At 66.1% G+C, this 56,026-nt stretch carries 51 protein-coding genes (1 of these 51 cut by a window edge); 34 read left to right on the plus strand and 17 right to left on the minus strand.

The features are described from left to right. The 5 genes from C8J30_RS01335 to C8J30_RS01355 form a co-directional block, all read left to right on the plus strand. Positions 1 to 10: the final stretch of a Ppx/GppA phosphatase family protein gene (locus tag C8J30_RS01335; RefSeq protein ID WP_110803925.1), read on the plus strand. Its footprint begins 1,121 nt before the window's first position; 10 of the gene's 1,131 nt are visible here — the last part of the coding sequence; its start codon lies off the left edge, out of view; it ends in the stop codon at positions 8 to 10. Continuing rightward, positions 7 to 780, plus strand: a complete 774-nt coding sequence (locus C8J30_RS01340) for an RlmE family RNA methyltransferase (RefSeq protein ID WP_110803926.1) — start codon at positions 7 to 9, stop codon at positions 778 to 780. The genes C8J30_RS01335 and C8J30_RS01340 overlap by 4 nt, the downstream gene beginning before the upstream one ends. A 102-nt stretch (positions 781 to 882) precedes the next feature. Next, positions 883 to 1,857, plus strand: a complete 975-nt coding sequence (locus C8J30_RS01345) for a GAF domain-containing protein (protein WP_110803927.1) — start codon at positions 883 to 885, stop codon at positions 1,855 to 1,857. A gap of 272 nt (positions 1,858 to 2,129) precedes the next feature. Then, positions 2,130 to 3,656 (plus strand): aldehyde dehydrogenase, encoded by a 1,527-nt coding sequence (gene adh, locus C8J30_RS01350; protein ID WP_181420728.1) that lies wholly within the window; start codon positions 2,130 to 2,132, stop codon positions 3,654 to 3,656. A 225-nt stretch (positions 3,657 to 3,881) separates the two neighbouring features. Next, positions 3,882 to 6,089: a methyl-accepting chemotaxis protein gene (locus C8J30_RS01355; protein ID WP_110803928.1), complete on the plus strand. Its 2,208-nt coding sequence runs from the start codon at positions 3,882 to 3,884 to the stop codon at positions 6,087 to 6,089. 55 nt (positions 6,090 to 6,144) lie between these two features. Here the strand turns inward: C8J30_RS01355 and C8J30_RS01360 are convergent, their stop codons facing one another. From C8J30_RS01360 to miaA, 3 genes are all read right to left on the minus strand, one after another. Continuing rightward, on the minus strand, positions 6,145 to 6,660 hold the full coding sequence (locus C8J30_RS01360; protein ID WP_110803929.1) for a TIGR00645 family protein: 516 nt from the start codon (positions 6,658 to 6,660) through the stop codon (positions 6,145 to 6,147). A gap of 61 nt (positions 6,661 to 6,721) precedes the next feature. Continuing rightward, positions 6,722 to 7,573 (minus strand): AraC family transcriptional regulator, encoded by an 852-nt coding sequence (locus C8J30_RS01365; RefSeq protein WP_110803930.1) that lies wholly within the window; start codon positions 7,571 to 7,573, stop codon positions 6,722 to 6,724. Positions 7,574 to 7,718: 145 nt separating this feature from the next. Beyond that, positions 7,719 to 8,663, minus strand: a complete 945-nt coding sequence (miaA, locus tag C8J30_RS01370; RefSeq protein ID WP_110803931.1) for a tRNA (adenosine(37)-N6)-dimethylallyltransferase MiaA — start codon at positions 8,661 to 8,663, stop codon at positions 7,719 to 7,721. A 41-nt stretch (positions 8,664 to 8,704) separates the two neighbouring features. Here miaA and pyrH point away from each other — a divergent pair, with 41 nt between their 5' ends. The 13 genes from pyrH (at position 8,705) to lpxB (ending at position 20,923) form a co-directional block, all read left to right on the plus strand. Continuing rightward, a complete protein-coding gene (gene pyrH / locus C8J30_RS01375) occupies positions 8,705 to 9,436 on the plus strand; it encodes a UMP kinase (protein ID WP_110803932.1) in 732 nt (243 codons plus the stop codon). Positions 9,437 to 9,541: 105 nt separating this feature from the next. Further along, positions 9,542 to 10,105, plus strand: a complete 564-nt coding sequence (gene frr, locus C8J30_RS01380) for a ribosome recycling factor (protein ID WP_110803933.1) — start codon at positions 9,542 to 9,544, stop codon at positions 10,103 to 10,105. A 20-nt stretch (positions 10,106 to 10,125) separates the two neighbouring features. Then, the gene (gene uppS / locus C8J30_RS01385) at positions 10,126 to 10,881 is read left to right on the plus strand and encodes a polyprenyl diphosphate synthase (protein WP_281269353.1); all 756 of its coding nucleotides are present in this window, start codon (positions 10,126 to 10,128) and stop codon (positions 10,879 to 10,881) included. Beyond that, the gene (locus tag C8J30_RS01390) at positions 10,878 to 11,672 is read left to right on the plus strand and encodes a phosphatidate cytidylyltransferase (RefSeq protein WP_110803934.1); all 795 of its coding nucleotides are present in this window, start codon (positions 10,878 to 10,880) and stop codon (positions 11,670 to 11,672) included. Before uppS ends, C8J30_RS01390 begins: the two co-directional genes overlap by 4 nt. A gap of 3 nt (positions 11,673 to 11,675) precedes the next feature. Then, positions 11,676 to 12,848: a 1-deoxy-D-xylulose-5-phosphate reductoisomerase gene (gene dxr / locus C8J30_RS01395; protein ID WP_110803935.1), complete on the plus strand. Its 1,173-nt coding sequence runs from the start codon at positions 11,676 to 11,678 to the stop codon at positions 12,846 to 12,848. A 3-nt stretch (positions 12,849 to 12,851) separates the two neighbouring features. Then, positions 12,852 to 14,192: an RIP metalloprotease RseP gene (gene rseP / locus C8J30_RS01400; protein WP_110803936.1), complete on the plus strand. Its 1,341-nt coding sequence runs from the start codon at positions 12,852 to 12,854 to the stop codon at positions 14,190 to 14,192. Positions 14,193 to 14,279: 87 nt separating this feature from the next. Then, positions 14,280 to 14,453 carry a hypothetical protein gene (locus C8J30_RS18485; protein ID WP_181420729.1) on the plus strand — a complete coding sequence of 58 codons (174 nt, stop codon included), beginning with the start codon at positions 14,280 to 14,282 and terminating at the stop codon, positions 14,451 to 14,453. 121 nt (positions 14,454 to 14,574) lie between these two features. Further along, positions 14,575 to 16,959: an outer membrane protein assembly factor BamA gene (bamA, locus tag C8J30_RS01405; RefSeq protein WP_110803937.1), complete on the plus strand. Its 2,385-nt coding sequence runs from the start codon at positions 14,575 to 14,577 to the stop codon at positions 16,957 to 16,959. Between the two features lie 25 nt (positions 16,960 to 16,984). Then, positions 16,985 to 17,608: an OmpH family outer membrane protein gene (locus C8J30_RS01410; RefSeq protein WP_181420730.1), complete on the plus strand. Its 624-nt coding sequence runs from the start codon at positions 16,985 to 16,987 to the stop codon at positions 17,606 to 17,608. A gap of 105 nt (positions 17,609 to 17,713) precedes the next feature. Beyond that, on the plus strand, positions 17,714 to 18,175 hold the full coding sequence (fabZ, locus tag C8J30_RS01415) for a 3-hydroxyacyl-ACP dehydratase FabZ (RefSeq protein ID WP_110803939.1): 462 nt from the start codon (positions 17,714 to 17,716) through the stop codon (positions 18,173 to 18,175). Positions 18,176 to 18,177: 2 nt separating this feature from the next. Continuing rightward, complete coding sequence (lpxA, locus tag C8J30_RS01420; protein WP_110803940.1) at positions 18,178 to 18,972, plus strand: acyl-ACP--UDP-N-acetylglucosamine O-acyltransferase; 795 nt, start codon at positions 18,178 to 18,180, stop codon at positions 18,970 to 18,972. After that, complete coding sequence (locus tag C8J30_RS01425; RefSeq protein ID WP_181420731.1) at positions 18,969 to 19,775, plus strand: LpxI family protein; 807 nt, start codon at positions 18,969 to 18,971, stop codon at positions 19,773 to 19,775. Before lpxA ends, C8J30_RS01425 begins: the two co-directional genes overlap by 4 nt. Beyond that, positions 19,772 to 20,923 (plus strand): lipid-A-disaccharide synthase, encoded by a 1,152-nt coding sequence (gene lpxB / locus C8J30_RS01430; RefSeq protein WP_110804274.1) that lies wholly within the window; start codon positions 19,772 to 19,774, stop codon positions 20,921 to 20,923. Before C8J30_RS01425 ends, lpxB begins: the two co-directional genes overlap by 4 nt. On the opposite strand, the gene C8J30_RS01435 is transcribed toward lpxB, so the two are convergent. From C8J30_RS01435 to C8J30_RS01460, 6 genes are read right to left on the minus strand one after another with little or no spacing between them, the layout of a single operon-like run. Next, entirely contained in the window at positions 20,911 to 21,648 is a 738-nt protein-coding gene (locus C8J30_RS01435; RefSeq protein ID WP_110803941.1) for a LamB/YcsF family protein, read from the minus strand. The genes lpxB and C8J30_RS01435 overlap by 13 nt on opposite strands. Beyond that, positions 21,645 to 22,658 (minus strand): 5-oxoprolinase subunit C family protein, encoded by a 1,014-nt coding sequence (locus tag C8J30_RS01440; protein WP_110803942.1) that lies wholly within the window; start codon positions 22,656 to 22,658, stop codon positions 21,645 to 21,647. Before C8J30_RS01440 ends, C8J30_RS01435 begins: the two co-directional genes overlap by 4 nt. Next, a complete protein-coding gene (locus C8J30_RS01445) occupies positions 22,655 to 23,374 on the minus strand; it encodes a 5-oxoprolinase subunit B family protein (RefSeq protein WP_110803943.1) in 720 nt (239 codons plus the stop codon). Before C8J30_RS01445 ends, C8J30_RS01440 begins: the two co-directional genes overlap by 4 nt. Further along, the gene (locus tag C8J30_RS01450) at positions 23,371 to 24,255 is read right to left on the minus strand and encodes a transglutaminase family protein (RefSeq protein ID WP_110803944.1); all 885 of its coding nucleotides are present in this window, start codon (positions 24,253 to 24,255) and stop codon (positions 23,371 to 23,373) included. The genes C8J30_RS01445 and C8J30_RS01450 overlap by 4 nt, the downstream gene beginning before the upstream one ends. 3 nt (positions 24,256 to 24,258) lie before the next feature. Next, the gene (locus C8J30_RS01455) at positions 24,259 to 26,688 is read right to left on the minus strand and encodes a circularly permuted type 2 ATP-grasp protein (RefSeq protein WP_110803945.1); all 2,430 of its coding nucleotides are present in this window, start codon (positions 26,686 to 26,688) and stop codon (positions 24,259 to 24,261) included. Positions 26,689 to 26,708: 20 nt separating this feature from the next. Further along, complete coding sequence (locus tag C8J30_RS01460; protein ID WP_110803946.1) at positions 26,709 to 30,137, minus strand: transglutaminase family protein; 3,429 nt, start codon at positions 30,135 to 30,137, stop codon at positions 26,709 to 26,711. 175 nt (positions 30,138 to 30,312) lie between these two features. Between C8J30_RS01460 and C8J30_RS01465 the strand changes: the two genes are divergently transcribed. Then, on the plus strand, positions 30,313 to 32,361 hold the full coding sequence (locus tag C8J30_RS01465; RefSeq protein ID WP_110803947.1) for a 4Fe-4S binding protein: 2,049 nt from the start codon (positions 30,313 to 30,315) through the stop codon (positions 32,359 to 32,361). Continuing rightward, positions 32,358 to 33,209, plus strand: coding sequence for an FAD:protein FMN transferase (locus C8J30_RS01470; RefSeq protein WP_110803948.1), 852 nt, complete (start codon positions 32,358 to 32,360; stop codon positions 33,207 to 33,209). Before C8J30_RS01465 ends, C8J30_RS01470 begins: the two co-directional genes overlap by 4 nt. Here C8J30_RS01470 and C8J30_RS01475 read toward each other — a convergent pair. Both C8J30_RS01475 and pedF read right to left on the minus strand, forming a co-directional pair. Beyond that, complete coding sequence (locus C8J30_RS01475) at positions 33,206 to 34,093, minus strand: substrate-binding periplasmic protein (protein ID WP_110803949.1); 888 nt, start codon at positions 34,091 to 34,093, stop codon at positions 33,206 to 33,208. The genes C8J30_RS01470 and C8J30_RS01475 overlap by 4 nt on opposite strands. 17 nt (positions 34,094 to 34,110) lie before the next feature. Further along, positions 34,111 to 34,794: a cytochrome c-550 PedF gene (pedF, locus tag C8J30_RS01480; protein WP_110803950.1), complete on the minus strand. Its 684-nt coding sequence runs from the start codon at positions 34,792 to 34,794 to the stop codon at positions 34,111 to 34,113. A 186-nt stretch (positions 34,795 to 34,980) separates the two neighbouring features. Here pedF and C8J30_RS01485 point away from each other — a divergent pair, with 186 nt between their 5' ends. Genes C8J30_RS01485 through C8J30_RS01495 form a run of 3 tightly spaced genes read left to right on the plus strand, consistent with a single transcriptional unit; the run spans position 34,981 to position 37,393 of the window. Beyond that, positions 34,981 to 35,973, plus strand: coding sequence for an ABC transporter substrate-binding protein (locus tag C8J30_RS01485; RefSeq protein WP_110803951.1), 993 nt, complete (start codon positions 34,981 to 34,983; stop codon positions 35,971 to 35,973). Beyond that, on the plus strand, positions 35,973 to 36,803 hold the full coding sequence (locus tag C8J30_RS01490) for an ABC transporter permease (RefSeq protein WP_342767496.1): 831 nt from the start codon (positions 35,973 to 35,975) through the stop codon (positions 36,801 to 36,803). Before C8J30_RS01485 ends, C8J30_RS01490 begins: the two co-directional genes overlap by 1 nt. Beyond that, positions 36,800 to 37,393, plus strand: a complete 594-nt coding sequence (locus tag C8J30_RS01495) for an ABC transporter ATP-binding protein (protein ID WP_110804276.1) — start codon at positions 36,800 to 36,802, stop codon at positions 37,391 to 37,393. The genes C8J30_RS01490 and C8J30_RS01495 overlap by 4 nt, the downstream gene beginning before the upstream one ends. A gap of 226 nt (positions 37,394 to 37,619) precedes the next feature. Here C8J30_RS01495 and C8J30_RS01500 read toward each other — a convergent pair whose 3' ends face one another. Genes C8J30_RS01500 through C8J30_RS01520 form a run of 5 tightly spaced genes read right to left on the minus strand, consistent with a single transcriptional unit; the run spans position 37,620 to position 41,698 of the window. Beyond that, complete coding sequence (locus C8J30_RS01500) at positions 37,620 to 38,408, minus strand: ABC transporter permease (RefSeq protein ID WP_110803952.1); 789 nt, start codon at positions 38,406 to 38,408, stop codon at positions 37,620 to 37,622. Continuing rightward, positions 38,405 to 39,127, minus strand: coding sequence for an ATP-binding cassette domain-containing protein (locus C8J30_RS01505; protein WP_181420732.1), 723 nt, complete (start codon positions 39,125 to 39,127; stop codon positions 38,405 to 38,407). Before C8J30_RS01505 ends, C8J30_RS01500 begins: the two co-directional genes overlap by 4 nt. Continuing rightward, positions 39,120 to 39,560: a cupredoxin domain-containing protein gene (locus tag C8J30_RS01510; RefSeq protein WP_110803954.1), complete on the minus strand. Its 441-nt coding sequence runs from the start codon at positions 39,558 to 39,560 to the stop codon at positions 39,120 to 39,122. The genes C8J30_RS01505 and C8J30_RS01510 overlap by 8 nt, the downstream gene beginning before the upstream one ends. Positions 39,561 to 39,569: 9 nt before the next feature. Next, positions 39,570 to 40,532 (minus strand): YVTN family beta-propeller repeat protein, encoded by a 963-nt coding sequence (locus C8J30_RS01515; protein ID WP_110803955.1) that lies wholly within the window; start codon positions 40,530 to 40,532, stop codon positions 39,570 to 39,572. Next, on the minus strand, positions 40,529 to 41,698 hold the full coding sequence (locus C8J30_RS01520) for an ABC transporter substrate-binding protein (protein ID WP_110803956.1): 1,170 nt from the start codon (positions 41,696 to 41,698) through the stop codon (positions 40,529 to 40,531). Before C8J30_RS01520 ends, C8J30_RS01515 begins: the two co-directional genes overlap by 4 nt. Positions 41,699 to 41,813: 115 nt before the next feature. On the opposite strand from C8J30_RS01520, the gene C8J30_RS01525 reads away from it, so the two are divergent. The 6 genes from C8J30_RS01525 (at position 41,814) to C8J30_RS01550 (ending at position 49,168) form a co-directional block, all read left to right on the plus strand. Further along, a complete protein-coding gene (locus tag C8J30_RS01525; RefSeq protein ID WP_110803957.1) occupies positions 41,814 to 42,356 on the plus strand; it encodes a tetratricopeptide repeat protein in 543 nt (180 codons plus the stop codon). Between the two features lie 113 nt (positions 42,357 to 42,469). Then, positions 42,470 to 42,856 carry a c-type cytochrome gene (locus tag C8J30_RS01530; RefSeq protein ID WP_110803958.1) on the plus strand — a complete coding sequence of 129 codons (387 nt, stop codon included), beginning with the start codon at positions 42,470 to 42,472 and terminating at the stop codon, positions 42,854 to 42,856. 196 nt (positions 42,857 to 43,052) lie between these two features. After that, positions 43,053 to 44,822: a PQQ-dependent methanol/ethanol family dehydrogenase gene (locus C8J30_RS01535; RefSeq protein WP_110804278.1), complete on the plus strand. Its 1,770-nt coding sequence runs from the start codon at positions 43,053 to 43,055 to the stop codon at positions 44,820 to 44,822. 182 nt (positions 44,823 to 45,004) lie between these two features. Continuing rightward, on the plus strand, positions 45,005 to 45,724 hold the full coding sequence (locus tag C8J30_RS01540) for a response regulator (RefSeq protein ID WP_110803959.1): 720 nt from the start codon (positions 45,005 to 45,007) through the stop codon (positions 45,722 to 45,724). A gap of 46 nt (positions 45,725 to 45,770) precedes the next feature. Continuing rightward, a complete protein-coding gene (locus C8J30_RS01545) occupies positions 45,771 to 46,940 on the plus strand; it encodes an FIST N-terminal domain-containing protein (RefSeq protein WP_110803960.1) in 1,170 nt (389 codons plus the stop codon). Next, positions 46,937 to 49,168 (plus strand): hybrid sensor histidine kinase/response regulator, encoded by a 2,232-nt coding sequence (locus C8J30_RS01550; RefSeq protein WP_110803961.1) that lies wholly within the window; start codon positions 46,937 to 46,939, stop codon positions 49,166 to 49,168. Before C8J30_RS01545 ends, C8J30_RS01550 begins: the two co-directional genes overlap by 4 nt. A gap of 2 nt (positions 49,169 to 49,170) precedes the next feature. Here the strand turns inward: C8J30_RS01550 and mnmA are convergent, their stop codons facing one another. After that, entirely contained in the window at positions 49,171 to 50,310 is a 1,140-nt protein-coding gene (mnmA, locus tag C8J30_RS01555) for a tRNA 2-thiouridine(34) synthase MnmA (protein ID WP_110803962.1), read from the minus strand. Between the two features lie 125 nt (positions 50,311 to 50,435). Between mnmA and sciP the strand changes: the two genes are divergently transcribed. The 5 genes from sciP (at position 50,436) to C8J30_RS19215 (ending at position 55,997) form a co-directional block, all read left to right on the plus strand. Next, positions 50,436 to 50,714, plus strand: coding sequence for a CtrA inhibitor SciP (sciP, locus tag C8J30_RS01560; protein ID WP_013067386.1), 279 nt, complete (start codon positions 50,436 to 50,438; stop codon positions 50,712 to 50,714). 95 nt (positions 50,715 to 50,809) lie between these two features. Beyond that, on the plus strand, positions 50,810 to 51,523 hold the full coding sequence (gene ctrA / locus C8J30_RS01565; RefSeq protein ID WP_110803963.1) for a response regulator transcription factor CtrA: 714 nt from the start codon (positions 50,810 to 50,812) through the stop codon (positions 51,521 to 51,523). A gap of 69 nt (positions 51,524 to 51,592) precedes the next feature. Then, a complete protein-coding gene (gene ligA, locus C8J30_RS01570) occupies positions 51,593 to 53,713 on the plus strand; it encodes an NAD-dependent DNA ligase LigA (protein ID WP_245909680.1) in 2,121 nt (706 codons plus the stop codon). Next, positions 53,710 to 55,803: an ATP-dependent DNA helicase RecG gene (recG, locus tag C8J30_RS01575; protein WP_110803965.1), complete on the plus strand. Its 2,094-nt coding sequence runs from the start codon at positions 53,710 to 53,712 to the stop codon at positions 55,801 to 55,803. The genes ligA and recG overlap by 4 nt, the downstream gene beginning before the upstream one ends. A 71-nt stretch (positions 55,804 to 55,874) precedes the next feature. Then, positions 55,875 to 55,997, plus strand: coding sequence for a hypothetical protein (locus tag C8J30_RS19215; protein WP_281269354.1), 123 nt, complete (start codon positions 55,875 to 55,877; stop codon positions 55,995 to 55,997). Positions 55,998 to 56,026: the final 29 nt, after the last annotated feature.

Raw genomic sequence — 56,026 nt, forward strand, 5'->3', positions numbered from 1 at the left:
GATGAAATGACGAAGCCTCCGAGCGGTGGTGGTGGATCGGGTGTGAAGAACACCTCCGGGCGCGGGGCGCGCGATCTGCGCGTGCGGGTCAAGACCGCGAAGGGGCGCAAGCTTTCTTCGACGCTCTGGCTGGAGCGGCAGCTCAACGACCCCTATGTGATCCGGGCCAAGAAAGAAGGCTACCGTGGTCGGGCCGCCTTCAAGATCCTCGAGCTTGATGACAAGTTCCGCTTTCTCGTGCCGGGCGCGCGGGTGGTCGACCTTGGCTGCGCACCGGGCGGCTGGTGTCAGGTGGCCGTCGCTCGGGTGAATGCGCTTGGCGAGAAATCCGGCAAGCGCGTCGGCACCGTTCTGGGCGTCGATCTGCAGGAGGTCGCGGCGATTGCCGGGGCCGAGCTGCATCAGCTCGATTTTCTGGAAGATGGCGCCGATGAAAAGGTGAAAACCTGGCTTGGTGGCCGCGCCGATGTCGTGATGTCGGACATGGCCGCCGCCGCTTCGGGCAACCAGCAGGTCGACCATTTGCGCATCATCACTTTGTGCGAACATGCGGCCTATTTCGCCTTCGACGTGCTGGAACTCGGCGGCACCTTCGTCGCCAAGGTGCTGGCGGGCGGGGCCGAGCAGGGGCTGATGACGGTGCTCAAGAAGAATTTCGAGAAGGTGGTGAACATGAAACCGCCGAGTTCGCGCAAGGACAGCTCGGAAAAATTCGTCGTTGCCACCGGATTCCGCGGCAAGCGCCATGAAGAGGGGCAGGCCGAAGAGGCCGAGGACTGATCCTATCAGACCTTGGTCGTAACCCGACCTGTCGCGCGACCGTTGCGGTTTTGCGCAAAGCGCCTATCCTGAGCCCGCACCGCAAAGAGGGGAGGCTTTCCGATGCGTCTTTCTGCACCCACGCGCAACCACGCCGATATCGTGCAAGCCGTCGTCGCCTCGTCAACGGCCGGGGCGCGCGCGGGCTTTGCCGCCAGCTGGCGCCGCTCGATGATCCATCACAAGCTGGACCCGGCCAAGGCGCGGGTTTCTGACCGGCTGACCGCCGCCGATATCGCCGCCCGTCGCGAGGCGGCGGGGCTGCTTTTGCGCGTCGCGACCCCGGTGCTTGACCGTCTCGCCCGCGCCGCCTGTGAGGCGGGCTGCGCCGTCTTCCTGTCGGATGCCGAGGGGCTGGTGCTGGAAGAACGGATGCGCGAGGCCGATCGCAAAGCGTTTCACGGCTCCAACCTCGCGCCCGGCTCGGATTGGTCCGAAGGCCGCGAGGGCACGAATGGCATCGGCACCTGTGTGGCCGAGGGCCGCCCGGTCACCGTCTGGCGCGACCAGCATTTCCGTTCGACGAACACCGGGCTGACCTGCATGGGCTCGCCCGTCTTCGGGGCCAAGGGCGAACTGGCGGGGGTGATCGACGTCTCTTCCGCGCGCGAGGACATGAGCGAGGGCTACGCCCGGCTTGTCGCGCTGACGGTGCAGGATGCCGCCAGCCGGATCGAGGCGGATCTTTTTCGCGCCTCGTTCGAGGGGGCGCGGATCCTCTCGACCGGTGCGCTCGAGGAAGCGCCGCAAGGCGTGATGCTGCTCGCGCTCGACCGCGACGATCTGGTGATCGGCGCCACCCGCGCGGCGCGGCGCCAGCTCGGATTGGACGAGGCGCAGATGGGCCGGGTGCCCGCGACGGATCTCTTTGGCGGCAAGCGCGACGAAGGGCAGGGCGCCTTGGCCGAGGCGCAGCGGGCCGAAATGGTGCGGGCGCTGGCGCGCACGGGCGGCAATGTCTCGGCTGCCGCGCGTGATCTCGGCATCGGTCGCGCCACCTTTTACCGCAAGGCCAAGGCGCTTGGCCTGACAGTGTAAGGGAAGGGGGCTCCGCCCCTCCAGACTATCTGAGGCAAGACAAGGAAAAGGCGCTCCAGAAGGGGCGCCTTTGCTTTTCCGTGCCCCTTTCCTCCCCTGCGACCCCGCGCCGCCTTTACGAATTTTGCGATGCTGCGCCTGCACCTGTCTCGGTCGTGAAACAGGTCAGCCATAACCCAGAAACAAAGCGGCTATGCAAGAATCGCAAAGAGGCGCAGTCTTCCTTCATCGACGTACCCCGGGAGGGGGACTGACCATCAGGGAGGAAAACGATGGCCAACGACATGCCGCACGACTTCAAAGGGGTGATGGTTTCGCCCTTCAAGCCGCGCTACGACAACTTCATCGGGGGCAAGTGGACGCCGCCGGTGGGCGGCCAGTATTTCGACAACATCACGCCGATCACCGGCGAGAAGATCTGCGAAGTGGCGCGCTCGACCGCCGCTGACGTGGAACTTGCGCTCGATGCCGCCCATGCCGCGAAAGGCGAATGGGGCACCACCTCGGCCGCGCACCGCTCGAATGTGCTTCTGAAGATCGCCGACCGTCTGGAGCAGAACCTCGATCTGCTCGCCGCCGCTGAAACCTGGGACAACGGCAAGCCGATCCGGGAAACCACCGCCGCCGATATTCCGCTGTCCGTTGACCACTTCCGCTACTTCGCGGGCGTTCTGCGCGGTCAGGAAGGCTCGATGTCGGAGATCGACAACGACACCGTCGCCTACCACTACCACGAGCCGCTCGGCGTCGTCGGCCAGATCATCCCGTGGAACTTCTCGATCCTGATGGCGGCGTGGAAGCTTGCCCCGGCGCTGGCCGCTGGCAACTGCATCGTGCTGAAACCGGCCGAACAGACCCCCTCGGCGATCATGGTGCTGATGGATGTGATCAAGGACCTGCTGCCGCCGGGCGTTCTGAACATCGTCAACGGCATGGGCCCGGATGTCGGCGCCCCGCTCGCCCGTTCGAACCGCATTGCCAAGATCGCCTTCACCGGCTCGACCGAGACCGGCCGCAAGATCATGCAATATGCGACCGAGAACCTGATCCCGGTCACGCTGGAACTGGGCGGCAAGTCGCCGAACATCTTCTTCTCGGACGTGATGGCGAAGGATGACGCCTTCCTCGACAAGGCGGTCGAAGGCTTCGTGCTCTTTGCCTTCAACCAGGGCGAGGTTTGCACCTGTCCGTCGCGTGCGCTCATTCAGGAGGACATCTACGAAGAGTTCATCGCCCGCGCCATTGCCCGGGTGAAGGCGATCAAGCAGGGCGACCCGCGCTTGATGGAAACGATGGTCGGCGCGCAGGCGTCGCAAGAACAGCAGGACAAGATCCTGTCCTATCTGAAGATCGGCCGTGAGGAAGGCGCGCAAGTGCTGACCGGCGGCGATGCGGCCAGCCTTGGCGGCGATCTGGCGAACGGCTTCTACATCCAGCCGACGATCCTCAAGGGCCACAACAAGATGCGCGTGTTCCAGGAGGAAATCTTCGGGCCGGTCGTCTCGGTGACCACCTTCAAGGACGAAGACGAAGCCCTGCACATCGCCAACGACACGATGTACGGCCTTGGCGCCGGGGTCTGGTCGCGCGACATCAACACCTGCTACCGCTTCGGCCGTCACATTCAGGCCGGGCGCGTCTGGGTGAACAACTACCACGCCTACCCGGCCCACGCGGCCTTTGGCGGCTACAAGCAGTCGGGGATCGGTCGCGAAACCCACAAGATGATGCTCGACCACTACCAGCAGACCAAGAACATGCTGGTCAGCTACAACCCGAACAAGCTGGGCTTCTTCTAATCCCTCCCTGCCCAGCCCGGGCCGCGCTTCGGCGCGGCCCTACTTCCGAACTGTCCGGCCTCACGCCGGGCGTGTCGTGCAGCCGGGTCGCCCTGCGGGCGGCCCGGTTGTCGTTTTGGGGTGGGCAGAATCGCCCTATGGTAATTTGAGGTACCGGTTAATCGCGTGAACCGGGTGTTCACGAATTTCCGCTACGACAACTGCGACTTGCGATGGAGACCGTCCATGACGCTTCGCAGACAGATCCTTTTTCTTCCTCTTCTGACGGCGGTGATCGCCATCGTGCTGAACTTGTCCGGCATGGTGCTGGTGGGGCAACGCACGCTCGACACCGCTTATTCCAAGGAACGCAGCATCGCCGAAGATGCGCTTTGGCTGGCGATCGATGCGCGCACGACTCAGGCCTTGTCGATGGCCCAGATGATTGCGGGCATCCCCGCCGTTCAGGAGGCCGTGTCGAAACACGACGACAAGGCGATCGAGGCGATGCTCTCGGGCTCGATCAAGACGATGATGGCCGAGACCGGGATGACGCAGCTGCATTTCCATGTGCCGCCCGGAACCTCGCTGATCCGCGTGCATCAGCTCGACAAGCGCGGCGACGATCTGACGAAAAGCCGTCCGATGGTGGTCGAGGCGAATGCGAAGGACTCCGCGGAACGCGGTCTCGAACGCGGCCGGACCGGCGTCGGCGCGCGCGGCGTGGCGCCGATCAGCTGGCAGGGCACCCATGTCGGCACCGTTGAAGTGGGCTTCGACATGGATGCGAAGTTCCTGTCGGAAATGTCTGAGGATACCGGTAACGAGTTCGAATTTTACACGGTTCCCCCGGTGGGCGAGGCGGGCGAGATCGCGCGTCAGGCCGAGACCACCGGGGCTCCCCCGATGCTCGACAATGCCACGCAAGCGCAGGTCCTGAAAACCGGCAGCCTTGATCTTTTGAAGGATTTCAATGGCGTGCCGCATGTCGGCCGGGCGGTCGTGGTCAAGGATTTCGCCGGCAAGCCGATCGGCATCTATGTCGTCGCCGCGCCGGATGCGATGGCGGCGGACATGCTGTCGGCGCAGGCGAAACTGAGCGCGATTGCCGTGGCCTTGTCGCTGGTCATTGCCTCGGGCGTGGCCTGGGCGGGTGGCCGCCGCATCGCCGCCTGTGTGCAGCGTCAGGCGTTGACCACGCGGGCGATTGCCGAGGGTCGCATAGATGTCGAGATCATCGGCACCGAGCGGAAGGACGAATTGGGCGACATGGCCCGCGCGCTGGTGGTGTTCCGCACCAATCTCGAGGAAAACACCCGCATGCAGGCCGCGCTTCAGGCCGAGGAAAAGGCCAAACGTCGCGCCGAAGAGGTCGCTCGTGCGCAGGAAGACCACGCCGAGGCGGAGCGACGTCAGGCCGAAGCGGCGGCGCTCGAGCGTGACCGTCAGCGTGCCGAGGTCGAACGGGCCGAGGTCGCCCGTCGGACTGACGAGGCGCGCGCGCGTCTGGCCGAGCAGCAGGAGGTGGTCTCGGCCCTGTCGAAAGCGCTCGAAAGCCTTGCTTCGGGCAATCTGCATTGCGTCATCGAAACCCCGCTGCCGGGCGAATACGACCAGCTGCGGGTGCATTTCAACACCGCCATCGGCCAGCTGGGCGACGCGCTTGTGCAGATTGACGAGTCGGCGACGCGGGTCGATGCGGAAGCCGGGCGGCTTTCGCAGGCCAGCACCGAACTTGCGCACAGCACCGAACGCAATGCGGCGGCGCTCGAGGAAACCGCGGCGGCGCTCAACGAGCTGACAAGTTCCGTGTCCTCGGCGGCCGAAGGCGCGGCGCAGGCACGCGAGATCGCGGCCAAGGCGCGCGCGAATGCCGAAACCGGCGCCGGGGTCGTGAGCGAGGCGGTGGCGGCGATGGCCGAGATCGAAAACTCCTCGCAGTCGATTTCGCGCATCACCCATGTGATCGAGGAAATCGCCTTCCAGACCAACCTTCTGGCGCTGAATGCCGGGGTCGAAGCCGCGCGGGCGGGCGAGGCGGGGCGTGGCTTTGCCGTCGTCGCCTCGGAGGTGCGGGCGCTGGCGCAGCGCGCTTCGGAAGCGGCGCGGGAAATTTCGCAACTCATCGATACCTCGACCGCGCAGGTGCAGGGCGGCGTGAAGATGGTCGGCCGCACCGGCGAGGCGCTCGATCAGATCGTCGCCTCGGTGCGCGATATCTTCGACCGGATGGGCGAGATCGCGGCTTCGGCCGAGGAACAGGCCCGCGGCATCGTCGAGATCAACGGCGCGGTAACCCAGCTCGATCAGACGACGCAGCATATCGCCAACATGACCGACATGTCGGCCGCGTCCGGGCGGGCGCTGGCGGTCGAAGGCAGCGAGCTGCGCCAGACCGTCGAGCGCTTCCAGCTGCCCGAGGCGGGGCAGATCCCGCAGCGCTCGGCCGCCTGAAACGACAAACGCCCGCGGCAGCACCGCGGGCGTTCTCTTTTCATCTCGGTCGTGTTTACTTCATCGATTTCTTCAGCACTTTCGCGTGGTTGCCGATCCAGTCCATCAGCGCGAGCAGAACGCCCGAGACGACGAAGACGAGGTGGATCACCACCATCCAGATGATCTTTTCCTGCGGATATTTGTCGAGATCCATGAAGACCTTGAGCAGATGGATCCCGGAGATCGCGACGATCGAGGCCACCAGTTTCAGCTTCAGCGTCGAGAAATCGACCTCACCCTGCCAATCCGGTCGATCCTCGTGCCCCTCGGTCTCCATGCGCGAGACGAAATTCTCGTAGCCCGAGAAGATCACGATCAAGAGCAGGTTCGCGGCAAGGCTCAGGTCGATCAGCGACAGCGCCCCCATCACCGCGGTGTCGACCTCCATGTGCGGAATTTCGAGCGCGAAGTGGTAAAGTTCCAGCACGAAGGCCCAAAGCAGGATGGCGAGCGTGCCAACGAGCCCAAGATACATCGGCGCCATCAGCCAGCGGCTGGCAAAAAGCACCTTTTCGATTGCGCGTTCCATGAAATCCCCCTGCAAATCAGTCCGTTCCTAGATAGGGACTGCGCCGGGAGGCGCAAGGGGGTCAGCCCCCCTTGCGGAAGGCCGACGGCGTCTTGCCGACCTTGGCCTGAAAGGCGCGGGTGAAATAGGCGGGGCTGGTGAAGCCGAGCGCCGAGGCGATTTCCTTTACCGGGGCCTTCGTTTCGCTCAGCAGCCGGCGCGCTTCGTAAAGGCGGCGGTCCTGCAACAGATCCGAGGCCGCGCGGCCACAGCTGATCCGGCACGAACGTGTCAGATGCGTCGCGGTGACGCCAAGCTGCGCGGCATAGTCCGAAACGCCAAGGCCCGACCGGAAATCCCGTTCCAGAACCGCGGCATAGCGGGTGACCAGCTTGCGCGCCGCTTCCGAGGCGCGGGGCTCTGCCGCCTGCGACTGGCTCTGGCGCTCGATGATCACGCCGAGCAGGCCGAGATAATGCACCGCCGCGCGGTCCGATCCCGGCCGGTTGCTTTCCAGCTCGCGGATCACCGACTCGATCAGCCCCGAGATTTCCGCCTGCACCGGGGGTTCGCGCACGCGCAGATATTGCGCCGCATGCGGCAGCGTCAGATCCGAATTCTGCCCGAAGAAGACCGCCATGCCGGTGGTCTGGGTCGAGACCTCGAAGCCGTGCATCACACCTGCTGGCAGGAAGGCGGCCGAATAGGGGCCGTAACCGCGCGTGACGCCGCCCATGGTGATCCGGCCCTGACCGCGGGTGAACCAGAGGAAACAGGGTTCGGACAGCGACCGCATCGCCTCGACCCGCCAGCGGCCACCCTGCGCCAGACGCGCGATCGGCACGATGCGTGGCACCGAGGGCGGCTCGGGCAGAAGCGACTTCGCGCGTTTTGCCTTGGCGGCAAGCGACGAGGCCGAGGCGCCCGGGCGCATGGTCTTTGCGAAGGGCGCAAGCGGAGGTGTTTTGAAGAGGCTCACAGAGGCTTCCCAGGCGGGTGTGGTCGTCGCAAGAATAGGGAAGATGCCCTTGTTAATCCAACGGAAAAAGCGGCTTGGCGAAAAATCGCGCGGCCCGGATTCAGGTCCGCAGGATGTTGTGCCAGCCCCCCATCCGGGCACGAAACCATGTGCGTTGCCGCTTGGCATATTGCCGTGACGCGGCTTGGGCGCGCTCGGTTGCGGTGGGCAGGTCGATCTCGCCGCGCAGATGCGCGACAAGCTCCGGCGCGCCAATCGCCTTGGCCCAAAGCGCCCCCGCGTCCCACTGGGGCAGGATCGCGCGGACCTCGTCGAGCGCGCCCTGATCCAGCATCGCCGCAAAGCGTCGGTCGATCCGCTTGGCAAGCGTGTCGCGGTCGGGCGAAAGCAGAAGCGCCGATGCCTCGGCGAGCGGCAGAAGCGGCGGCGGCGTGTCGTCCTGCCAGTCGGCCAGACCGCGCCCGGTCGCCTGCAGCACCTCCCAGGCCCGTTGCACCCGCATCGGATTGAGCGGATCGACGCGGGCGGCCGTGGCGGGGTCAAGCTCGGCGAACATGCCCAGATGCCCCTCGGCCTGCCGCCGCGCATCGGCCTGCACGCGGATCTCGGCGGGCGTGGCGGGAATCTCGGCCAGGCCCTCGGTCAGCGCGGTCAGATACAGCCCTGTGCCGCCGACGATGATCGGGCGCGGCCCCGCCCCGCGACGAAAGGCAGCAAGGAGCGGGCCAATCTCGCGCAGCCAGGCGCCCACGGAATAGTCTTCGCCCGGTTTCCTGTGCCCATAAAGCAGATGGGCCGCGCGGGTCTCGTCTTCTTGCGTCGGCCGCGCCGAGAGCAGGCGCCAGCACGACCAGACCTGAAGCGCATCGGCATTCACCACAACGCCGCCCGATTTTTCTGCGATTTCAAGCGCAAGCGCCGATTTGCCCGAGGCGGTGGCGCCCGCGATCAGCACCGGGCGATGGGCGGGCAGGGCGTCGATATCGAACACGGCGGTTATCCAGAGGCTGCGGTTGAGGTTGAATCCGGACGCCATTTGCGACATTTTGCGCCTCGATGACAACTGGGGACAGCCGAGGAGCCGCGATGACCGACACAAACGAACCGATCGTGAAATACAAACGCGTGCTTCTGAAGATTTCCGGCGAGGCCCTGATGGGCGATCAGGGCTACGGCCTGCATCCGCCGACCGTCGAGCGCATCGCCCGCGAAGTGAAATCGGTGCGCGATCTGGGCGTCGAGATCTGCATGGTGATCGGCGGCGGCAACATCTTCCGGGGCCTTGCGGGCTCGGCGCAGGGGATGGAGCGCACCACCGCGGATTACATGGGGATGCTGGCGACGGTGATGAACGCGCTGGCCATGCAAGGCGCGCTCGAATCGATGGGGGTCTTTACCCGCGTGATCAGCGCGATCCCGATGGATCAGGTCTGCGAACCCTACATCCGCCGCCGCGCCGTGCGTCACCTTGAAAAGAAGCGCGTCTGCATCTTCGCCGCGGGCACCGGCAACCCCTATTTCACCACCGACACCGCCGCGACGCTGCGCGCCAACGAAATGTCCTGCGAGGCGATCTTCAAGGGCACCAAGGTCGATGGCGTCTATGACATGGACCCGAAGAAACACGCCCATGCGAAGCGCTATGACACGGTGAGCTACGACGAGGTGTTGCAGAAGAACCTTGGCGTCATGGATGCCTCGGCGATTGCGCTCGCACGCGACAACAACCTGCCGATCATCGTCTTTTCGCTCGATGAACCGGGTGGCTTCCGCGGCATCCTTGCGGGGCAGGGCACTTATACCCGCGTGCAGGGCTGATTTCGGCGACAAGTGACGCAACGGCACGGGTGTGCGCGCTTGGCCTCTATCCAAGCGCCGCTTGCGCCGTTATGAAGACCAAAACGGAAAAGAACGGGGGAACCCATGTCCGACGAACTCGAAATCGACACCGACGACCTCGAACGCCGCATGGATGGGGCGATGCATTCGCTGAAGCATGAATTCGGCACGCTGCGCACCGGCCGCGCCTCGGCCTCGATGGTCGAGCCGATCATGGTCGAAAGCTACGGGTCGCTGGTTCCGATCAACCAGGTCGGCACGATCAACGTGCCCGAGCCGCGGATGGTCACCGTGAACGTCTGGGACAAGGCCATGATCAACAAGGTCGAAAAGGCCATTCGCGATTCGGGTCTGGGGATCAACCCGCAGACCAACGGCCCGATCATCATGCTGCCGATCCCCGAGCTGAACGAGGAACGCCGCCGCGAGCTGACCAAGGTCGCCGCGCAATATGCCGAACATGCCCGCGTCGCGATCCGCAACGTGCGTCGCGATGGCATGGACCAGATCAAGAAAGCCAAGGGGAACGGCATGTCGGAAGACGACGTGAAGTTCTGGGAAGGCGAGATCGAAGAGCTGACCAAGAAGCACATCGGACTGGTCGACAAGGCGCTCGAAGCCAAGCAGGCGGAGATCATGCACGTCTGAGACGGGCAGAAAGGCTACAGATGACCGCGACCGAGCCCAGTCCCGCGCCCTCCGGCGGTGGTGGCGTGACCGATTACGGTGTGCCCCATGTCGCGATCATCATGGACGGCAACGGCCGCTGGGCGAAGCAGCGCGGCTGGCCACGGCTGGTCGGTCACCGCAAGGGCGCGGAACGGGTCAAGGAGATCGTCCGCGCCTGCCCCGACATGGGGGTGAAATGGCTGACGGTCTATGCGTTCTCGACCGAGAACTGGAAGCGCTCGACCGAGGAAGTCCTTGGTCTGATGTCGCTTTTCGCCCGCTATATCCAGCGCGAGGCGGATGCGCTCTCGGCCGAGGGGGTGCGGATGCGCTTCATCGGCGATCGCGGTCCGCTTGACGGCAAGCTGCGCGGGCTGATGGACGGGATCGAGGCGCGCACCGCGATGAACACGCGGCTCAACCTGACCGTCGCGATCAACTATGGTGGCCGTGACGAGCTGCGCCGGGCGGCGGTGTCGCTGGCCGCGGAGATTGCGGCCGGGCGGCTCGCCCCCGAGGCGATCACCGATGCCGTCATCGCCAGCCATCTTGATACGGCCGAAGTCCCCGATCCGGATCTGGTGATCCGCACCTCGGGCGAGACGCGGACGTCGAATTTCCTGCTCTGGCAGGCGGCCTATGCGGAATATGAGTTCACGCCGACGCTCTGGCCCGATTTCAATCCGGCGGCGCTGGCGGCGATCCTGGCGCAGTTTGGCGGCCGCGAGCGGCGTTTTGGCGGGGTGAAGGGATGAGCAGCAACTGGTCGGATCTGCGCGCGCGCACCGCCTCGGGAGTGGCGATGGTGGCGGCGGGGGCGCTGGCGATCTGGCTGGGGGGGCTGCCGTTCATCCTGCTTTCGGTGCTGGTCACCGGGTTGATGATCTGGGAACTGGCGGCGATGACGACGCCCGAGGGCGGCGCGCGCTGGCCCGCGATCGGGCTCGGTCTGATCGGGGCGGGCGCGCTTTTTGCGGTCGTCTTCGTGCATCTGTGGTTCCTTATGCCGCTTCTGATCCTGCCCGCCGCGCTTGGCAGCTTTGCCACGCCGCGCCGGGACCGGGCGATCTTTGCGGCCTATGCGATCTTGATCATGCTGGCGGGCTATGCGCTGGTGGCGCTGCGCCTTGGCGTCGGGTCCGAGGTGATCTTGTGGCTCGTCTGCGTCGTCGTCGCCTCTGACGTCGGCGGGTATTTTGCCGGGCGCGCGCTCGGCGGGCCGAAATTCTGGCCCCGTGTCTCGCCCAAGAAGACCTGGTCGGGCACGGTGGCGGGCTGGTTCGGTGCGGCGGCCGTGGGCGGGCTTTTCGCCGCAGCGGGCCCGGGCGGTCTTGCGCTCGTCCTGCTTTCGCCGATTGTGGCGCTTGCCGGGCAGATGGGCGACATCGCGGAAAGCGCGATCAAGCGGCGGATGGGGGTGAAAGATTCCTCGGCCCTGATCCCCGGTCACGGCGGAGTTCTCGACCGGTTCGACGCGCTGATCGGCGCGGTTCTGGTGGTGCTTTTGCTCGTGCCCTTGATGCCGCAAACGCTTTTCGGAGGCTAAGTCATGCGACGCATTACGGTTTTCGGGTCCACCGGCTCGATCGGGGTCAATACGCTTGACCTGATCGCCCGTCGGCCCGAGGCCTTTCAGGTGGTGGCCCTGTCTGGCGGGCGCAACATCAAGCTTTTGGCCGAACAGGCGCGTGCGTTCAACGCCGAGGTCGCGGTCACCGCGCATGAGGAGTGCCTGCCCGCGCTGCGCGACGCTTTGGCAGGGACCGGCATCGAGGCGACGGCGGGGAAAGAGGCGCTGATCGAAGCGGCGCTGCGCCCGTCCGACTGGATCATGTCGGCCATCGTTGGCGCCGCGGGTCTGGCCCCCGGCTTCGCCGCGCTGTCGCAAGGCACGACGCTGGCGCTTGCGAACAAGGAATCGCTTGTCACCGCCGGGCCGCTGCTGCTGGCCGAGGCCGCAAAACACAACGCCCGCCTGCTGCCGGTCGACAGCGAGCATTCGGCGGTCTTTCAGGCGCTTGTCGGCGAAGAGATGGATGCGGTCGAGCGTGTGATCATCACCGCCTCGGGCGGCGCCTTCCGCGACTGGCCGATCGAGAAACTGGCGCATGCGACCGTGGCGCAGGCCTCGACCCATCCGAACTGGGCGATGGGGCAGCGGATCACGATCGACAGCGCCTCGATGTTCAACAAGGCCTTGGAACTGATTGAGACCAAGGAATATTTCGGCGTCCGGCCGGAGCAGATCGAGGTGCTGGTGCACCCGGAATCGCTGGTCCACGCCCTTGTCGGCTTCAAGGACGGGGCGCTGATGGCGCATCTGGGCGCGCCCGACATGCGCCACGCCATCGGCTATGCGCTGAACTGGCCCGACCGGATCGACCTGCCGGTCGCGCGGCTCGATCTGGCGAAGATCGGCGCGCTGACCTTCCGTGCGCCCGATGAGCAACGCTTCCCCGCGCTGCGTCTGGCGCGCGAGGTGATGGCGATGGGCGGCACCGCCGGGGCGGCCTTCAACGCCGCCAAGGAGGCCGCGCTGGATGCCTTCATCGCCGAAGAGATCGGTTTCCTCGACATGGGGCGGCTGGTTGAAGCCGTTTTGACGGAAATGACCGCGCGTCATGGCCTTGGAAAACCGCTTGAGAGCCTCGATATGGTGATGGACACCGATGCCACCGCGCGGGCTCTGGCGCGCAGCCTTGTGCCGACAGTAAGGACCTGACCTTTGGATTTTCTTCCCGACTTCGTTTCGCTGATCCAGACCGCGCTCGCCTTTGTCGTGGCGCTGTCGATCATCGTGACGGTGCATGAATACGGCCATTACATTGTCGGACGGCTCTGCGGCATCAAGGCCGAGGCCTTTTCGATCGGCTTCGGTCCGAAGCTGCTCAGCCGGGTCGACAAGCACGGCACGGTCTGGAAGATTTCCCTGTTCCCGCTAGGGGGTTACGTCAAGTTTCTGGGCGACGCCAATGCCACCTCGGCGGGCGTCGATGAAGAAACCATGGCGCGGCTGAGTGCGGACGAGCGTCGGCATTCGATGCACGGGGCGCCGCTTTGGGCGCGGGCGGCGACCGTTGCCGCCGGCCCGATCTTCAACTTCATCCTGTCGATCCTCGTCTTTGCGCTGGCGATGGCTTGGGAAGGCAAACCCGCCGTGCCGCCGCAGGTGGCCGAACTGATCGTGCTGCCCGAGGGCTCGGGCGATCTGCGCCCGGGCGACCGGATTTTGGCGATCGAGGGGGTGGCGCTTCCCGACTATTCCGAACTGTCGAAGATCACCACGCCCGAGCAGCCGAGCCTGAGCTATCGCGTGCTGCGCGACGGCACCGACATGGTGGTTGACGGGCCGCAGCTTGCCCCGCCGCGCGCTGCGCAGGTGCTGCCGCAATCGGCGGCGGACGAAGCCGGGATCAAGGCGGGCGACGTGATCACCGCGATCGACGGGCAGAAGATCTGGCGCTTTGACGATCTGGTCAATACGGTGACGGCGGGCAAGGGGGCCCCCCTGACGCTTGATCTGTGGCGTCCCTCCGAGGACGGCACGGGCGGCAGCATGCTGAACGTCACGCTGACGCCGAAGATCGTCGACATGCCGCGGCCCGATGGCAGCTTCACCAGCGACTACAAGATCGGCCTGATCGCGGGCGCGGGCTTCACCCCGGTCACCGCGCATATCGGCCCGGTCGAGGCGTTGACGGGCGGGATGAAGCAGACTTGGGGCGCGATCCGGGCCTCGGTCTCGGCGATCGAGCATATCGTTCTGGGCAAGATCTCGAGCTGCAACCTGCGCGGCGCCATCGGCATCGCCGAGGGCTCGGGCGCGGCGGCCAAGGCCGGGGCGGCCGATTTCATCTGGTTCGTCGCGATGCTTTCGACCGCGGTGGGGTTCCTGAACCTCTTCCCGATTCCGGTGCTGGATGGCGGCCATCTGATGTTCCACCTCTGGGAAGGCATTTCGGGCAAGCCGCCGTCAGACCGGGTGATGAACCTGATGGTCTCGGTCGGGCTGGCGCTGGTGCTGTCGCTGATGGCCTTCGGGCTCTGGAACGATCTGGTCTGCTGAAAAAGCAGGCTGGATCGCCGCAAAACGGCCCTAATTCGGCCGCAATGCGCGCGTATATCTCTCACCAATGAGTGTGGAGGCGCGATCTTGCAAGCTGTTCTGACCGAGGGATATCAAAGCTTTTCGCTCGTCTTCGACCTTGCGGCCGACCGGGTTCTGGTGCCCGTGGCGATCTTCGTCGCGCTGGTCGGCGCCGTGGTGATCGGTATCGATGTTTCGGCGATGCTCGCCCCTGTCGATCCGTCGATGTATCAGCTCTGACCAATCTACCATATGTCGCGCTTTCCTTGAGCGGCCACACGCTTAGTCGCTTTGACAAGGACCGTCTTTCTCGCTAGTCACGTCTTTATAGTGCGCAAAGCGACCTGACGGGGAGAGTGCGATGACGATCCGGCTGCAACCTGCCAAGACCACGGCGAAGACCCGTCTGGGCACGCTGGCAACCAGCACATTCCTTGCGCTTGCAGTGCCTTGCGCCTTTGTCGCGACGCCGGTTCTGGCGCAGGACTATGCTTTCCAGAGCGTGAAGATCGAGGGCAACGACCGCGTCGAGGCGGGAACGGTGCTCAGCTACGCCGGAATCGCGAAGGGCGCGAAAGTCAGCGCCGGGGCGCTGAACGATGCATTCCAGCGTCTGCAGAACTCGGGCCTGTTTGAAACGGTCGAGCTGGTGCCGCAGGGCGCCACGCTGGTGATCCGCGTCAAGGAATATCCGACGGTCAACGTCGTCGACTTCGAAGGCAACAAGATCCTGAAGGACGACAAGCTCGCGACCATCGTGAAGACCCAGCCGCGCAAGGTGTTCTCGCCCGCCACGGTCGAGGCCGATGCCGCCGCGCTGGCCGAAGGTTACGCCACCACCGGCCGTCTGGCCGCGCGCGTCGATCCGAAGGTGATCAAGCGCGATGGCAACCGTGTCGACGTCGTCTTCGAGATCAAGGAAGGCGCCGTTTCCGAGGTCAACCGCATCACCTTCACCGGCAACCGCTCGTTCTCGGACCGGCGTCTGCGCGACGTGCTGGGCACGAAACAGGCGGGCATCCTGCACCGTCTGATCCAGCGCGACACCTTCGTGCCCGATCGGGTGCAGCTTGACCGGCAGATGCTTGTCGACTTCTACCATTCGCGCGGCTATCCGGATGTGGAAGTGACCGGCGTCTCCTCGGAGATGACGCGCGACCGCGAAGGCTTCTTCATGACCTTCAACATCCGCGAAGGTCAGCAATACAAGTTCGGTCAGATCACCACTGTTTCCGAAGTTCCCGAGCTCGACGCGAAGGATTTCGAGGGGCTGGCGAAGATCCGGTCGGGCCGGGTCTATTCGCCGACCGATGTCGATTACGCCGTGACCCGGATGGAAGAGGTCGCGCTGCGCAAGGGCGTGAATTTCGTCCGCGTCGATCCGCGCATCACCCGTGATCCGCGCACCCAGACGCTGAACATCGAATTCGCGCTGGTGCGGGGCGAGCGCGTCTTTGTCGAGCGCATCGACATCGAGGGCAACACCACCACGCTCGACAGCGTGATCCGGCGCGAGTTCAGGACGGTCGAAGGCGACCCCTTCAACCCGCGTGAAATCAAGAATGCCGCCGAGCGCATCCGCGCCCTTGGCTTCTTCTCCAAGGCTGATGTCGGCACGAAACAGGGCACCGGCCCCGATCAGGTGATCGTCGGCGTCGATGTCGAGGAACAGCCGACCGGCTCGCTTTCGTTTGGCGCCAGCTACGGAGCCTCGTCGGGCTTCGGGATCAACGCCTCGCTTGAGGAATCGAACTTCCTCGGCCGCGGCCAGTATCTTGGCATCTCGATCGGGACGACCAAGGATAACCAGCAGAACTCGATCGATTTCATCGAGCCGCATATCCTTGGCCGCGATCTGAAGGGGCGGTTCCATCTGTGGTATAACACCTCGGAGAACGACAACTCCGATTACAACACCAAGATGATGGGGCTTTCGCCCTCGCTCGAATTCCCGCTGGCGCGGAACTCGCGGCTCGAACTGCGCTACAGCTTCCTGCGCAACGACCTTTATGGCGTGACGGACTATGATGATGGTGCTGACAATATTGCAGGCACCTCCGACGACGTCGGCTCTTCGCCGATCCTGAGCGCGGAAGCGGGCACCCGCGACAGCATGGGCCCGGGCTATACCTACACCTGGGATACCCGTCGCACCGGCATCGATCCGCGGACGGGGTTCACCTTCCGCTTCGGGCAGGATCTTTACGGCGTCGGTGGCGATGTCGAGGCGCTGAAAACCTCGGCGCTCCTGCGGGCCGAACGCAAGGTCTGGAACGAAGACGTGACGCTGCGGGCCGAACTTGAAGGCGGCGCGATCGCGGCGCGCGGCGACACCAGCTTGTCGATCCTTGATCGCTTCTCGGGCAACAACAAGGTGCGCGGTTTCGAAAGCAACGGCTACGGCCCGCGCGACACCAACGTGCCGAACGAGGACGCGCTTGGCGGCAAGTATTACGCCGCGCTTCGGCTCGAAAGCGAGTTCCCGCTTGGCCTGCCCGAGGAATATGGCGTCCACGGCGGGTTGTTCTGGGATACCGGCTCGGTCTGGGGGCTGGACAACACCGCGGGCGGTCCGACCGGCAGCAATCCGGTCGACGATTCCATGCGCCTGCGCTCTGCCGTCGGCTTCTCGGTGTTCTGGGATTCGGCGCTTGGCCCGCTGCGTCTGAACTTCACCAAGGCGCTGAAGAAGGAAGACTACGACCTCGAGCAGAACTTCGACCTGACCATCGCGACGAAGTTCTGAGCCGATGCTGCGGGGTCTCGCACGCATGACGATACAAGGGCCGGGGATTCTCCCCGGCCTTTTGCGCCTTGGCCTCTGCGCGGGGGTTCTTGCGGTCTGCCTTGCGGGGGCACCTGTTCGGGCCGATCAGCCGGTGGCGCCGACCGCTCCCCCGGTGCCGGTGCTGTCGCTCGATTTCGAACGGCTCTTTGATGATACGCTCTGGGGCAAGCGCATTGCGGCCGACATGGCACGCGACTCGGCCGCGCTGAACGCCGAGAATACGCGCATCGCCGACGATCTGATTGCCGAGGAAAAGTCGCTGACCGATCGCCGCGCCAAGTTGACCCCCGCGGCCTTTCGCACCGAAGCCGATGCCTTTGACGAGCGCGCCACCGGGATCCGGGCGGCGCAAAAGGCCAAGGCGCAGTCGCTGACGCAGACTTACGAAGCGGCGCGGCAGGCGTTTTTCGCGGCAAGCGGCCCGCTGATGGACGAGGTTCTGACGCGGCGGCATGCGGTGATGGTGCTCGACCGGCGCGCGATCATTCGCGGCCTCGAGGCGGCCGACATCACCGAGGAACTGGCCCGGCTGATGGATGCCCGGCTCGGGGCCGGCCCGGCCGAGGCGCAACCGACGCCCGATCCGGCCGGCAACGGCGGCGAATAGCCGCCCAGCCGATCGCGCCCCGTTCTTGCCAAGCGGGCGCGGCAACGATAGCAACGGCCAAAGGCCGCGCGTCAGTTTTGAAGGCCCGTTTTGGAAGGATCGAAGATGACCGAACCCGCCCCCTACACCAGTGCCGATCTGAGCCTGATCAAGCGGATCATTCCGCATCGGTATCCCTTCCTGATGATCGACAAGGTGCGCGACATCGTTCCCTTCGAAAGCGCCACCGGGATCAAATGCGTGACCAACAACGAACCGCAATTCACCGGCCACTTCCCCGAGGAGCCGGTGATGCCGGGCGTGATGATCGTCGAGGCGATGGCGCAGACCGCGGCCGTGGTCGTGGGTATTTCGATGAACGTGATCGACAAGCCGCTTGGCACCTATTTCATGGCGATCGACGCCTGCAAGTTCCGCCGCAAGGTGGTGCCGGGCGACGTTCTTGAAATGAAGGTCACGGTCAAGCGCGGCGGTGGCAAGGTCTGGAAATTCCTTGGCGAATCCTTCGTCGAAGGGCAGCTCGCAGCGACTGCGGAATTCACCGCGATGATGGATTTGAAGGGCTGACCATGGGCGTTGACGCAACGGCCCGCGTGCATCCTTCCTCGGTGATCGAGCCGGGCGCGGTGATCGGGGCGGGCTGCGTGATCGGCCCGTTCTGCCACATCGGCCCCGAGACGATCCTGGCCGAAGGGGTCGAGCTGAAAAGCCATGTGGTGATCGCGGGCGCGACCGAGATCGGCGCGGGCACCGTGGTCTTTCCCTTCGCCTCGCTCGGGCAGATCCCGCAGGATCTGAAATTCAAGGGCGAGAAGACGCGGCTGGTGATCGGCGCGCGCAACCGCATCCGTGAATATGTGACAATGAACTGCGGTACCGAGGGCGGCGGCGGCGTCACCCGCGTCGGTGACGACGGGCTCTTCATGGCGAATGCCCATGTCGCGCATGATGTGCAGATCGGCAACCGGGTCATTCTGGTGAATTCGGTCGCGATCGCGGGTCATTGCGTGATCGAGGATGACGTGATCGTCGGCGGTCTGTCGGGCGTGCATCAATGGGTGCGGATCGGGCATGGGGCGATCATCGGGGCGTTGTCGATGGTGGCCTCCGACGTGATTCCGCATGCGCTGGTCGCAGGCCCGCGCGCGGGGCTCGAGGGGTTGAACCTTGTCGGGCTGAAGCGTCGCGGTGTGGAACGTTCCGAAATTTCTGCACTTCGCGAACTCTACATGGCCTTGGGCGAAGGCAACTTCCGCGAACAGGCCCGCAAGCTCTCGGAAGAGGGCACCGAAAGCCGCCATGTCCGCGAAGTGCTTGATTTCATCCTTGGTCCCTCGGACCGCAGCTTCCTGACGCCGCGATGAGCATCGGGGCGGAAACGGCGCTGATCGCCGGAGGAGGGGCGCTGCCGGGGCTGCTTTTGCAGGCCGCGCCCGAGATGCTGGTTTGTGCGCTCGATGGCCAACCCGCGCCGGGGGGCTCGGTGCTGCCTTTCCGCATCGAGCGGCTGGTGCCCTTCCTTGACACGCTGGTCGATCGCGGCATTCGTCGCGTCTGTTTTGCGGGGGCGATGCAGCGGCCGAAGCTTGAACCCGAACTCTTCGATGCCCGCACTGCGTCTCTGGTGCCGCGTCTTGTCGGCGCGATGCAGGCGGGCGATGACGCGACTCTGCGGGCGGTGATCGCGCTGTTCGAGGAGTGGGAGTTCGAGGTGATCGGTGCCGATACGATCGCCCCGGATCTGGTCCCGGGCGACGGGCTTTTGTGCGGCGCGGTCAGCGATCAGGATCAGCTTGATGCTGCACGCGCAGCGGAGATTGTCGCCGCCTTGGGCGCCGTCGATGTCGGGCAGGGCGCGGTCGTCGCGCGCGGTCTTTGCCTTGGCGTCGAGGCCTTGCCGGGCACCGATGCGCTGCTCGACTTCGTCGCCGCGCATCGCGCGCTGGTGCCGATGCCGAAGGCGGGTGTCTTTTTCAAGGCGCCGAAACCGGGGCAGGATCGCCGCATCGACCTGCCCGCTTTGGGGCTGCAGACGGTCGCCAAAGCTGCCGCCGCGGGGCTGAGCGGCATCGTGTTCGAGGCGGGTGGCGTGCTGCTTCTGGACCGCACGGCGACGATCGCAGCGGCCGAGGCGGCGGGAATTTTCCTGTGGGGGCGCAGTCCGTGAAGCTGTTCCTCGTCGCCGGTGAAGCCTCTGGCGACAAGCTCGGGGCGGCGCTGATGGCGGCGCTGAGCGATCTGGTTCCCGGTGTCGAATTTGTCGGCATCGGCGGACCGCAGATGGAAGCCCTTGGCCTCAAAAGCCTTTTCCCGATGGAAGAGCTGTCGGTCATGGGGCTTCTCGAGGTGCTGCCGAAGTATCGCCATCTCAAGCGCCGCATCGCCGAGACCGCGCAGGCGGTGCTCGACGCCGCGCCCGTGGCGCTGATCACCATCGACAGCCCGGATTTCTGCCTGCGCGTGGCGCGGATCGTCAAGACCGCGCGGCCCGCGCAAAAGACCGTGCATTACGTCGCGCCCTCGGTCTGGGCCTGGCGGCCTGGCCGCGCGGCGAAGATGGCCGAGGTCATCGACCATGTTCTGGCGCTTCTGCCCTTCGAGCCGCCCTATATGACCGCCGCGGGGATGAGTTGTGATTTCGTCGGCCATCCGGTCGTGGCCGAGCCGCGCGCGACGCAAACCGAGGCCGAGGCGCTGCGCGAGACGCTGATGATCGGGGAGGATCAGCCGCTGCTGCTGTGTCTGCCCGGTTCGCGGCGCGGCGAGGTGAAGCGTCTGATGCCGCGTTTCGCGGCAACCGTTGCCGCACTGCGGCAAGGCGTGCCCGGCCTTCGCGTGGTCATTCCGACGGTGCGCGGCGTCGCGGCTCTGGTGCGCGAGATGGCCTGCACATGGGACGAGGTTCCGAATGTGCTTGAGGCCGGGGCGGACAAGCGCGCGGCCTTTGCCGCCGCCGATCTGGCGCTTGCGGCCTCGGGCACGGTCAGTCTGGAGTTGGCCGCGCACCGCGTGCCAATGGTGATCGGCTACCGGATGAACTGGCTCACCTGGCACATCACCAAGCGCGCGATGCTGATCGACACGGTGACGCTGGTGAACCTTGTCTCGGACACCCGCGCGGTGCCGGAATTCCTTGGCCCGGCCTGTCAGCCCAAGCCCATGGCGCGGGCGTTGCATGACCTTTGGCACGATCCCGCACGCCGCGCGACGCAGATTGCGGCGATGGAGGTGACGATGCAGCGTCTGGGCGAGGGCGGCGAATCCCCCGGTCTGCGCGCCGCGCGTTCGGTTCTGACATTCCTTCAAAGGGGCTGAAGCACGACCCCTTCGGCCTGCAATTTGCTGCGCAGCAATCGTGCCATTTCAAGGGCTTCCGGTGTGTCGCCATGCAGGCAAACGGTGTCGATCCGCGCCGGGATGCGATGCCCGCTGGCCGCAATGATCGCGCCCGCGCGCAGCATGTTCAAAATCCGCGCGGCGGCGTCCTCTGCATCATGCAGAACCGCGCCGGGAAGCGAGCGATCAACCAGCGTCGCATCGTCGTTATAGGCGCGGTCGGCGAAAATCTCGCCCGCCCAATCGACGTTCAGGTCGCGCGCGGCGGCTTCCTGCGCCGTTTCAGAAAGCACCATCAGCTTCAGATCCGGCACGACCGAAAGCGCCGCCGCATAGCAGGTGCGGGCAAGATCCGCGTCCTCGGAAGTGATGTTCGAGAGCGCCCCATGCAGCTTGAAATGACGCAGTTTCAATCCTTTGGCCTGCGCGACTGCGGCCATCGCCCCGGTCTGCCAGGTGATCAGATCGACCAGCTCCGGTTTCGAAAGCCGCATCCGCGTGCGGCCAAAATTCGCGCGGTCGTCAAAGCCCGGATGCACGCCGATGCCGACGCCCTTCGCCGCCGCCAGCGCCATCACGCGCGCCATTTCCAGCGGCCCGCCCGCATGGAGCCCGCAGCAGATATTGGCCGAGGTGACGACATCGAGCAGCGCCTCGTCGGCGCCCGCGCCTTCGCCCATGTCGGAGTTGAGATCGAGTTTCATGCATCCTCCTCGTCGCCGCGCACCGCGCCCGAGATCAGTTGGTAGGACAAAAGGTCGGGAATGTCGCGCGGATCGCGGGTCAGCGGTGCCACCCGCGCGCGCAGGGGGGCGAGCCAGAGCGCTTCGGGCGGCGAGGCGATCTCGGCGGCGTCCATGGTGATGTCCACCAGCCGCAGGGCCGTGCCGGGGCGGGCCTGCGCCGCGCGCGGCAGGTCGGCAGGGATCACCGTGCCAAGGCGCGGATAACCACCGATGGTCTGGCAATCGGCCAGCAGCACAACTGCTTGCCCCGTTCCGGTCATCTGAACGTCGCCGGGACCGATGAAATCCGAAAGCAGCCCCGCCGTGGCAGTGGCGAACGGAGCGCCGTCTTGCAAGAGCGCAAGGCCTTGACGGCTGGCCGGACCGGCCTTGAAGGGCGTCGCGAAGGCGCGGGTCCGGGTGTCGGGGGCGAATAGCGCGGTTTGCGGCCCGTCGATCACCCGCAGCACGCCGCCCGTGAAACGATCATCAAGCGGCAGGCGCTGTGCGGGGGTGTCGGGCGCGGGATCCGCGCCGAAAGGCAGGCGCATCCCGGCCTGAACCGGCGTGCCAAGCCCGGCGGCGGCCAGGGTCGCGCGAGCGCCGAGGGTTTCCCTCGTCAAAAGCCCGCCCGCGAGGGAGAGATAGCCGTAAACGCCGCTCTCGCCGGGGCGCAGGTCGAGGATCTCGCCCGGTTCCAGCTGGTGGGAGGCGTTCCAGATCAAGGTCTTGCCATCACGGCTCGCCTGCATCGGCGCCCCGGTGAGCGCGATCCGCGTGGGCACGGTGACACGACACCGCGCGCCGGTCAGCGGCAGTTCCAAGGCAGCGAACGGGCGGGATTGGCCCAGAAGCGCGGCGGCCTCCCAAAGCGCGCGGCGGTCGGCGGCCCCCCCGGTCGAAAGTCCAAGCGCAGTATGGCCGGGGCGGCCCAGATCCTGAACCGAAATTCCGGGACCGGCGGAAATGACTTCGAGATTGCCAGTCATTTCGGAATACTCCGAAGTGCACCCCCCAGAGGATCGCCTTTTTCGATCAGACTTGCGATGTTTTCGGCACTTTCGGGGGTGAAACGCAGGGAATCGCCCGGGCGCAGCAGGAAGGGCTCGGCGGCAGCGGCGGTGAAGGGGCGGAAAGCCGTGCGGCCCAGTGCGCGCCAGCCGGTGGGCGAGGGCGCGGCGAAGAGCACGATCTGGCGCAGCGCGGTGGTGATCGTGCCCGCCTCGACCCGGGGCGTCAGGGCGGGCAGGCGCGGCATCTGCCAATGCTCGGGCAAGGTGCCGAGGTAAGGCTGGCCGGGCGCGAAGCCGAGCGCCAGAACCCGCAGATCGGTCGCGCAAAGCTCTGAAATCAGGGCTTCTTCCGTGCGCCCGGCCAAAGCTGCCGCCGCGGCCAGATCGGCGCCCCACGCGCCGCCGAAGCAAGCGGGCACGGTCCAATGCTGCGCAGCGAAAGGCGCGCTTTGCGGCGCTTCAAGCCGAGGCTTCAAGGCGGCCAGAACATCGGCGCGATGGGTCGTCAGCCGGTCGAAACGCAGCAGAACCGAGCCAAGGCCGGGGGCAACCTCGGTCTGGCCCGGGATCGGATCACCCGTAAGTGCGGCTGCCAGATGCTGCGCGGCGCTGTTCGCCGCGTCTGAATAGGTGGTGGCAAAGCGGATCAGCACGCCATCAAGGCCAAGGGGCAAAAGCTCGGGCAGGGTCATTCCGTATCCAGTGGCAGTACGTCGACCGCCTGCCGTGTTTCCGCGCCCCCGGCCGAGCGCAGGGCGCCGCGGATCGGGGCCACGTCGTCGTAATCGCGACCGACGGCGACGGTGACGAAATCCACCCCCGCGGCCTGAGCGTTGGTCGGATCGAACTCGATCCAGCCCATTTCGCGCCCGACCCAGGCGCGGACCCAGGCGTGCATCGCATCGGCGCCTTCCAGCCGCGGCTGCCCGGGCGGCGGAAAAGTGCGCAGAAAACCAGAAACATAGCCCGCCGGAATGCCGATCCCGCGCAGGCCTGCGATCATCACATGGGTGAAATCCTGGCATACACCGCGGGCGCGGGCAAAGGCCTCGCGCGGGGGGGTGTCGACGGTCGTCGCCTCGGCGTCGAAGGTCATGTGCCTGTGCAGCGCATGGCCGACGGCGGTGACGGCGGCGGCGGCGGTCATCGCGCGGTTGGTCGCGGCGCGGGCAAAGGCGGTGATCTCGGGGCAGGGCACGACGCGCGGCGAGGCGCCGAGAAAGTGATGCGGGGCGCGCGGATCGAGGGTCATTTCCGCCGCGACCTCGGCGCCGAGCGTGGCAAGCGGCGGTGACAGGTCGAGCGGTTCGGGGCGCGCGAAGCGCTCGATTCGGGCGACGAGTTCGAACCGCACATCGGCTACCGGGCGGTGCCAGACGACCGAGGTCACCGCATTGCCGAAGAAATCGAGCCCGTCGCGGCGCTCGTCCGGCGCGGGATCAAGCGTCAGCCTGCGCGAGACCACGCGCTGCGCGCCCGGAATGTCGGGGGGCAGCAACCGCGCCAGATTGCGCAGATGGTCCGAGGGCGCGGCATAGTCGTAATCGATGGCCAGTTTGATGTCGTAACGCATGACCTACCCCAGATAGCTTTGCGTCACGAGGTTCGAAATCTCGCCAACCTCCGAGCGCAGGGTGATCAGCCGATGCGTGGTGATCTCGTCGGGGGCGGCGACCGAGAGCAGGCTTTCGATCGGCACGATGGCGCGGGAGAGCGCCGCCAGACGGCCATTGTCGCGCGCATGCGGCAGATCGGCGGCGAGCGCCCGCATCCGCGCGATCTGGAACAGGATCGAGCGCGGGTTGTCGCCGTCCAGCGCCAGAAGGTCCACAACCGTCTCGCGCGAGCGCTCCATGCGGTAGCGGCGCTGATGGGTGATCACGCTGTCTGCCACCTCGATCGCGATATCCAGACAGCCCGAGGGCGCCTTGGCATCGGTGAAGGTGGCCAGCAGGGCGGCGAGCGCGTCGGTGCGTTCCAAGGCGCGGCCGAAACTGAGGAAGGTCCAGCCGGAAAACCGATACATGTTTTCATGCACGAGACCGGAAAACCCGGTGATCTTGCGCAGCAGCACCGACATCGCGCGGGCGGCGTCGTCGCCCGGTTTCGCGGTCTGGCTCATCGAGCGCGCGGTGCGGGCGAGATCGGCGAGCGCGGTCCAGCCATCCGTGGAAAACCGGTCGCGGACCTTGGCGGCGCAGCCGCGGGCGGCCTCGATCCGGTCGATCAGCGCGCCCGGCACGGGTTGGGTCAGCGTGATGCCATAGCCCGCAAGGAAGCTGCGCAACAGCCGCAGCCGGGCGTCATCGGCATTGTCGGTGGCGGCCAGACGCAGGTGATAGGCGCGAATGAGCCGGATCGCATCCTCGGTCCGCTCGACATAGCGGCCGAGCCAGTAAAGGTTGTCGGCCGAGCGCGCGGGCAGGATGCCGTGGCTGGCCCGGCGCACGCCCTTTTCGGGGCGGGGAAGCAGGCTCTCCTGCCGCACCGGGCGGTCGGCGACGACCCAGACATCGGCCACGGCGCCGCCGCGCTGCATCGCCAGCGCCGTGGTGTCGCCCGAACGGCCGATGCGGGCGTAGCCGCCCTTCATGAAGGTCCAGTTGCCGCTTGCGTCGCGCGCCGCAAAGACCCGCACCGTCATCGGCCGCGGCTCGATCCGGTTCGCGCCGGTGCCGCTTTCGACCCAGGCGGGGGTGGTCGAGAGCGTCACCGCCTCCTGTCCGACGAGCATCTGCCCCTCGGCTTCGAGCCAATCCGAGATCGACGACCGGGCCGAACCGCGCAGCGTGCCGCCCAAGGCCGTGGCGGCGCCCAGATCGAAGGGCAGATCGCAGGCATAGGCCGAGCCGATCATCATGCGCTCGGAATGATCGCGCACATGGGCGCGCTCGGGGGCGCCGCCGCACCACCAGGTGGCGATATTGGGGATCTTCAGCGGTTGGCCACGCAGCACCTCGCAGATGCTCGGCAGGAAGGCCATCATCGCGCGCATCTCCATCACGCCCGAGCCGAGCGCATTGACCATCGCCAGATTGCCCGCGCGGATCGCCTCGACCAGACCCGGGGTGCCGATCTGGCTGGTGGCATCCAGTTCGACCGGATCGGCAAAGGCCGCATCGATGCGCCGCCAAAGCACGCCCAAGGGCTGCGGCCCCTCGATCGTGCGGACCATCGCCTGCGCGTCCTGCACCAGCAGATCCTCGCCTTCGAGCAGCATCAGGCCCAGATAGCGGGCGATATAGGTGTGTTCGTAATAGGTGTCGTTTTGCGGCCCCGGCGTCAGGATCGCCGCGGCGCGTTCGCGTCCGCCCGGCGCTTGGGCGAGCCGCTCCATCGCGGCGCGGAAGGTGGCAAAGAACCCGGCCAGCCGGTGGATATGGGCGCGCGGGAAGCGCTCGGGGAAGATGCGCCCGGTCGCCATGCGGTTTTCGAGTGCAAAGCCCGCCCCCGAGGGCGCCTGCGTGCGGTCGCCCAGCACGAACCAGCGCCCATCCGGGGCACGGCCGATCTCGAAGGCCAGCACATGCAGGAAATGACCGCCGCGCGGGGTGACGCCGACCATCGGGCGCAGCCATTGCCGCGAGCCCGCGATCAGTTCCGCGGGCAGATGGCCCTCGGCGACCAGACGCCCGGGGCCGTAAAGATCGGCCATGACCGCTTCGAGCAGATCGGCGCGTTGGGTGAGCCCGGCGCAGATCGTTTCCCATTCGCTTTCATGCAGGATGACCGGAATATGCGACAGCGGCCATTCCCGTTCCGCCAAGGGGTCGTTCGAATATTGCCGGAAGAACACCCCGGCATCGCGCAGATATTGGTCGGCGCGTTCGAACCGCGCCGTCACCTCGGCGGGGGAAAGCCGCGCGAAGCGTTCGACAAAGCGCTTCCAGACCGGGCGCATCTGGCCGCCCGCATCGAAAAGCTCGTCCGCCACCCCGGGCGACAGCCGGTAATTGGCGAAAAGGTCATTCGCGGGGTGGGCTTGGGGCGGGGGCGTCTGGGTCATGTCTCACCGGATCGTGAGCCTCACTCAAGCCCGATGGGACGGCGCAGGTCAAGGGTTAGCGGAAACTCCGGGTGTGGAACCTCTGGGGCGGGGGTGTAGGGGGCGGGGCTGTGGCCCATCGGCTCGAACCGGGCAAGGCGCCGGGCCTCGGCTTCGTTGGCGTTGACCGGGAAGGTGTCGTAGTTGCGCCCGCCCGGATGAGCGACGTGATAGGTGCAGCCCGCCAGCGCCCGGCCAGACCAGCGGTCATAGATGTCGAAAACCAAGGGCGTGTTCACCGGCAGCGTCGGGTGCAGCGCGGCAGGCGGCTGCCAGGCCTTGAAGCGCACCCCCGCGACCGAGGTCCCCGCGGTGCTGGTGCGCGTCATCGGCACCGGGCGGCGGTTGCACATCACGGTGTAGCGGTCCTGATGCAGGCTCGTCAGTTTCACCTGCAGCCGTTCGACCGAGCTGTCGGTATAGCGCACGGTGCCGCCGATCGCCCCGGTTTCGCCGAGCACATGCCAGGGCTCGAGCGCCTGACGCAGTTCCAGATGCACCCCCTCGGCCTCGATCTGGCCGCAGAAGGGGAAGCGGAACTCGGATTGCGCCTCGAACCAGACCGGATCGAAGTCGAACCCATGCGCGCGCAGGTCGGCGAGCAGGGACAGCAGATCCTCCCACAGGTAATGCGGCAGCATGAAACGGTCATGCAGCACCGTGCCCCAGCGGACCGGCCGCCCGGTGACGGGGGCGTTCCAGAGCCGCGCGATCAGCGCCCGGATCAGCAGTTGCTGCGCCAAGGACATGCGCGGATGTGGCGGCATCTCGAAGCCGCGGAACTCGACCAGACCCAGACGGCCGGTGGGGCCATCGGGCGAGAAAAGCTTGTCGATGCAGATCTCGGCGCGATGGGTGTTGCCGGTGACATCGATCAGCATGTTCCGAAGCAGCCGGTCGATCAGCCACGGCGGCGGCAGGTTCCCCCCGTTCACCGGATCGCCGATCTGGGCCAGAGCGATTTCAAGTTCATAGAGCGTGTCATGTCGCGCCTCGTCGATCCGCGGCGCTTGGCTTGTCGGCCCGATGAAAAGACCCGAGAACAGATAGGACAGGCAGGGATGGCGCTGCCAGATCAGGATCAGCGATTTCAGAAGGTCCGGGCGGCGCAGGAACGGGCTGTCGTTCGGGGTCTCGCCGCCCACGACGACATGGTTGCCACCGCCCGTCCCGGTGTGGCGCCCGTCGATCATGAACTTGTCGGCGCCAAGGCGCGACAGGCGGGCCTCGGCATAGATCGCCTCGGTCGTGGCGACGCAATCCTCCCAGCTGTGCGCGGGGTGGATGTTCACCTCGATCACGCCCGGATCGGGGGCGACGCGGATCACATTGAGCCGCGGGTCCTGCGGCGGCGCATAGCCCTCGATATGGATCGGCAGGTTCAGCTCGGCCGCTGTCGCCTCGGCGCTGGCGATCAGATCAAGATAGTCTTCGAGCGTGTCGCAGGGCGGCATGAAGAGGCACAGCCGCCCGTCGCGCGGTTCGATCGCAATCGCCGTGCGCACCGCGCCGGTCGCCGGATCGGTGCCCTGCGCCAAAAGCGCCCCCCGCTCGGTCGGGTCACGCTCGCTGCGGGTCGATTTCTGCTGATGCTCGGGGCTGACCGCAGGCAGGAAGGCCGCCTGTTCCCGGGCTTCCTCGGCGGCCAGCCGGTCGATCTCGGCCTGAATCTTCGCGCGGCGCTCGGCAATGGCCGCGCCGAAATCCGGCAGCGGCCCGACCTCGACCGTGGGATCGGCGGGATAGGAATAGGGATAGGCCGCGGGCGGCACATAGGGCAGCGCGCCCAAGGGCAGGCGGAAGCCCACCGGGCTGTCCCCCGGCACCAGGAACAGATGCCCGCGCCGCGGCGTCCACAGTTCCGAGCGCCAACGCCGCCCCTCCGCCCGGCCTTGCCAGGGCTGGATCGGCAAGACGCATCCCGAGGGCTCGGTCAGGCCGCGACTGAAGACCCGGGCGTAACGGGCGCGGTCCTCGGGGTTCTTCAGCTTCGGGTTTTCCGGGCTGACATTCGGCGGCAGGTTCGCCTCTTTCAGGATCCATTCGCCGGGGTCTTCATAGGCAGGCTGGGCAAAGACCGGATCAAGCCCCAGATGCGTGGCGAAACTCTCCATGAAGCGCCCGGCCTCGGCGGGGCCGACCGGAGCGGCAGCGTTTTCGCGCGCGACCAGATCGGGGTTTTGCCAGACCGGCACGCCATCGCGGCGCCAGTACAGCGAAAAGGTCCAGCGCGGCAGGCTTTCGCCCGGATACCACTTGCCCTGCCCGTAATGCAGAAAGCCGCCCGGCGCGAAGCGCGCGCGCAACCGCCGGATCAGATCATCGGCCAAGGCGCGCTTTTGCGGCCCGACGGCTTCGGTGTTCCATTCGGCGGACTGGAAATCATCGACCGAGACGAAGGTCGGCTCGCCCCCCATCGTCAGACGCACATCGCCCGCGCTCAGGCTTTCATCGACCTTGCGGCCAAGCGCATTCAGCCGATCCCAGGCCTCTTCGGAAAAGGGCTTGGTGATGCGCGGATGCTCGGCCACGCGCCGCACCGTCATGTCGAAATCGAACCGCGTCTCGGGCGTGCCCACCGCGGTAAATCCCCCCGCGATCGGCGCGGCATTGCGGTAATGCGGGGTGGCTGCCAAGGGAATATGGCTTTCCCCCGCCAAAAGCCCCGAGGTCGGATCAAGCCCCACCCAGCCCGCGCCGGGCAGGAAGACCTCGACCCAGGCGTGCAGATCGGTGAAATCGACCTCGGTCCCCGAGGGGCCATCCAGCGCCTTCACATCGGGGGCGAGCTGGATCAGATAGCCCGAGACGAAGCGGGCGGCGAAACCGAGATGGCGAAGCACCTGCACCAGCAGCCACGAGCTGTCGCGGCACGAGCCCGACGCCAGCCCAAGCGTCTCGTCGGGCGTCTGCACGCCGGGCTCGAGCCGGATCGTATAGCGCACCTCGCGCGAGATGCGCGCGTTCAGATCGACCAGAAAATCCACCGTCCGGGTCTTGGTGAAATCGATGGTGCCGATGAACTGCGCCAGCCGCGGCCCCTCGGGTTCGGGGGTGCGGTAGATCGACAGATCGTCGCGCAGCTCCTCGGGATAGGCAAAGGGCCAGGTCTCGGCCGTCTCCTCAAGGAAGAAATCGAACGGGTTGTAAACGGTCATGTCGGCGACCAGATCGACCTCGATCTTCAGCTCGGTCACCGGCTCGGGAAAGACGAAGCGGGCCAGCCAGTTGCCATAGGGGTCCTGCTGGTGGTTCACGAAATGCCCGCCGGGGCTGACCTTGAGGCTGTGCGAAATCACCCGCGTGCGCGAATGCGGCGCAGGGCGCAGGCGGATGATCTGCGGACCCAAGCTCACCGGGCGGTCATAGATGTAATGCGTCAGGTGATGGATCGATGCGTGAATGGCCATGTCTTCCCCCGTTCGGTGCGCCGAGTTTAGGAAGGCCCGCGGCGGATGCCACGGCAAAGCGGCGCCGGGCGAAAAGGTCGCGCGGATTTTCGGGCATCTGCCTGAAATTTGGGCGATGCCGATCTTGCACCAAGGTCGAATAGGCAGCCTGTCCCGGCTCAAGCACAGTTGCGACATGATCCGGTTTTTGCTCATCTGGCTGGCCTTTGCGACCCCGCTTTGCGCGGAGGTGCTGACGCGCGATCAGCTTTCGGCGATGATCCTTGCGCCCTACGAGCTTGGGCAGCCGGTGAACGACAAGGGCGTGTGGACACTGCTCAATTCCGGCGGCGGCGAAGCCGGTTTCGTCTTTGAAACCGCCCCCTTGGCGCCCTTGCCCGGGTTTTCCGGCGCGCCGATCGACCTGCTGGTGCTGCTCGACCGCGAGGGGCGGTTCATCGACGTGCGGCTTTTGCACCAGAACGAGCCGATCTTCGTCTCGGGTCTGGGCGAGGCGCCGTTCCGGGCATTTTTGGAACAATATCGCGGCCATTCGATCAACGAACCGCTGGTCGTCGGCACGCCTTACGGCTCGGGCGGGACGGCCTCGGACAATGTCTATCTGGACGGGGTGACGAAGGCGACAGCCTCGGTCCGCATCGCGCATGACTCGATCCTTGCGGCGACGCTGGCGGTGGCGCGCGAAAAGATGCAGGGCGTGGGGGCGGGGCCGGCGCCAAAGCCCGATCCCGCGCATGACGAGGCGCTGGATTGGAAAGCGCTTCTGGATCAGGGGCTTGTTGGCCGCTTGCAGGTGAGCGAAGCGCAGCTTGATGCGGCCTTCAAAGGCACGACATGGGCGCATGATGGCGCGGGGGCCGACCCGGAGGCGCCCTTCATCGATCTTTACGCGATCGATCTTGGGCCGCCGTCGCTCGCCCGGGCGGTGCTCGCGCCCGAGACGCTGGCCGAGATCGCCCGCTTCACCGCCCGCGCCCCGGATGACGAGTTGTTCCTGCTGATCGAGGCGGGGCAGCATGGTCTGGTGTCCGAGGATTTCGTGCGCAACACCGCGCCTGACCGGCTGACGGCGGTGCAGGACGGGCTGCCCTTGGTGCTGCGCGATGCCGATATCCTGCCGGAACTGGCCGCGGATCTGCCGCCCGAGTTGAGCGATGCGACGAAGATGGTGGTGCGCCTCGATCGCCGTCTGGGCTTCGATCCGACCCGACCCTGGGAGTTGCGGTTGCAAGCCGTGCGCCAACACGGGATGTTTCAGGCCGAGGTCGGCTCGGCGCATTTCCCGGTGGCTTTGCAGACACCGGAGCGGTTCTTCCTGCGCCCCGCCGCGCCCGAACGGCTGAGCCCTTTTGCCGAGGCGCTGCGCAACCGCGCGACCGACCTATGGGCTTTGGCCGGGTTTCTTGCCCTCTTGATCGCGGCGCTTCTGACGCAATCGCGGCTCGCGGGGCTGCGTGCCTTCACCCCGGTGCGGCTGACGATCCTTGCGCTGGTGATCGGCTTCGTCGGCTTCTGGGGGCAGGGGCAGCTGTCCATCGTCACGGTGATGGCGGTGGCGCGCGGGCTCGTCGCGGGCGGGCTCGAGGTGCTGCTTTACGACCCGTTCGGTCTGGCCGTCTGGGCGGCGGCGGGGCTCGGCTTTCTGCTTTGGGGGCGGGGGTTCTTTTGCGGCTGGCTCTGTCCCTTTGGCGCGATGCAGGAATTCGCCCATCACGCCGGGCGGCTGTTGCGCCTGCCGCGGATCGAGCCGCCGCGCAGTTTGGCCCGGGCGCTGCTCTGGACCGGTCCGATTGCGGCAACTGGACTCATCGCCGTGGCCTTCCTTGCGCCCGAACATGCCGAGGCGGCGGCGGAGCTCGAGCCCTTCAAGACCGCGATCACGATGCATTTCGACCGGCCCTGGCCCTATCTGATCTGGGCAATCGGCTGGCTTGCGGTCTCGACCGTCTGGTTCAAGGGCTTTTGCCGCTCGGTCTGCCCCTTGGGCGCGGTGATGCGGCTCGGCGGGCTTTTGCGGCTGCGCGCCTTCATCCCGCGGCGGGTGGAGTGCGGCAAGCCCTGCCAGCTGTGCAAGGTGCGCTGTGCCTATGGTGCGATCAAACCCACGGGCGAGATCCGCTATTCCGAGTGTTTCCAGTGCCTTGACTGCGTGGCGATCCATGATGACAAAAGCCGCTGCGTGCCCTTGGTGCTCGCGGCGAAACGGGCGCGGAGGGTGGCATGAAGCGGCGGCGGTTTCTGCAGATCGTGGCGGGGGCGGCGCTGATCGCCCAAGGCGCGCGGGCCGAGACCTGGTCCGGTCAGGCCTTTGGCGCCGATGTGCGGATCACCGCGCCGGGGGCGTTGCCGCTTGCCGACATCCGCGCCGAGATCGCGGCGATCGAAGCGACCTTTTCGCTTTACGCCGAGAGCGAGCTGACCCGGCTGAATGCGGCCGGGCGCGGGGCGGGATCTGACCGGTTGCGCGCGGTTCTGGCAGTGGCTAAGCGCGTGCATGACCTGACGCGCGGCGCCTTTGACCCGACGGTGCAGCCGCTCTGGCGGGCCTTGGCAGAGGGGCGCGATCCGGTGCAGCCGCGCGCGGCGATCGGGCTGCATCGGGTGCAGATCGGGCGCGAGATCGTGCTCGCGCGCGGGCAGGCGCTGACGCTGAACGGCATCGCGCAGGGCCATGCCGCCGACCGGGTGGCCGAGATCTGTGCGCGCGCGGGCCTTGGCGCGTGTCTGATCGACATGGGCGAGTTTCGTGCCTTGGGCGGGCCGTTCCGGCTGGGCATCGAAGACCCCGCGGCGGGGATGGTGGCGGCGCGGATGCTGACGGGCGGGGCGATGGCGACCTCGTCCCCCGCGGCGATGGCCTTTCCGGGCGGCTCGCATATCCTTGGCCCGCATGGACAAATTCCGCGCTTCTCGACGGTGACGGTGGAGGGCGCGAGTGCCACGCTCTGCGATGCGGCCTCGACCGCCTTCGTGCTGATGGAGCGCGAAGACATCGTCACCGCGGCGCAGCGGATGCGGCTGCGCGCGGTGACGGTGGTGGATTTCGAGGGGAATTTCGAGACGCTGGTCTAGCGCAGCGGCGGTTTGAAATCGACGCCATAGGCGGCAAAGATCGTCGCGATCCGGCCATCGGCGAGCGCCGCGGCAATCGCGTCATCGACCGCATAGCCAAGGTCGTGATGCTGCAGCGACACACCCACGCCGAGCGTCCAGCTTTGCTTCGCCAGACCGAGGAACGGCGGCTCGTGCACGCCGATCCCGGGGGCAAGATTGGCGTCGATCTCGGCGCGCGGACCCATCGCCGCCATCACCTCATGCGCCGCAAGCCCGGCCATCGCCGCGCCGGTCGACTTGTAGCGATGCACCTTGTCTGCCGTCGCCCCGTGCGCGACCGAGGTCAGGAAGAAATCGGAAATCGAGTCATTCTCGACCCCCACCGGATCGTAGCGAAAGACCGGCGGCGTCGGCGGTTTCTCGGGGTAGCTCGCTTGGTCATAGGCAATCGCCAGCCGCTCGGTCGCATATTGGCCGGTGAAGACCACCTGATCGAAGCGGCAGGCATAATCCACATCATAGGGCACATGCAGCATCAGGTCGGAGACGTGCCCGCCCACCACCGCGCCGCGATAGACGTAGTTGAGCAGATCGGCATCCAGCGTCTCGCCCGCCTGCACCAGACGGATGCGCGGCTCGACGCCCAGATCGGCGGCAATGAGCTTGGCGATCTCGACATCGATGCCCTTCGGCGTGCCGTTCTCCTCCCAGGACCAGGGCTTGTAATCCTCGTAAAGCGCAACCTCGATCCAGCCTTCCGCGCGGATGCGGTCAAAGCTGCGCCCGATGTCCTGCACGGAGGTGTTTTGCGGCTTCTGGCCGGGCGCGACGCCTTCGCAGGCGGCCTGAACGGACAGGGGGGCAAGGCCGACGAGCGCCAGCGTCAGAGCAAGGTTCCGCATCCGCCCAGCCCCCGCGCTCATTTCGCTGCCGACAGGCCAAGCTCGAGCAGCTCGGCCGCGTGCTTGAAACTCGCCTTGTCCTCGGTCAGCACCTCGGCAGCACGGCTCACGGTGCTGTCGGCCACCGGCGCACCGGAGAAGGTCTTGACCTCGGAGTTGATCTGTTCAAGTTCGACCTTGATCGCCTTGCCATCCGCCGTGCCCGCGATCAGATCGGCCACGATCGCTTCGATCCGGTCGTTGTGGGCGTCCAGCGCGCCATCTTCGGGGCGGGTTTCGATATAGGTGCGGATCGCCCAGCCCGCCTTTTGTCCAAGGATCGGACCAAAGGCCGGCATCTTCGTCGTGCCATCCTGCGTGTAGCCATGCTGGAAGCGCTCGGCGAACCATTCGTCGCCGTATTCCTCGGCTTCGAGGAAGCGCAGATCCGGCGCAAGCCCGCCCGAAACCGCGCCAAGGCCGTGACAGCGCGCACAGTTCTGGTTGAAGCCGGAATCGCCGATCTTCACCGCGGTCTTCCAGACATCCTCGCCCACCTTGTCGGCGCGATAGGGGTTCTCGGTCAGCCATTCCTCGCCCACCTCGGGCAGGGCATCTGTATTCACCGGCTGTGGGGCCACGTTGCCATGCGCAAACAGCGGCCCGGGAAGGCTGGCAAGCAAGAGGGCCGCAAGGAAACGGCGGTTGCGGACGTCAAGCATCTCTCTCTCCCTTCGATCGGTGCTGCCAAGGTGTTAACGGGGCCGACCCCCCGCGTTCCATTCGACCTTGGTCTTGGTCAGTCCCGATCCTGCCCGAGCCGGGGGCGCGGGCGTATTGGCCATTGGTCTAATAGGAAGGGGGCAGGGTGGGGGGTAGCGTGCCTGCAACGAATGAGGGAGGAAACCATGATCAAGATGACACGTCGTGGCGTGCTGGGGGTTGGGCTGGCGACGGGCCTTGCCGCCCTGATGGCGTCAGGCGTTGCCGTGTTCGCGGGCGATCTGCCGACGTTGACGGTTGCGGCGCTTGAAGGCGGCACGGTGAACTGGGAACTCGACACGATCAAGCATTACGGTCTGGATACGGCGAACGGCTTCACGCTGAATGTGCTGCCCGTGGCGGGCAACCCCGCGGCCGAGGTGGCGCTGCAGGGCGGCGAGGCAGAGGCGATCGTGACCGACTGGTTCTGGGTCGCGCGGATGCGCGCCGAGGGCAAGGATTTCACCTTCATCCCCTATTCGCGCGCGGTCGGCGGTCTGCTGGTCAAGCCGCAATCGGGGATCATGGATCTGGCCGATCTGAAGGGGAAGAAGATCGGCATCGCGGGCGGGCCGCTCGACAAAAGCTGGCTGATCCTGCGCGCCTATGCGCAGCAACGCTTCAACATCGATCTGGCGAAGGAAACCGAGCAGGTCTTCGGCGCGCCGCCCTTGATCATGGAGGCTGCGCTTTCGGGCGAGGTCGATGCGGCGATCAACTTCTGGCATTTCGGCGCCAAGATGCAGGCGCGGGGGATGGAGCCGCTCGTTTCGACCTCGGATGCCGCGAAGGCGCTGGGGCTGGATCCGGAAACGCCGCTGCTCGGCTATGTCTTCTCGGAGAAGCTCGAAAAGGACAAACCCGCCGTCGTCTCGGGGCTGCGGGCCGCGTCGAAGGCCGCCAAGCAACTGCTCGCCACGGATGATGCCGCCTTTGCCCGGCTGCGCGAGCGGATGAATGCGAAATCCGACGCGCAATATCTGGCGCTGGTGGCGGGCTATCGGGCGGGCATTCCGGTCGATGCGCCGGTCGATGAAGCCGCCGCCGACAAGATGCTGAAGCTGATGGCCGGGATCGGCGGCGAGGACTTGCTCGGGCCGGTCAAGGAACTGCCCCCGGGCACCTTCCTGACGAACTGATGTTCACCATGGCGCGCAAGCCGCAGCCGCAGGCGGGAGGGGGGATCGTCGCCCCTCCCGTCGTCGTCTCTGGCGGGCAGGAATGGCGCGCGGTCGGGCGGACGGCGGTGTCGATCCTCGCGGCGCTCTTGGTCTGGGCGCTTTTGGCGGCGGTGCTGGGCGATCCGAGCCATGCGCCCGGGCCGCAGCAGGTGCTGCCGGAACTGGCGCGGGGCCTTCTGTCGGGCAAGATGCTGCCTGATCTCGGCGCGACGATGCTGCGGGTCGTGTCCTCTTTCGTGCTGGCGATGCTGGCGGGGACGGTGCTGGGCATCGTGCTGGGCCTGTCTCGCCGGGTGAATGACTGGTTCGATCCGTGGCTGACGATCTGGAACAACATCCCGGCGCTGGTGCTGATCGTTCTGTGCTACCTCTGGATCGGGTTGAACGAGACCGCGGCGATCACCGCCGTGGCGCTGAACAAGGTGCCGCTCGTCGCGGTGATCCTGCGTGAGGGCGTGCGGGCGCGTGATCCGGCGCTGTCGGAAATGGCGCGGGTCTTCGGCATGGGCTTTGTTGCGCGGCACCGCCACATCCTCATTCCGCAGCTGATGCCGCATCTCATCGCCGCCGCGCGGGCCGGTCTGGCGCTGATCTGGAAGGTCGTGCTGGTGGTCGAATTCCTTGGCCGTTCGAACGGGATCGGCTTCCGTATCCATCTGAATTTTCAGATGTTCGACATTGCGGGCGTGCTGGCTTGGGCCGCCGCCTTCGTCATCGTGATGCTGGCTGTCGAATGGCTGATCCTTGCGCCGCTCTCGGTGCGGGCGAACCGCTGGAGGCGGGAATGATCGCGCTCGATCTGCAAGAAAAGCGCTTCGGCAGTACCGTGGTTCTGGGTGCACTCAACCTGCGCGTCGCGGGCGGCGAGGTGCTGGGGATCGAGGGCCCCTCGGGCTCGGGCAAGTCGACGCTGTTGCGGATTCTGGCCGGGGTGGACACCAGGTTCCGCGGCGAGATGCAGGCGCCCAGCCGTCGCGCGATGGTGTTTCAGGAGCCCAATCTGATGCCGTGGCGGCGGGTTCTGGACAATATCATCCTGCCCACCGGCGCCGATGAAGGGACGGCCGAGGCCTGGCTCGCCCGTGTCGGTCTGGCAGGATATGGCGCGCATTGGCCCGGGCAGCTGTCGCTCGGTCAGGCGCGGCGGGTGGGGCTGGCGCGGGCCTTTGCGGCGCGGCCCGATCTGCTCATTCTGGACGAGCCCTTCGTCTCGCTCGATGCCGGGCGGGTCGAGGAGTTGCTGGACCTTACGGCGGAGCTGATTGCCGAGACGAAACCGGCGGTGGTTCTGGCCTCGCATGCGCCGCAGGAACTGGACCGGCTGGCAACGCGGCGCGCCCGTCTGACGGGCCGCCCCGCGCGGTTGAGCGAGGGGTGAGCCCGGTTTCGGGCGGATCAGGAAAGGCACTGCCTTTCCCCGCCCGTTTCGAGCGCCTGTCGGCAAGACCGTTTCCCCAAGCGTGACAGAGGCCTGCGTCCCGCCCCGGCGGCGCGGATGCGCCCGCCGATGGCGGGGCGGGCGCAGGCCGAGGGCCTTTTGGGCCCTCGGCGGTCACTGGGCCTGTGGCGCGCATGGCCTCGGCGATGGCCTCGGCCAAGTCGGGTCATTCCCCCTTCGGCGGCCTTGTCCGCGCGGGTTCATAGCCCCAAAGCGCGAGCGCGAAGAACACCGCCGCCGCCGCCGCGGTCACCGCCAGCGACACCGCATTCAGCTGCAGATAAAGCGCGAACCGGATCAGCTCGACCGCATGGGTGAAGGGGTTGAGCCGACAGATCCAGGCGAGCCAGGGCGAGGCCTCCTGCATCTTCCAGATCGGGTAAAGCGCCGAGGACAGGAAGAACATCGGGAAAATCACGAAATTCATCACCCCGGCGAAGTTTTCCAGCTGCCGGACCCGGGCCGACAACAGCAGGCCGAGCGATCCGAGCATCAGCCCCGAAAGCGCGAGCGCGGGCAGGGCGGCAAGGTAGCCCAAGGGCGGCAGATGGATGCCATAGGCCCAGGCTATGCCCTGAAAGGCCGCGACCTGCACGAGCCCCACCAGCGCCCCCGCGACCAGCTTCGCCCCAAGCAGAAACCAGCGCGGCCAAGGTGCTGTCAGCATCAGCCGCATCGTGCCGCTTTCGCGGTCGTTCACCAGCGAGAGCGAGCTTTGCATGGCGGAAAACAGCAAGATCATCCCGCAGAGCCCCGGGGCGATGTAGGTCTCGTAGGGGATGTAGGTGCGATAGGGTGGGATGATCGACATGCCCAAAGCGGCGCGAAAGCCTGCGGCAAAAACGAAGAGCCAGACCAGCGGGCGGACAAGGGCGGCAAAGAACCGCTCGCGCTGGCTCAGGAAACGGGCGAGTTCGCGGGTCATGATCGCGCCCGCGGCGCGAAGGGCGCTCATGCGGCGGCTCCGGTCTGCGCCAGAAACCAGTCTGGCAGGGGCACTGTGCCGCGCAAGGCACCGACCGCACCCGCAGCGGCAACGCGTCCGCGGTGCAGCAGCACCATCTCGTCGCTGTCGCGCAATTCATCAACCAGATGCGTCGCCCAAAGCACGGTGATGCCCTGCGCCGCAAGATCATGCACATGCGCGGTGATCGCGGCGCGCGCGGGCGCATCCAGCCCCACCGTCGGCTCGTCAAGGAGCAGAAGCCGCGGGCGATGCAGCAGCGCGCGGGCAATCTCCATCCGCCGCCGATGCCCGCCGTTGAGCTTGCCGACCTTCTCGCCCGCCCGCTCGGCCATGCCCAGACGGGCGAGGGCCTCGTTGATCCGGGCCTCGGTCTCGGCGCGGCCAAGCCCTTGCAGCGCTGCGAAATAGCGCAGGTTGGCGGCCACGGTCCGGTCCAGATCGTGGGTCGGTTGCTGAAAGACGACCCCGATCCCGGCCAAGGCCGCGCGCGGGCTGCGGCCCATGTCGACGCCCGCCACGGTGACGGCGCCGGCGCGGGGCCGGATCAGCCCGGTCAACACCGCCATCAGGGTCGATTTGCCCGCCCCGTTCGGCCCCAAGAGCGCGCAAAACCGCCCCGGCGGAAGGCTGAAGCGGACGTCGTCCAGCGCGGTTTTCGCGCCCCAGCGGTGGCTCAGCCCCGCGACGGAAAGGGCGGGCTTACTCAATGGTGATCGCCAGACGCTGATCGGCGCCGGTCGAACCCGGGATCATCAGCGCATATTGGCCGGGTTTCACCGCGATGAAGGTGATCTTCATCGTCCCCGGCTCGTCGAATTCGACCGACTGCAGGCCCATCGGCCGCACTTCGAGCCCCTCGATCACCACTTCATCGACCCAGACGGCGTGGAAGAAATCCGCGCCCGTCAGCCCGATCTCGCCCGAGCCGTCCGAGGTGATCTTGACCGTATAATAGGTACCGGATTTCAGCACCCACGGCCCGCCCATAGGTTCGCCGACCGAGAGCATCACCTCGGGCAGCTTTTCCTTGTTGCCCGCGGCCAGAAGCCCGGCTGGCGGGGCCTCGTCACCGTCACTCTCGGCAAAGGCGGCGGTGGCGGCAAGGCCGAGGAGGAGCGCAAGGGCAATCAGAAAACGCATGGGCAAACCTCAATTCGGGGTCGGGCGCGCGGCGGCACCCCAGGGAAAACGGCCGACCTTGATCGTGGCCAGAGGTTCGAGCGCGGCGACATCGATCACCGTCACATCGCCCGAAACGCCGTTCGTGGTGAAAAGCTTCGTGCCGTCGGGCGAAAGCGCCAGATGCCAGACGCGGCGGCCGACCATCAGATAGCGCTCGACCGTGAACGTCTTCGCGTCGATCACCGCGACATGGTTGGCCGGGCCGAGCGCGACGAAGACCTTGGTCCGGTCGGGCGAGAAGAGCATCCCGACAGGCTGGATCTTTTCCGGCCGGATGCCGGGAATTTCGAAGGCAATCTTGCCCTTCTCGGTCTGGGTTGCGGCATCGAACACCGTCACCGTGCCGCCGATTTCGGCGCTGACCCAAAGCTCCGCCCCATCGGGCGAGAACTCGGCATGGCGGGGGCGGCTGTCGACAAGGCTGTTCGCGACAATCTGATGCGTCGTCGTGTCGATCCAATGCGCCATGTTGGTGGTTTCCGAGGTGGTGACCTGCACCTTGCCGTCAGGGGAAATCCCCATCCCCTCGGGTTCGACGCCGACATCGATCTGCGCCACGACCTTGCGGCTTTGCGTGTCGACGACGGTCGTCACCGCGTCATTCTCGTTCGCGATGTACAGCAGCTTGTCATCGGGGGCGAGCACGAACTGTTCGGGGTCTTCGCCCGAGGGCAGGTCGTGCAGGATCGCACCCGTCTCGGGGTCCATCACCTCGACCGCGTCACTGTCCGAGGCGCAGATGTAGAGCTTCTTGAAATCGCGGGAAAAGGTGATGCCGCGCGGGCGCTCGCCGGTGGGGTAGGTGGCTTTCACGGCGAGTGTGGCCACGTCGATCACGCTGACCGTGTCATCGGATTCGTTCGTCACCCAGATTTCATCGGCCAAGGCGGGCGTGGCAAGCAGGGTCGAAAGCAGCAGGGCGCGGATCATGGGGTGGCTCCGAAGGCTTTGCAAAGGGTTTCGGGGCGGTCGGTGCCGAGCGTGTCGAGCTCGTTTTCGGCATGCAGGAAGCCCTCGAGCGGGGCCATCGCCACCACGGCGCGGTCCGTGACGAGCGGTATCGGCTGGCGCATCTGCCCGTCCCAGGGGCGGAAGCTGACCGGTTGACCCAGAAAGGCGGCGATGCGGGCCTTGTCCGACAGAAGGAAGCTGCGCAGCGTCGCCGGATCGGCCTTGCCCGCCCGCGTGCGCGCATCCGAAATGGCGGCGACGGCGACCCAGGCGGCGAAATCCTCGTCCTGCATCGGGCGGTTGGCCGCGACACGGAAGCGGTCTTGCAACTGCGCGGCGCCGTAATCCTCGACCACCTCGGTCCAGCCTTTCGCACTCAACCCTTCCGAGCCTGCGACCGGTCGGGGCAGCCAGGTGTTGAAAGGGATGTAGCGGGCGAAATCGCCGCGTTCGTCGGCGACCAGCAGCACGTCGTGATCGCGCAGATCTTGCGTGAAGAGCGGCACCTCGGCCGCGCCAGAGCGGCGCATGTCGGAGGTGAGCGGCCAGTCCTTTTCGCCCGCCAGCGACAGGCCGAACTTGGTCAGGCTCGCTTTCAGGGCGTCGGCAAAGGCGCGGTCCTCGGGCTGCGGGCCGGTGATCAGCGCCAGATGTCCCCAGCCCTTTTTCAGCAGCATCTGCGCCAGCGCATCGGTGCGCATCGCCAGCGACGGGATCGCATGCAGCACATTCGCCCGGCAGTCTTCATCGCGCAGCCGTTGATCGGGGGCGGAGGTGTTGAAGATCAGCGCCCCCTTGGCCTCGGGCAGATCGGCGAGCGCCAGAAGATCGGCGGCAGGCGCGCGCACGATCAGCACCTTGGCGCCCTCGGCGAGCGTCTTTTTCGCGGCCGTCAGGAAGTCGTCGGCAGGCGACACCACGGTTTCGTGCAAGTCCCAGTCGATCTTGAGGAACTTGCCGGTCGTCGCGATGTCGGTCACGCTGAGCCGCGCGCCCGCAAGGCCCAGATCGGCCGGATCGCCCGCGAGGTTCGAGAGCACCGGCGGCGGCTCCACCTGACGTTCGAGCCAATCCAGCCGGATCGTCTCGGCGCAAAGCGGTTGCGACGCCAGCACCAGAAATGCGGATGCGACAAGGTTTTTCATGCTCTTCCCCCTGCGGTCAGGCTTCCCCTGCGCGGGCGCAGGCGCAATACGACCAAGGTCTAGGGCGGGCGAAACCGGCCCCGTGCTAGCCTGTCCGAAAGCCCGGAGGTGCCCGATGCGGATGATCCTTGTGTGTGGTGGTCTTGTGCTGGCGATGGCCGGTGCCCTGCGCGCCGAGGAGGCGGGGCAGGGCGATCTGAACCCGCCCGAGATGAGCCTTGAGCGGGTGTTGCGCGATGTCGAACGGGGCGAGACCTCGATGACGAATTGCGCAAGCGGCTATTACATGACGAAATCGGGCGATCACCGCGCCGCGCGCGAGGTCTTTGGCCTGTGCGCCCAGCGGGGCTGGACCGGCGCGATGACCTGGATGAGCCAGCTTGACGACAACGGGCTCGGCGGTCCCGAGGATCCGGCGGCGGCGGCCGACTGGAACCGGCAGGCGGCCGAAGCGGGCGATCCGATCGGATTGTTCAACCGCGGGCTGGATCTGTTGCGCGGGCGCGGCATTGCCCGCGACCCCGAGGCGGGGCGGCACTTCGTCGATCAGGCCGCCGCCGCGGGGCTTGGCGATGCGAAGCGGTTGCAGCGCGCGGGCTACGATTGGCGCGCGGTGACGCCCGATGCGGATGAAGGGCACTACATGCCGCAGGGCTAAGTCTCTGGTTTCGTCCTTACCTTCGACCAAAGTCCAATGGCGCATTTGATGAAGATCAACCGAGGGTGCGGCAAGCGGATTAGACTAGCCCCGAATGATCAGGAGAGTTGGCCATGAGACAAAGCATCATCCTTGCCGCCGTGTTGGCCGCGGCATTCGCGCAGACGGCTCAGGCCGATCCGACGCAACGCATCAAGATCGATGCCGGGCGTCAGTTCTTCGACGCCAATTGCCACCGCTGCCACTCGGTCGATGCCGACAAGAAAAGCTACGGGCCGCTGCTCGAGGGCGTTGTTGGGCGCCGCGCCGGGACCTTCCCGGGCTATCCCTATTCGAAGGCGCTCGCCGCCTCGGGCTTCGTCTGGACGAAGGGCGCGATCCGCGCCTGGATGGAAGCGAATGACCAGCTCGTGCCGGGCACGAAAATGCGCCATGTCGGCATCACCGATCCGACGGTGCAGGATTTCATCGTCGAATATCTGGCCAGCCTGCAGCCCTGAGACGGGTGGCTTCGGTCCGATCTGAATTGGCCGCGTCCCTCGACGCGGCCTTTCCGTTTGCCCTTAAATCGGCTTCGCGCCACGGGTCGTAAGACCAATGGACAATACCCGCAAACCCCGCGCCTCGCCGATACTTCCCGAAGCCGTGATCAGACCTTTGCGGGGCGTGATCGGATAACAGGGAGGAGCAATGAACATGAACCGTTTCGTTCTGGCCGCGGTGGTGGCCTTGACCTGCTTCGGAACCGCCCAGGCGGGCGGGGTGACCGAAGACGATCTGCGCAATGACCAGCAAAGTGCCGAGAACGTCGTGACGAACGGCATGGGGCGCGATCTGCAGCGCTTCAGCCCGCTCACCACGCTCAACCGCGACAACGTCAAGAACCTCGTCCCGGCCTGGGCCTTCAGCCTTGGCGGCGAGAAGCAGCGCGGACAGGAAAGCCAGCCGATCGTCTATGACGGCATCATGTATATCACCGGGTCGTATTCGCGGCTTTACGCGGTGGACATCCACACCGGCAAGGAACTGTGGCAGTTCGATGCGCGTCTGCCCGAGGGCATCCTGCCCTGCTGCGACGTGATCAACCGCGGCGCCGCGATCTATGGCGACAACGTGTATTTCGGCACGCTTGACGCGCGCATCGTCGCGCTCGACCGCAAGACCGGCTCGGTCAAGTGGAACAAGAAGATCGCCGATTACAAGGAAGGCTACAGCTACACCGCCGCGCCGCTGGTCGTGAACGGGCTTGTCATCACCGGCAACTCGGGCGGTGAATTCGGCATCGTCGGCGAAGTGCAGGCGCGCGACGCCGAGACGGGCGAGCTGGTCTGGACCCGTCCGACGATCGAAGGCAACATGGGCACCTACAAGGGCAAGCCCTCGACGATGACCGGCACGCTGAATGCGACCTGGCCGGGCGATCTGTGGAAGACGGGCGGCGGTGCCACCTGGCTTGGAGGCTCCTATGATGCCGACACCGACACGATCATCTTCGGTGCGGGCAACCCGGCGCCCTGGAACAGCCACCTGCGCAACGCCGGCACGCCGGTCGAGGGCAACAAGGGCGACAACCTTTACGCCGCCTCGCGCATCGGGCTTGATCCGAAAACCGGCGAGATCAAGTGGCACTTCCAGACCACCCCGCGCGAAGGCTGGGACTTTGACGGGGTGAACGAGGTCGTGGGCTTCGTCGACAAGGACGGCCAGAAGCGCTACGCCACCGCCGACCGCAACGGCTTCTTCTACGTGCTGAACCGTCAGGACGGCGCTTTCGTCAACGCCTGGCCGTTTGTGAAGAACATCAGCTGGGCCAAGGGCATCGGCAAGGATGGTCGGCCGATCTACAACGAAGAGAACCGCCCCGGCGCGCCGAACCCCGCCGCCGAAGAGGGCAAGGGCCAGCAGGTCTTCGCCGTGCCGTCCTTCCTTGGCGGCAAGAACTGGATGCCGATGGCCTACAGCCAGACCACGGGCCTGTTCTACGTGCCCTCGAACGAATGGGGCATGGATATCTGGAACGAGCCGATCAACTACAAGAAGGGCGCGGCCTATCTGGGCGCGGGCTTCACGATCAAGCCGCTGTTTGAGGATTACATCGGCTCGCTGAAGGCGATCGATCCGAATACGGGCGAGGTGAAGTGGGAATACAAGAACGACGCGCCGCTTTGGGGCGGCGTGATGACCACCGCGGGCAAGCTGGTCTTTGCTGGCAACCCCGAGGGCGACTTCATGGCCTTTGACGCCGAAACCGGCGAGAAGCTGTGGTCGTTCCAGACCGGGTCGGGCATCGTCGGTCAGCCGATCACCTGGGAACAGGACGGCGAACAATATGTGTCGGTAATCTCGGGGTGGGGCGGCGCGGTGCCGCTCTGGGGCGGCGAAGTGGCCAAGCGCGTCAACTATCTGAACCAGGGCGGCACGGTCTGGACCTTCCGCCTGCCCAAGCAGCTCGCCTCTGTCAATTGAGGGGGGCGAACCGAGGGGGCTGAGGTTCCGCTACGGCGAGAGGGCGTCCGGGGCAACCCGGGCGCGCTTCCCATTCGGGCAGGCCAATGCGACCATTGGACAATACGGCCCCGGCCCCAGGGTTGTTAGGGTAGCTTTACACGTCGCGCCGCAAAACGGCGCATCAAGACAGGACAGGCCCGATGACCCCGGAACCCGCCGCCGCCGCCAGCCCGCGCACCGATTTTCGCTCGGCGCTGATCGTCGATGATCACCCGCTGTTTTGCGATGCGCTGGCGATGACGTTGCAGGCCGTGGCCGGGATCGAGGATATCGACAGCGCCGACAGTCTGGAAACCGCGCTGGCCCGGGTCGAAACCGCCGCGGGCGCGCCGGCCGACATATTGGTGCTCGACCTCAACCTGCCCGACGTGAACGGTCTCGACGGGCTGATGCGGCTGCGCCAAGCCGCGCCCGAGATGCCGATCGTCGTCGTCTCCTCGATCGATGATCCGCGGGTGATCCGCGCGGCGATCTCGGCCGGGGCGGCGGGCTTCGTGCCGAAGCATTCGCGCCGCGAACTCTTTCGCCTCGCCTTTGCCGCCATCGCGCGCGGCGAGATCTTCGTGCCGGAATCGACCGGGGACAGCCTGGCCACCGGCGACGGCATGAGCCCGCAGGACGAGGCGATCCGGCGCCTGAGCCTGCTCACCCGGCAGCAGGCGAATATTCTGGAACAGATCTGCGCGGGCAAGATGAACAAGCAGATCGCCTATGACCTGTCGATCGCGGAAACCACGGTGAAGGCGCATGTGACGGCGATCATGCGCAAACTTGGGGTCTATTCGCGCACGCAGGCGGTGTTGCTCGCGCGGGAAGCGCAGATCACTGCGCCCTTGCCCGAAGGGTGGCGCAAGCCGTAGTCTGCACGCAAGAGTTGAGACGCCATAGCGGCAGGAGGAGGCTGCGATGGATCATCCCGACAGCGGCTTGTGGCGTGGGCCAGCCGCAGCAACGCCTGCGCGCGCGGCGGTTCCGGCCGCGCTGCCCGATGCCCTGCCGCGACTGGCGCGTGCGCTTGGCCCCGGGCCTTTTGCGCAGGTCTTCCTGTTTGCCAGCCCCGAGGCCGATCTGGCGGCGCTTGCCGCGCAGGCGCCCAGCGTCTTCGGCACGGCGCGGGTCTGCGGCTGTTCCACCTCGGGCGAGATCACCGAACAGGGCTACGACAGCGGCCAGATCGTCGCCTTTGCCCTGCCTGCGGCCGGGTTCGAGGTCGAGCAGTTGCTGATCGAACGGCTTGATGCGCTCGACCCGCGGGCGCTGATTGCCGAACTTCTGCGGGCGCGGCAGGCATTGGGGCGGCGGGTGCCCGAGTGGACCCACGAGGCGGCGGTGCTCTTGATCGACGGGCTGTCGGGGCAGGAGGATGCGCTGGTCGCGGCGCTGTCGGGGGGCTTGGGCGCGGTGCCGGTCGTCGGCGGCTCGGCGGGCGATGCGGCCCGGTTCGAGAATGCCCCGGTCTTTGCCCGCGGTGGTCTGCGCGAGAATGCGGCGGTGCTGACGCTGATCCGCTCGGCCTGGGAATTGCGGCCGTTCTGCTTTGCGCATCAGCGCCCGACGGCGCGGCGGATGGTGGTGACGCGCGCCGATCCCTCGCGACGGTTGGTGGAGCGGATCAACGACGAACCGGCGGCGCGGGAATATGCCCGCGCGCTGGGGATGCTGCCCGAGCAGCTGACGCCGTTCCTGTTTGCCGCGCATCCTTTGCTGGTGCGGGCGGGCGGGCGGCATCATGTGCGCTCGATCCAGCAGGTCGAGCCCGATGGCGGGCTGACCTTCTTTTCCGCCATCGACGAGGGGCTGGTGCTGACCTTGGCCGAGCCGGTCGACATGGTGGCGCATCTGCGCGAGGAAATGGCGGGGCTTGCCGAAGACGGCCGCCCGGCGGTGATCCTTGCCTTTGACTGTTTCTTCCGGCGGCTCGAGGCCGAGGGGCGGCAGCTGTCGCGCGAGATTTCCGAGGTATTGATGCAAAACGGTGTCTGGGGGCTGTCGACCTATGGCGAGCAGGTGGGCGCGATGCATGTGAACCAGACGCTCACCGGGCTGGCCTTCTACCCGCCCGAGGGCCGCAAATGAGCCCCGATGACCTGCAGGCGGCCCGGGCGCTGGTCAATCCCGGCGATACGCCCGAACGGCAGAACGAGAAGCTTCTGACCATCGTCGGATCGCTGATCCGCCATGCCGAGGAAATCACCGAGGACCGCGGCGCCGCCTGGGTGCAGTTCGAACGCGCGGCGATGCTGGAGGAGCAGGTCCGCGACCGCACCCGCGATCTGGAGCGGGCGCTCGATCTGCTCAATGCCTCGAACGCGCGACTGGCCGAGGCACATCGCGAAACCGAGGCGGCGCGGCTCAATCTGGCGTCCGCCATCGAGACGGTGCAGGAGGGCTTTGCGCTGTTTGACGCCAACGACGTGCTGGTGATGTGCAATTCGCGCTTCAACGGGCTCTTGCCCGACATCCGCATGCAGATGCAGCCGGGGCTGACCTTCACCCGTTACGTCGAGATCGCCGCAAGCTCGCGCCATCTGGGCATGCCCGACGGGATGACGCGGAACGACTGGGTGCGGATGCGGCTGATGCGGCACCAGCAGCACCATTTCATCCTGACCCAGCAGATGGGCGAGGATCGCTGGGTGCAGGTCTCGGAGCACCGCACCCGCGAGGGCGGCACGGTGATCCTGCAGACCGAGGTCACCGATTTCATCCGTCGCGAGCGCGAGGCGCGGGGGCGACGGCTCGACGATCAGGCCGCGGTGCTGCGCCCGACGCTTGAGCATCTGAAGATCGGGGTGTGCCTGTTTGACGTGCGGCTGCACCTTCTGGTCTGGAACGAGCGGCTGGCGGAATTCCTGACCCTGCCGCGCAACCGGCTTTGGCGGGGGATGCATTTCGATGCGCTTCTGGAACAGGTGCGCGGGCAGTTCATCTTTCCGGGCGGCCATTCGGCGCGGCAATTGTCGGACTGGGTGCGGCGCGCGCGGCGCATCGAGACCTTTCAGATCGAGGTGACGCGCGAAGGCGGGCAGGTCTACGAGATCTTCGCGCAGGAATTGCCCGATGGCGGCTTCGTCGTCTCGCTCGAAGACATCACCGAGGTGCGCTCGACGCTGGCCGAACTCAGCCGGGCGAACGAGACGCTGGAAGCGCGGGTGACCGAGCGCACCTGCGAATTGGAAGACGCGCTGGCGAGTGCCGAGCGGGCGAATGCGTCGCGCGCGCGATTCGTGGCGGCGGCGAGCCATGACCTGTTGCAGCCCTTGTCGGCGGCAAAGCTGTATCTAGCGTCCTTGGGCGATGACGCGCTGACCGTGCCGGCGCGGCGCACGCTCGACAAGGCGCAGAACGCGCTTCTGTCGGTCGAGGGGATTTTGGGCGCGCTGCTCGATATCTCGCGGCTCGAATCGGGTCGGGCGGCGATTGACCCTTGCGCCGTGCCGCTTGGGCCGGTGTTCCGGCAACTGGCCGACGAATTTGCCCCGGCGGCGGCGCTCAAGGGGTTGCGCCTGCGCGTCCGCCCGACCGAGGCGGTGGTGTTTTCCGACCGCGCCTATCTGCGTCGGATTTTACAGAATTTGATCTCGAACGCGATCCGCTACACCGCCAAGGGCTCGATTCTGGTCGCGGCACGGCGGCGCGGCGGGCTTTGGCGGGTCGAAGTGCGCGATTCGGGCCAAGGCATCGCCGAGGAACATCAGGAGCTGATCTTCCGCGAGTTTCAGCGCATCGACGCCCATGCCTCGGCCTCCGAGGGGATGGGGCTGGGCCTTGCCATCGTCGACCGGGCGGCGGCGCTTCTGGGCCACCCGCTGTCGCTGCGCTCGGAGCCGGGGTGCGGCTCGACCTTCCTGCTCGATCTGGTGCCGGGCGCGCGGCCGCTGGCGCTGCCCGAGCCGGGGCAGGCGGTGCGGATCGGCCGTGACGCCGAGGGGCGCGAACTGGTGGTGCTCTTGATCGAGAACGACCCGGAGCTGTCGCGCGCGATGGTGCAGTTGCTCGAAAAATGGGGGGTGAGCGTGCTGGACGTCCCCTCGGGCGAGGAGGCGCTGGAGCTGATCGAGGCCACGGGGCTGGTACCCGACCGCTGTCTGATCGACTATCAGCTGGGCGCGGGGATGAGCGGGCTCGACTGTCTGGCGGTGCTGCGCGAGCGGCTGGGCGATGTGCCCGCGCTGATCGTCACCGCCGACCGCAGCGAGGAGCTGGCGGCAGAGGCGCGGGCGCTTGGCGTTGCGGTGTTGCAAAAGCCGATCCTGACCGAGGCGCTGTCGGAGTTCCTCTTCGGGGCCGGATCGGCGAGCTAGCGTTACGCCTTGACGATCCAGCCACCGCCGAAGATGCGGCTGCCGCCGGTTTCGTAAAAGACGCAGGCCTGACCGGGGCTGACGCCTTCCTCGGCCTCGATCAGCTCGACCTCGGCCGTGGTGGCCGAGAGCGGCCGCACCAGCGCCGGACGCGGCGCCCGGGTCGAGCGGATCCGCACCGAGACCTCCCATTCCGGCTGGCTGTCGAAGGGCGCATCGCCGAGCCAGTTGATTTCGCCGACCCGCAGCAGCCGCGTGGCGAGCGCGTCCTTCGGTCCGACGATCACCCGACGCGTCTCCGGGTCGAGTTTGACGACGTAAAGCGGATGATCCCCAAGGCCGCCGATGCCCAGGCCGCGGCGCTGGCCGATCGTGTAGTGAATCACACCTTTGTGAGTCCCCAACACCTTCCCCGACAGATCGACGATCTCGCCCGGATCCGCGGCGCCCGGGCGTAACTTCTCGATCACGCTCGCATAATTGCCGTTCGGCACAAAGCAGATGTCCTGGCTGTCGGGCTTGTCTGCGACAACCAAACCGAATCTGGCCGCAAGTTTACGAGTTTCCGCTTTCGAGGGCAGATGACCGAGCGGGAATCGCAGGAAGGCGAGCTGCTCGGGTGTGGTCGAGAACAGGAAATAGCTCTGATCGCGCATCGGATCGGCGGCGCTGTGCAGCTCCGGTCCCTGCGGCCCGAGCTTGCGCTGGATGTAATGCCCGGTCGCCATGCAATCGGCATCGAGGTCCTTGGCCGTCTCCAGCAGGTCCTTGAACTTGACGCGCTCATTGCAGCGGATGCAGGGCACGGGCGTCGCCCCGGCCAGATAGGCATCGGCGAATTCCTCGATCACGGCCTCACGGAAAGTGTTTTCGTAATCAAGGACATAGTGCGGAAAGCTCATGGCTTCCGCGACGCGCCGGGCATCGTGAATATCCTGCCCCGCACAGCAGGCGCCCTTTTTCGCCAACGCCGCGCCATGGTCGTAAAGCTGCAAGGTCACGCCGATCACGTCGTAACCTTCCTCCTTCAGCATCGCGGCCACGACCGAGCTGTCGACGCCGCCCGACATGGCGACGACCACGCGGGTGTCTGCCGGGGCCTTGGGCAGGCCCAGCGAATTCAGGGGGAGATCTTTCGGCATCGCAACAGTCCTTTAACCAGACCCGCAGGAATATAGGAAAATGCGATCTACTCTCAACCCTTGGCTAAACCCAGCGTTAAGGCCCGCCGCGCATTCTGCCCCCATGAAGACGAGGGGGTGAACCCATGTATCTGAAAAAAGTCGACGGACCGCGCGCAGTCACGCTGCCGGATGGCACGATTCTGACCCGTGCCGACCTTCCGCCGAAAGAAACGCGGCGTTGGGTGGCGTCGCGCAAGGCGATCATCGTGCATGCGGTGACGCATGGGCTGATTGGTCGTTCGGAAGTACTTGAACGTTACGGTTTATCGGAGGAAGAATTCGATATCTGGGCCGAAGCGGTCAAGAAGCATGGCATCGCAGGACTTAAAGTTACGGCTATTCAAAAGTATAGACAACTTTAGGTTGCAAATGAACGAAATCCTGCGACAGTAACTACGTGTTAACCATTTGGTGCCAAGGTCGAAGGTGATCGAGGGATTAATGCGGAGAACCCAGGATGCGGATTTTGTTGGTAGAGGACGATCCAACGACCCCTCGCAGCATCGAGCTGATGCTGACCCATGCCAACCTCAACGTCTACTGCACCGACCTTGGTGAAGAAGGCATCGACCTTGCGAAGCTCTATGATTACGACCTGATCCTGCTCGATCTGAACCTGCCCGACATGAACGGGCTCGAGGTGCTGCGTCAGCTGCGTCTGGCGCGGGTCGATACGCCGATTCTGATCCTGACCGGTGCCGATGACACCGAGAACAAGATCAAGGGCTTCGGCTTTGGCGCCGATGATTACATGACGAAACCCTTCCATCGGGAAGAGCTGGTGGCGCGGATTCATGCGATCATCCGCCGCTCGAAGGGGCATTCGCAGTCGATCATCCGCACCGGCAAGATTTCGGTGAACCTTGACGCCAAGACAGTGGAAGTCGGCGGCAAGCCGGTGCATCTGACCGGCAAGGAATACCAGATGCTGGAACTGCTCAGCCTGCGCAAGGGCACGACCCTCACCAAGGAGATGTTCCTCAATCATCTCTACGGTGGCATGGATGAGCCGGAACTGAAGATCATCGACGTCTTCATCTGCAAGCTGCGCAAGAAGTTGGCCGAAGTGACCGGTGGCGAAAACTACATCGAAACCGTCTGGGGCCGTGGCTATGTGCTGCGCGATCCGGATCAGGGCGATATCGACCGCCGCATGGTCGTTGGCGCCTGATCTCTTCCGCTTTCTCTGGACGCTCCCGGCGGCTGCCCCTAAATCTGGGGCAGCCGGAGGGAGAAGATGATGAGTGCGACGCCGCAAGCTGACGTGGACAATCTGACCCGCGCCGAAGCAGAGGCGGAGTATCCCGCGCTTGTTGCGCGTATAGAAGCGGCCAACAGCGCCTATCACACGCTCGATGCGCCCGAGATTTCGGATGCCGATTACGATGCGTTGAAGCGTCGTCTGGCGGCGATCGAAGCGCGGTTTCCCGAATTGGCACGTCCCGACAGCCCGACGGCGAAAGTCGGGGCAACCGTGGCCGAGGGGTTCGGAAAGGTTGCGCATGAGATTCGCATGCTCAGTCTGGAAAACGCCTTTCTGGACGCGGATGTGGCGGATTTCGACGGGCGGATGCGCAGTTATCTGGGGCTTGGCCCCGAGATCTCCTTGCCCTGCACCGCGGAACCCAAGATCGACGGCTTGTCGCTGTCGCTGCGCTACGAAAATGGCGTTCTGGTTCAGGCCGCGACCCGGGGTGATGGCGAAGTGGGCGAGAATGTCACCGAAAACGCCCGCACGATTGCCGACATTCCACACCGCCTGACTGGCGCCCCCGCCGTGCTGGAAGTCCGCGGCGAGGTCTACATGAGCCACGCCGATTTTGCGGCGCTGAATGCCCGGCAGACCGAACAGGGTGACAAGACGTTCGCCAATCCGCGCAATGCCGCCGCGGGCTCGCTGCGCCAGCTCGACGCCCGGATCACGGCCTCCAGGCCTTTGAAATTCTTTGCCTATTCTTGGGGGGCTCTGTCCGAGCCGCTGTCCGATACGCAATTCGGCGCGATCGAACGCCTCAAGACGCTTGGCTTTCAGACCAATCCGCTGACGCGCCTGTGCGCCGATACGGGCGAGATGCTGACCCAGTACCGTACAATTGAGGCGCAACGCGCGACGCTTGGCTACGACATCGATGGCGTCGTCTACAAGGTCAACGACCTTGCCCTTCAGGCGCGGCTCGGCTTTCGTTCGACCACGCCGCGATGGGCGATCGCGCATAAATTCCCGGCCGAGCTTGCCTGGACCCGGCTTGAAAAGATCGAGATTCAGGTCGGCCGCACCGGCGCGCTGTCGCCTGTCGCGCGGCTGGCGCCCGTCACCGTCGGCGGCGTCGTCGTCTCGAACGCGACGCTGCACAATGAAGACTATATTGCCGGGCGCGATTCGAAGGGCGCGGTGATCCGCGACGGCAAGGATATCCGCGAGGGCGATTGGGTGCAGGTCTACCGCGCCGGTGACGTGATCCCGAAGGTGGCCGATGTCGATCTGTCCCGCCGCGATCCTTCGGCGCAACCCTATGTGTTCCCGCATATTTGCCCTGAATGCGGGTCCGAAGCGATCCGCGAGGAAGGCGATGCGGTCCGCCGCTGCACGGGCGGCCTGATCTGCCCGGCGCAGGCGGTGGAGAAGCTGAAGCATTTCGTCTCGCGTGCGGCCTTCGACATCGAGGGGCTGGGTGCGAAGCAGGTCGAGGCGTTCTACAAGGACGGCTGGATCCGCGAACCTGCCGAGATCTTCACCCTGCAAGCACGCTTCGGCAGCGGTTTGCAACAGCTGAAAAACCGCGAGGGCTGGGGCGATAAATCTGCACAGAACCTGTTTCAGGCCATTGAGGAAAAACGGAAAATCCCGCTCGCCCGGCTGATCTTCGCGCTTGGCATCCGCCATGTTGGCGAAAGCTCGGCGGCGCTTCTTGCCACGCATTACCTGACCTGGGAGCGCTTCGAGGCCGCGATGAGCGCCGCCCGGCCCGACAGCGCCGACTGGCAGGAACTGCTCAGCATCGATGGCGTCGGCGAGACCTTGGCCGCCTCGGTGACCGCGGCCTTCCATCCCGGCGCCGAACGCGACGCGATCGACCGGCTTGTCGCGCATCTGCGCGTCGAGCCCGCCACACCGCGGGCGACCGACAGCCCGGTGGCGGGTCTGACCGTCGTCTTTACCGGCACGCTCGAGCGCATGACCCGCGCCGAAGCGAAAGCCCGGGCCGAGGCGCTTGGCGCCAAGGTCGCGGGCTCGGTCTCGGCCAAGACCGACATTCTGATTGCGGGTCCGGGCGCCGGATCGAAGGCGAAGAAGGCCGCGGATCTGGGCGTCAAGGTGATCGACGAGGAGGCCTGGATCAGCCTCATCGGGGCGACATGACGGGGCGGCCTGCCGCGCTTTTTCCGCTCTTTGCCGAGATCGAGACCCTGCCCGGGATCGGCGCAAAGACGGCCAAGGCCATGGAAAACCTTGACATTACGCGCCCGCGCGATGTGCTGTTCACGCTGCCGCAAGCGGTGATCGACCGCCGTCCGGTGGCCTCGATCCGCGATGTGACGCCGCCGCTGACGCTGACGGTCGAGGTCGAGGTGCTGAGCCACATGGCCGCGCGCAATCGATCCGGTCCGTCGCGGGTGCTGGTGCGCGATGGCGCGGGGGCGGAATTCACCCTCGTCTTCTTTCACGCGCGCGGCGATTATCTGGAGAAACTGCTGCCCAAGGGCGGGCGGCGGCTGGTCTCGGGGCGGCTCGAACTTTTCGACGGGTATGCGCAGATGGTGCATCCCGATCATGTCCTGCCGCTCGCTGAGGCCGACAATCTGCCGCGGTTCGAGCCGGTCTATCCGCTGACCGCCGGGGTGACGCAGCGTGTGATGGCGAAGGCGGCCGAGAGCGCGCTGACCCGGTTGCCCGACCTGCCGGAATGGATCGATGCCGCGCTGAAGGCGCGCGAGGGCTGGCCCGATTGGGCCGAGGCGATGCGCGCGGCCCATGCGCCGCAGGTGCAGGCGGATACCGGACCGACCGCGCCTGCGCGGCAGCGTCTCGCCTATGACGAGCTGTTTGCGCATCAGATGACCTTGGCCTTGGCCCGTCGTCAGGCCCGGCATCCGAAGGGCCGGGTGACCGAGGGCACTGGGGCACTGACCAGCAAAGTACTGAAATCGCTTCCGTTTCAGCCAACCGGCGCGCAGCTTCGTGCGACACGGGAGATCGCTTCCGACATGGCTGCGCCGAGCCGGATGAACCGGTTGCTGCAGGGCGATGTCGGTGCGGGCAAGACGCTTGTCGCGTTTCTGGCGCTGCTCACCGCTGTCGAGGCAGGCGGGCAGGGTGTGCTGATGGCGCCCACGGAAATTCTGGCGCGGCAGCATTTCGAAGGGCTCGGCACGCTGGCCGAGGCCGCCGGGGTGCGGATGGAGGTTCTGACCGGCCGGGACAAGGGGGCGGAGCGGGCGCGCAAGCTTGCGGATCTGCTCGAGGGACGGATCCAGATTTTGCTGGGCACCCATGCGGTCTTTCAGAAAGACGTGGTTTTTCAGGACCTCCGGCTGGTCATCATCGACGAGCAGCATCGTTTTGGCGTGGCGCAGCGGATGGAGCTGGGCGCCAAGGGCGACATGGCCGATGTGCTGGTGATGACGGCGACGCCGATCCCGCGCTCGCTGGCGCTCGCGCAATATGGCGACATGGATGTGAGCCTGCTCGACGAAAAGCCGCCCGGGCGGCAGCCGGTGACGACGGCGCTGATTTCGACCGCGCGCATCGGCGAGGTGGTTGCGCATCTTGCCCGCGCCGTCGCCGAGGGGCGGCAGGCCTATTGGGTCTGTCCGCTGGTCGAGGAAAGCGAGCATGTCGATCTGGCCTCGGCTGAGGAGCGCTTCGCGCATCTGCGCATGGTGCTGGGCGAGGGTGTCGTCGGGCTGGTGCATGGGCAGCTGCCGCCCGCCGAAAAGGATGCCGCGATGGCGGAGTTCGTTAACGGAAAGACCCGGGTTCTGGTCGCGACGACGGTGATCGAGGTGGGCGTGAACGTGCCCAATGCCTCGATCATGGTGATCGAGCGGGCCGAGACCTTTGGTCTGGCGCAGCTGCACCAACTGCGCGGGCGCGTCGGGCGCGGGGCGGCGAAATCGACCTGTCTCATGCTCTATCAGGCACCGTTGAGCGAGGGCGGTGAGCGGCGACTCTCGATCCTGCGCGACAGCGAGGACGGATTTCGCATTGCGGAAGAAGACCTTGCGATGCGGGGCGCAGGGGATGTGATCGGCACGGCGCAATCGGGGCTGCCGAAATTCCGCATCGCCGATCTGGAACGGCAGGCCGGGCTGATGGCGATGGCGCAAAGCGATGCGCGGCTTTTGCTGAGCAATGACCCGGGTCTGGTCAGTCCGCGCGGGCAGGCGGCGCGGATGCTGATGTGGCTCACCGAGCAGGATCGGGCGATCCGTCTGATCGAGGTCGGTTAAGAGTTCTTAAAATGTTCTTGACGCATGCAGCGGAACATGAGAACAAAAGGGCAACAGGAAGGAGACCTGAGATGCAGCACCGTCCGACCCCGTTCTTTGCCCGTGAGACCACCGAATTTGCGCAAGACATGATCGGGGCGCTGTCGCTTTGCGCCACCTTCGTGGCCGTGCTTTACCTGCCCGGCCTTTTCTGACCGTCACTGCCTCGCGCTTTCGCGACCCT

This window comes from Rhodobacter viridis (genome assembly GCF_003217355.1).
GTDB classification, from domain to species: domain Bacteria; phylum Pseudomonadota; class Alphaproteobacteria; order Rhodobacterales; family Rhodobacteraceae; genus Rhodobacter; species Rhodobacter viridis.

Bases quoted from the DNA above. Each gene is read 5' to 3' on its own strand.
- C8J30_RS01340 (WP_110803926.1), top strand. From the start codon at position 7: ATGACGAAGCCTCCGAGCGGTGGTGGTGGATCGGGTGTGAAGAACACC.
- C8J30_RS01345 (WP_110803927.1), top strand. From the start codon at position 883: ATGCGTCTTTCTGCACCCACGCGCAACCACGCCGATATCGTGCAAGCC.
- adh (WP_181420728.1), top strand. From the start codon at position 2,130: ATGGCCAACGACATGCCGCACGACTTCAAAGGGGTGATGGTTTCGCCC.
- C8J30_RS01355 (WP_110803928.1), top strand. From the start codon at position 3,882: ATGACGCTTCGCAGACAGATCCTTTTTCTTCCTCTTCTGACGGCGGTG.
- C8J30_RS01360 (WP_110803929.1), bottom strand. From the start codon at position 6,660: ATGGAACGCGCAATCGAAAAGGTGCTTTTTGCCAGCCGCTGGCTGATG.
- C8J30_RS01365 (WP_110803930.1), bottom strand. From the start codon at position 7,573: ATGCGCCCGGGCGCCTCGGCCTCGTCGCTTGCCGCCAAGGCAAAACGC.
- miaA (WP_110803931.1), bottom strand. From the start codon at position 8,663: ATGTCGCAAATGGCGTCCGGATTCAACCTCAACCGCAGCCTCTGGATA.
- pyrH (WP_110803932.1), top strand. From the start codon at position 8,705: ATGACCGACACAAACGAACCGATCGTGAAATACAAACGCGTGCTTCTG.
- frr (WP_110803933.1), top strand. From the start codon at position 9,542: ATGTCCGACGAACTCGAAATCGACACCGACGACCTCGAACGCCGCATG.
- uppS (WP_281269353.1), top strand. From the start codon at position 10,126: ATGACCGCGACCGAGCCCAGTCCCGCGCCCTCCGGCGGTGGTGGCGTG.
- C8J30_RS01390 (WP_110803934.1), top strand. From the start codon at position 10,878: ATGAGCAGCAACTGGTCGGATCTGCGCGCGCGCACCGCCTCGGGAGTG.
- dxr (WP_110803935.1), top strand. From the start codon at position 11,676: ATGCGACGCATTACGGTTTTCGGGTCCACCGGCTCGATCGGGGTCAAT.
- bamA (WP_110803937.1), top strand. From the start codon at position 14,575: ATGACGATCCGGCTGCAACCTGCCAAGACCACGGCGAAGACCCGTCTG.
- C8J30_RS01410 (WP_181420730.1), top strand. From the start codon at position 16,985: ATGACGATACAAGGGCCGGGGATTCTCCCCGGCCTTTTGCGCCTTGGC.
- fabZ (WP_110803939.1), top strand. From the start codon at position 17,714: ATGACCGAACCCGCCCCCTACACCAGTGCCGATCTGAGCCTGATCAAG.
- lpxA (WP_110803940.1), top strand. From the start codon at position 18,178: ATGGGCGTTGACGCAACGGCCCGCGTGCATCCTTCCTCGGTGATCGAG.
- C8J30_RS01425 (WP_181420731.1), top strand. From the start codon at position 18,969: ATGAGCATCGGGGCGGAAACGGCGCTGATCGCCGGAGGAGGGGCGCTG.
- C8J30_RS01435 (WP_110803941.1), bottom strand. From the start codon at position 21,648: ATGAAACTCGATCTCAACTCCGACATGGGCGAAGGCGCGGGCGCCGAC.
- C8J30_RS01440 (WP_110803942.1), bottom strand. From the start codon at position 22,658: ATGACTGGCAATCTCGAAGTCATTTCCGCCGGTCCCGGAATTTCGGTT.
- C8J30_RS01445 (WP_110803943.1), bottom strand. From the start codon at position 23,374: ATGACCCTGCCCGAGCTTTTGCCCCTTGGCCTTGATGGCGTGCTGATC.
- C8J30_RS01450 (WP_110803944.1), bottom strand. From the start codon at position 24,255: ATGCGTTACGACATCAAACTGGCCATCGATTACGACTATGCCGCGCCC.
- C8J30_RS01455 (WP_110803945.1), bottom strand. From the start codon at position 26,688: ATGACCCAGACGCCCCCGCCCCAAGCCCACCCCGCGAATGACCTTTTC.
- C8J30_RS01460 (WP_110803946.1), bottom strand. From the start codon at position 30,137: ATGGCCATTCACGCATCGATCCATCACCTGACGCATTACATCTATGAC.
- C8J30_RS01465 (WP_110803947.1), top strand. From the start codon at position 30,313: ATGATCCGGTTTTTGCTCATCTGGCTGGCCTTTGCGACCCCGCTTTGC.
- C8J30_RS01470 (WP_110803948.1), top strand. From the start codon at position 32,358: ATGAAGCGGCGGCGGTTTCTGCAGATCGTGGCGGGGGCGGCGCTGATC.
- C8J30_RS01475 (WP_110803949.1), bottom strand. From the start codon at position 34,093: ATGCGGAACCTTGCTCTGACGCTGGCGCTCGTCGGCCTTGCCCCCCTG.
- pedF (WP_110803950.1), bottom strand. From the start codon at position 34,794: ATGCTTGACGTCCGCAACCGCCGTTTCCTTGCGGCCCTCTTGCTTGCC.
- C8J30_RS01485 (WP_110803951.1), top strand. From the start codon at position 34,981: ATGATCAAGATGACACGTCGTGGCGTGCTGGGGGTTGGGCTGGCGACG.
- C8J30_RS01490 (WP_342767496.1), top strand. From the start codon at position 35,973: ATGTTCACCATGGCGCGCAAGCCGCAGCCGCAGGCGGGAGGGGGGATC.
- C8J30_RS01495 (WP_110804276.1), top strand. From the start codon at position 36,800: ATGATCGCGCTCGATCTGCAAGAAAAGCGCTTCGGCAGTACCGTGGTT.
- C8J30_RS01500 (WP_110803952.1), bottom strand. From the start codon at position 38,408: ATGAGCGCCCTTCGCGCCGCGGGCGCGATCATGACCCGCGAACTCGCC.
- C8J30_RS01510 (WP_110803954.1), bottom strand. From the start codon at position 39,560: ATGCGTTTTCTGATTGCCCTTGCGCTCCTCCTCGGCCTTGCCGCCACC.
- C8J30_RS01515 (WP_110803955.1), bottom strand. From the start codon at position 40,532: ATGATCCGCGCCCTGCTGCTTTCGACCCTGCTTGCCACGCCCGCCTTG.
- C8J30_RS01520 (WP_110803956.1), bottom strand. From the start codon at position 41,698: ATGAAAAACCTTGTCGCATCCGCATTTCTGGTGCTGGCGTCGCAACCG.
- C8J30_RS01525 (WP_110803957.1), top strand. From the start codon at position 41,814: ATGCGGATGATCCTTGTGTGTGGTGGTCTTGTGCTGGCGATGGCCGGT.
- C8J30_RS01530 (WP_110803958.1), top strand. From the start codon at position 42,470: ATGAGACAAAGCATCATCCTTGCCGCCGTGTTGGCCGCGGCATTCGCG.
- C8J30_RS01535 (WP_110804278.1), top strand. From the start codon at position 43,053: ATGAACCGTTTCGTTCTGGCCGCGGTGGTGGCCTTGACCTGCTTCGGA.
- C8J30_RS01540 (WP_110803959.1), top strand. From the start codon at position 45,005: ATGACCCCGGAACCCGCCGCCGCCGCCAGCCCGCGCACCGATTTTCGC.
- C8J30_RS01545 (WP_110803960.1), top strand. From the start codon at position 45,771: ATGGATCATCCCGACAGCGGCTTGTGGCGTGGGCCAGCCGCAGCAACG.
- C8J30_RS01550 (WP_110803961.1), top strand. From the start codon at position 46,937: ATGAGCCCCGATGACCTGCAGGCGGCCCGGGCGCTGGTCAATCCCGGC.
- mnmA (WP_110803962.1), bottom strand. From the start codon at position 50,310: ATGCCGAAAGATCTCCCCCTGAATTCGCTGGGCCTGCCCAAGGCCCCG.
- sciP (WP_013067386.1), top strand. From the start codon at position 50,436: ATGTATCTGAAAAAAGTCGACGGACCGCGCGCAGTCACGCTGCCGGAT.
- ctrA (WP_110803963.1), top strand. From the start codon at position 50,810: ATGCGGATTTTGTTGGTAGAGGACGATCCAACGACCCCTCGCAGCATC.
- ligA (WP_245909680.1), top strand. From the start codon at position 51,593: ATGAGTGCGACGCCGCAAGCTGACGTGGACAATCTGACCCGCGCCGAA.
- recG (WP_110803965.1), top strand. From the start codon at position 53,710: ATGACGGGGCGGCCTGCCGCGCTTTTTCCGCTCTTTGCCGAGATCGAG.
- C8J30_RS19215 (WP_281269354.1), top strand. From the start codon at position 55,875: ATGCAGCACCGTCCGACCCCGTTCTTTGCCCGTGAGACCACCGAATTT.